Source organism: Sphingomonas sp. UYP23 (assembly GCF_054059235.1).
Map to the genome: position 1 here is coordinate 4,344,604 of NZ_JBSSBX010000001.1, position 55,837 is coordinate 4,400,440.

54 protein-coding genes and 11 pseudogenes (1 of these 65 cut by a window edge) are annotated in these 55,837 nt (G+C 61.1%); 39 read left to right on the top strand and 26 right to left on the bottom strand.

Annotated elements, in window-relative coordinates; genetic code table 11:
* Positions 1 to 93: 93 nt before the first annotated feature.
* Both ACVWYO_RS21435 and ACVWYO_RS21440 read right to left on the bottom strand, forming a co-directional pair.
* Entirely contained in the window at positions 94 to 699 is a 606-nt protein-coding gene (locus tag ACVWYO_RS21435; RefSeq protein WP_457354296.1) for a response regulator, read from the bottom strand.
* Positions 700 to 741: 42 nt separating this feature from the next.
* Positions 742 to 3,693 carry a triple tyrosine motif-containing protein gene (locus tag ACVWYO_RS21440; protein ID WP_457354297.1) on the bottom strand — a complete coding sequence of 984 codons (2,952 nt, stop codon included), beginning with the start codon at positions 3,691 to 3,693 and terminating at the stop codon, positions 742 to 744.
* Between the two features lie 344 nt (positions 3,694 to 4,037).
* Between ACVWYO_RS21440 and ACVWYO_RS21445 the strand changes: the two genes are divergently transcribed.
* Positions 4,038 to 4,634, top strand: a complete 597-nt coding sequence (locus ACVWYO_RS21445) for a winged helix-turn-helix domain-containing protein (RefSeq protein ID WP_457354298.1) — start codon at positions 4,038 to 4,040, stop codon at positions 4,632 to 4,634.
* A 346-nt stretch (positions 4,635 to 4,980) separates the two neighbouring features.
* Here the strand turns inward: ACVWYO_RS21445 and ACVWYO_RS21450 are convergent, their stop codons facing one another.
* Complete coding sequence (locus ACVWYO_RS21450) at positions 4,981 to 5,355, bottom strand: transposase (protein ID WP_457355094.1); 375 nt, start codon at positions 5,353 to 5,355, stop codon at positions 4,981 to 4,983.
* Complete coding sequence (locus ACVWYO_RS21455; protein ID WP_457354300.1) at positions 5,274 to 5,480, bottom strand: hypothetical protein; 207 nt, start codon at positions 5,478 to 5,480, stop codon at positions 5,274 to 5,276. Before ACVWYO_RS21455 ends, ACVWYO_RS21450 begins: the two co-directional genes overlap by 82 nt.
* A gap of 90 nt (positions 5,481 to 5,570) precedes the next feature.
* Here ACVWYO_RS21455 and ACVWYO_RS21460 point away from each other — a divergent pair.
* Positions 5,571 to 6,766 (top strand): annotated as a pseudogene (locus ACVWYO_RS21460) (IS256 family transposase).
* Between the two features lie 50 nt (positions 6,767 to 6,816).
* Here ACVWYO_RS21460 and ACVWYO_RS21465 read toward each other — a convergent pair.
* The 6 genes from ACVWYO_RS21465 to ACVWYO_RS21490 all read right to left on the bottom strand — a co-directional run bounded on the left by ACVWYO_RS21465 (position 6,817) and on the right by ACVWYO_RS21490 (position 10,746).
* The gene (locus ACVWYO_RS21465; protein WP_457354302.1) at positions 6,817 to 7,527 is read right to left on the bottom strand and encodes an IS630 family transposase; all 711 of its coding nucleotides are present in this window, start codon (positions 7,525 to 7,527) and stop codon (positions 6,817 to 6,819) included.
* Between the two features lie 329 nt (positions 7,528 to 7,856).
* Positions 7,857 to 8,555, bottom strand: coding sequence for a dienelactone hydrolase family protein (locus ACVWYO_RS21470; protein WP_457354304.1), 699 nt, complete (start codon positions 8,553 to 8,555; stop codon positions 7,857 to 7,859).
* Between the two features lie 69 nt (positions 8,556 to 8,624).
* Positions 8,625 to 9,446, bottom strand: coding sequence for an alpha/beta fold hydrolase (locus ACVWYO_RS21475; protein ID WP_457354305.1), 822 nt, complete (start codon positions 9,444 to 9,446; stop codon positions 8,625 to 8,627).
* A 37-nt stretch (positions 9,447 to 9,483) separates the two neighbouring features.
* Positions 9,484 to 9,855, bottom strand: a complete 372-nt coding sequence (locus tag ACVWYO_RS21480) for a DUF6130 family protein (protein WP_457354307.1) — start codon at positions 9,853 to 9,855, stop codon at positions 9,484 to 9,486.
* A 391-nt stretch (positions 9,856 to 10,246) separates the two neighbouring features.
* Positions 10,247 to 10,423, bottom strand: a complete 177-nt coding sequence (locus ACVWYO_RS21485; protein ID WP_457354309.1) for a hypothetical protein — start codon at positions 10,421 to 10,423, stop codon at positions 10,247 to 10,249.
* Between the two features lie 158 nt (positions 10,424 to 10,581).
* Positions 10,582 to 10,746: a helix-turn-helix domain-containing protein gene (locus tag ACVWYO_RS21490; protein WP_457354311.1), complete on the bottom strand. Its 165-nt coding sequence runs from the start codon at positions 10,744 to 10,746 to the stop codon at positions 10,582 to 10,584.
* A gap of 497 nt (positions 10,747 to 11,243) precedes the next feature.
* Between ACVWYO_RS21490 and ACVWYO_RS21495 the strand changes: the two are divergent.
* The 5 genes and pseudogenes from ACVWYO_RS21495 to ACVWYO_RS21515 form a co-directional block, all read left to right on the top strand.
* Positions 11,244 to 11,546: pseudogene (locus ACVWYO_RS21495) on the top strand (transposase domain-containing protein); the annotation flags it as partial.
* The gene (locus tag ACVWYO_RS21500; RefSeq protein WP_457354313.1) at positions 11,546 to 11,791 is read left to right on the top strand and encodes a hypothetical protein; all 246 of its coding nucleotides are present in this window, start codon (positions 11,546 to 11,548) and stop codon (positions 11,789 to 11,791) included. The pseudogene ACVWYO_RS21495 and the gene ACVWYO_RS21500, both read left to right, overlap by 1 nt.
* Positions 11,792 to 11,999: 208 nt before the next feature.
* Positions 12,000 to 12,392: a tautomerase family protein gene (locus tag ACVWYO_RS21505; protein ID WP_457354315.1), complete on the top strand. Its 393-nt coding sequence runs from the start codon at positions 12,000 to 12,002 to the stop codon at positions 12,390 to 12,392.
* 214 nt (positions 12,393 to 12,606) lie between these two features.
* A complete protein-coding gene (locus ACVWYO_RS21510) occupies positions 12,607 to 12,957 on the top strand; it encodes a carboxymuconolactone decarboxylase family protein (RefSeq protein WP_457354317.1) in 351 nt (116 codons plus the stop codon).
* Positions 12,958 to 13,039: 82 nt separating this feature from the next.
* Positions 13,040 to 13,522, top strand: coding sequence for a nuclear transport factor 2 family protein (locus ACVWYO_RS21515; protein ID WP_457354318.1), 483 nt, complete (start codon positions 13,040 to 13,042; stop codon positions 13,520 to 13,522).
* Positions 13,523 to 13,734: 212 nt separating this feature from the next.
* Here ACVWYO_RS21515 and ACVWYO_RS21520 read toward each other — a convergent pair.
* Positions 13,735 to 14,362, bottom strand: a pseudogene (locus ACVWYO_RS21520) (IS630 family transposase); the annotation flags it as partial.
* Positions 14,363 to 14,413: 51 nt separating this feature from the next.
* On the opposite strand from ACVWYO_RS21520, the pseudogene ACVWYO_RS21525 reads away from it, so the two are divergent.
* The 3 genes and pseudogenes from ACVWYO_RS21525 to ACVWYO_RS21535 form a co-directional block, all read left to right on the top strand.
* A pseudogene (locus ACVWYO_RS21525) lies at positions 14,414 to 15,178 on the top strand (IS256 family transposase); the annotation flags it as partial.
* A 76-nt stretch (positions 15,179 to 15,254) separates the two neighbouring features.
* Positions 15,255 to 15,473: pseudogene (locus ACVWYO_RS21530) on the top strand (IS110 family transposase); the annotation flags it as partial.
* 68 nt (positions 15,474 to 15,541) lie between these two features.
* Complete coding sequence (locus tag ACVWYO_RS21535) at positions 15,542 to 15,985, top strand: hypothetical protein (RefSeq protein WP_457355145.1); 444 nt, start codon at positions 15,542 to 15,544, stop codon at positions 15,983 to 15,985.
* A gap of 15 nt (positions 15,986 to 16,000) precedes the next feature.
* Here ACVWYO_RS21535 and ACVWYO_RS21540 read toward each other — a convergent pair.
* From ACVWYO_RS21540 to ACVWYO_RS21560, 5 genes and pseudogenes are all read right to left on the bottom strand, one after another.
* Positions 16,001 to 16,207 (bottom strand): annotated as a pseudogene (locus tag ACVWYO_RS21540) (IS630 family transposase); the annotation flags it as partial.
* Between the two features lie 245 nt (positions 16,208 to 16,452).
* The gene (locus tag ACVWYO_RS21545; protein WP_457354320.1) at positions 16,453 to 16,818 is read right to left on the bottom strand and encodes a nuclear transport factor 2 family protein; all 366 of its coding nucleotides are present in this window, start codon (positions 16,816 to 16,818) and stop codon (positions 16,453 to 16,455) included.
* A 14-nt stretch (positions 16,819 to 16,832) separates the two neighbouring features.
* Positions 16,833 to 17,291, bottom strand: a complete 459-nt coding sequence (locus ACVWYO_RS21550; protein ID WP_457354322.1) for a nuclear transport factor 2 family protein — start codon at positions 17,289 to 17,291, stop codon at positions 16,833 to 16,835.
* Positions 17,292 to 17,322: 31 nt separating this feature from the next.
* Positions 17,323 to 18,180 (bottom strand): SDR family NAD(P)-dependent oxidoreductase, encoded by an 858-nt coding sequence (locus ACVWYO_RS21555; RefSeq protein WP_457354324.1) that lies wholly within the window; start codon positions 18,178 to 18,180, stop codon positions 17,323 to 17,325.
* A 79-nt stretch (positions 18,181 to 18,259) separates the two neighbouring features.
* Positions 18,260 to 18,790, bottom strand: a complete 531-nt coding sequence (locus tag ACVWYO_RS21560; RefSeq protein WP_457354326.1) for a nuclear transport factor 2 family protein — start codon at positions 18,788 to 18,790, stop codon at positions 18,260 to 18,262.
* Positions 18,791 to 19,028: 238 nt separating this feature from the next.
* Between ACVWYO_RS21560 and ACVWYO_RS21565 the strand changes: the two are divergent.
* The 17 genes and pseudogenes from ACVWYO_RS21565 to ACVWYO_RS21645 all read left to right on the top strand — a co-directional run.
* A pseudogene (locus ACVWYO_RS21565) lies at positions 19,029 to 19,538 on the top strand (transposase); the annotation flags it as partial.
* A gap of 854 nt (positions 19,539 to 20,392) precedes the next feature.
* Positions 20,393 to 20,709: pseudogene (locus ACVWYO_RS21570) on the top strand (pirin-like C-terminal cupin domain-containing protein); the annotation flags it as partial.
* Between the two features lie 39 nt (positions 20,710 to 20,748).
* Entirely contained in the window at positions 20,749 to 21,153 is a 405-nt protein-coding gene (locus ACVWYO_RS21575) for an OsmC family protein (protein ID WP_457355096.1), read from the top strand.
* A complete protein-coding gene (locus ACVWYO_RS21580; protein WP_457354328.1) occupies positions 21,150 to 21,632 on the top strand; it encodes an OsmC family protein in 483 nt (160 codons plus the stop codon). The genes ACVWYO_RS21575 and ACVWYO_RS21580 overlap by 4 nt, the downstream gene beginning before the upstream one ends.
* Positions 21,633 to 21,664: 32 nt before the next feature.
* A complete protein-coding gene (locus ACVWYO_RS21585) occupies positions 21,665 to 22,327 on the top strand; it encodes a hydrolase (RefSeq protein WP_457354330.1) in 663 nt (220 codons plus the stop codon).
* Positions 22,328 to 22,401: 74 nt separating this feature from the next.
* Positions 22,402 to 22,650 (top strand): XapX domain-containing protein, encoded by a 249-nt coding sequence (locus ACVWYO_RS21590; RefSeq protein WP_457354332.1) that lies wholly within the window; start codon positions 22,402 to 22,404, stop codon positions 22,648 to 22,650.
* A gap of 80 nt (positions 22,651 to 22,730) precedes the next feature.
* Positions 22,731 to 24,581: an amidohydrolase gene (locus tag ACVWYO_RS21595; RefSeq protein WP_457354334.1), complete on the top strand. Its 1,851-nt coding sequence runs from the start codon at positions 22,731 to 22,733 to the stop codon at positions 24,579 to 24,581.
* A 23-nt stretch (positions 24,582 to 24,604) separates the two neighbouring features.
* The gene (locus ACVWYO_RS21600) at positions 24,605 to 25,501 is read left to right on the top strand and encodes a glyoxalase (protein ID WP_457354336.1); all 897 of its coding nucleotides are present in this window, start codon (positions 24,605 to 24,607) and stop codon (positions 25,499 to 25,501) included.
* Positions 25,502 to 25,503: 2 nt separating this feature from the next.
* Positions 25,504 to 25,944 (top strand): DoxX family protein, encoded by a 441-nt coding sequence (locus ACVWYO_RS21605; protein WP_457354338.1) that lies wholly within the window; start codon positions 25,504 to 25,506, stop codon positions 25,942 to 25,944.
* A 31-nt stretch (positions 25,945 to 25,975) separates the two neighbouring features.
* Complete coding sequence (locus tag ACVWYO_RS21610; RefSeq protein WP_457355098.1) at positions 25,976 to 27,355, top strand: alginate export family protein; 1,380 nt, start codon at positions 25,976 to 25,978, stop codon at positions 27,353 to 27,355.
* 11 nt (positions 27,356 to 27,366) lie between these two features.
* Positions 27,367 to 28,072, top strand: a pseudogene (locus tag ACVWYO_RS21615) (YoaK family protein).
* Between the two features lie 84 nt (positions 28,073 to 28,156).
* The gene (locus ACVWYO_RS21620) at positions 28,157 to 28,318 is read left to right on the top strand and encodes a helix-turn-helix domain-containing protein (protein WP_457354340.1); all 162 of its coding nucleotides are present in this window, start codon (positions 28,157 to 28,159) and stop codon (positions 28,316 to 28,318) included.
* A 130-nt stretch (positions 28,319 to 28,448) separates the two neighbouring features.
* Positions 28,449 to 28,775, top strand: coding sequence for a hypothetical protein (locus tag ACVWYO_RS21625; protein ID WP_457354342.1), 327 nt, complete (start codon positions 28,449 to 28,451; stop codon positions 28,773 to 28,775).
* Positions 28,776 to 28,917: 142 nt separating this feature from the next.
* A complete protein-coding gene (locus tag ACVWYO_RS21630; protein WP_457354343.1) occupies positions 28,918 to 29,196 on the top strand; it encodes a hypothetical protein in 279 nt (92 codons plus the stop codon).
* An 11-nt stretch (positions 29,197 to 29,207) separates the two neighbouring features.
* Positions 29,208 to 29,435 carry a response regulator gene (locus ACVWYO_RS21635; protein WP_457354345.1) on the top strand — a complete coding sequence of 76 codons (228 nt, stop codon included), beginning with the start codon at positions 29,208 to 29,210 and terminating at the stop codon, positions 29,433 to 29,435.
* A 60-nt stretch (positions 29,436 to 29,495) separates the two neighbouring features.
* Positions 29,496 to 30,575: pseudogene (locus tag ACVWYO_RS21640) on the top strand (IS630 family transposase).
* Between the two features lie 32 nt (positions 30,576 to 30,607).
* Positions 30,608 to 31,006, top strand: a complete 399-nt coding sequence (locus ACVWYO_RS21645) for a response regulator transcription factor (protein ID WP_457354346.1) — start codon at positions 30,608 to 30,610, stop codon at positions 31,004 to 31,006.
* A 567-nt stretch (positions 31,007 to 31,573) separates the two neighbouring features.
* Here the strand turns inward: ACVWYO_RS21645 and ACVWYO_RS21650 are convergent.
* Complete coding sequence (locus ACVWYO_RS21650) at positions 31,574 to 32,506, bottom strand: LysR family transcriptional regulator (RefSeq protein ID WP_457354348.1); 933 nt, start codon at positions 32,504 to 32,506, stop codon at positions 31,574 to 31,576.
* Positions 32,507 to 32,626: 120 nt separating this feature from the next.
* Here ACVWYO_RS21650 and ACVWYO_RS21655 point away from each other — a divergent pair, with 120 nt between their 5' ends.
* Both ACVWYO_RS21655 and ACVWYO_RS21660 read left to right on the top strand, forming a co-directional pair.
* Positions 32,627 to 33,325: a pirin family protein gene (locus ACVWYO_RS21655; RefSeq protein ID WP_457354350.1), complete on the top strand. Its 699-nt coding sequence runs from the start codon at positions 32,627 to 32,629 to the stop codon at positions 33,323 to 33,325.
* Positions 33,326 to 33,546: 221 nt separating this feature from the next.
* Positions 33,547 to 33,966, top strand: a complete 420-nt coding sequence (locus tag ACVWYO_RS21660) for a DoxX family protein (RefSeq protein WP_457354352.1) — start codon at positions 33,547 to 33,549, stop codon at positions 33,964 to 33,966.
* A 181-nt stretch (positions 33,967 to 34,147) separates the two neighbouring features.
* Here the strand turns inward: ACVWYO_RS21660 and ACVWYO_RS21665 are convergent, their stop codons facing one another.
* A complete protein-coding gene (locus ACVWYO_RS21665) occupies positions 34,148 to 34,423 on the bottom strand; it encodes a dienelactone hydrolase family protein (RefSeq protein WP_457354354.1) in 276 nt (91 codons plus the stop codon).
* 322 nt (positions 34,424 to 34,745) lie between these two features.
* Complete coding sequence (locus ACVWYO_RS21670; RefSeq protein WP_457354356.1) at positions 34,746 to 37,664, bottom strand: sensor histidine kinase; 2,919 nt, start codon at positions 37,662 to 37,664, stop codon at positions 34,746 to 34,748.
* Positions 37,665 to 39,308: 1,644 nt separating this feature from the next.
* Here ACVWYO_RS21670 and ACVWYO_RS21675 point away from each other — a divergent pair.
* Positions 39,309 to 39,773, top strand: coding sequence for a nuclear transport factor 2 family protein (locus ACVWYO_RS21675; protein ID WP_457354358.1), 465 nt, complete (start codon positions 39,309 to 39,311; stop codon positions 39,771 to 39,773).
* A gap of 246 nt (positions 39,774 to 40,019) precedes the next feature.
* Here the strand turns inward: ACVWYO_RS21675 and rclC are convergent, their stop codons facing one another.
* On the bottom strand, positions 40,020 to 40,703 hold the full coding sequence (gene rclC, locus ACVWYO_RS21680) for a reactive chlorine resistance membrane protein RclC (RefSeq protein ID WP_457354360.1): 684 nt from the start codon (positions 40,701 to 40,703) through the stop codon (positions 40,020 to 40,022).
* Positions 40,704 to 40,812: 109 nt separating this feature from the next.
* Between rclC and ACVWYO_RS21685 the strand changes: the two genes are divergently transcribed.
* The 3 genes from ACVWYO_RS21685 to ACVWYO_RS21695 all read left to right on the top strand — a co-directional run bounded on the left by ACVWYO_RS21685 (position 40,813) and on the right by ACVWYO_RS21695 (position 43,787).
* Complete coding sequence (locus ACVWYO_RS21685) at positions 40,813 to 41,751, top strand: AraC family transcriptional regulator (protein WP_457354362.1); 939 nt, start codon at positions 40,813 to 40,815, stop codon at positions 41,749 to 41,751.
* A gap of 195 nt (positions 41,752 to 41,946) precedes the next feature.
* Complete coding sequence (locus ACVWYO_RS21690) at positions 41,947 to 43,185, top strand: condensation domain-containing protein (protein WP_457354364.1); 1,239 nt, start codon at positions 41,947 to 41,949, stop codon at positions 43,183 to 43,185.
* Between the two features lie 170 nt (positions 43,186 to 43,355).
* Positions 43,356 to 43,787, top strand: a complete 432-nt coding sequence (locus ACVWYO_RS21695; RefSeq protein WP_457354366.1) for a DUF2721 domain-containing protein — start codon at positions 43,356 to 43,358, stop codon at positions 43,785 to 43,787.
* 159 nt (positions 43,788 to 43,946) lie between these two features.
* Here ACVWYO_RS21695 and ACVWYO_RS21700 read toward each other — a convergent pair whose 3' ends face one another.
* The 3 genes and pseudogenes from ACVWYO_RS21700 to ACVWYO_RS21710 all read right to left on the bottom strand — a co-directional run bounded on the left by ACVWYO_RS21700 (position 43,947) and on the right by ACVWYO_RS21710 (position 46,959).
* A complete protein-coding gene (locus ACVWYO_RS21700; protein WP_457354368.1) occupies positions 43,947 to 44,441 on the bottom strand; it encodes an IS4/Tn5 family transposase DNA-binding protein in 495 nt (164 codons plus the stop codon).
* Positions 44,442 to 44,655: 214 nt separating this feature from the next.
* Positions 44,656 to 45,591 (bottom strand): annotated as a pseudogene (locus ACVWYO_RS21705) (IS1380 family transposase); the annotation flags it as partial.
* Positions 45,592 to 46,758: 1,167 nt separating this feature from the next.
* On the bottom strand, positions 46,759 to 46,959 hold the full coding sequence (locus ACVWYO_RS21710; RefSeq protein WP_457355100.1) for a DUF2274 domain-containing protein: 201 nt from the start codon (positions 46,957 to 46,959) through the stop codon (positions 46,759 to 46,761).
* 103 nt (positions 46,960 to 47,062) lie between these two features.
* Between ACVWYO_RS21710 and ACVWYO_RS21715 the strand changes: the two genes are divergently transcribed.
* The 4 genes from ACVWYO_RS21715 (at position 47,063) to ACVWYO_RS21730 (ending at position 50,127) form a co-directional block, all read left to right on the top strand.
* Complete coding sequence (locus tag ACVWYO_RS21715; RefSeq protein WP_457354370.1) at positions 47,063 to 47,221, top strand: hypothetical protein; 159 nt, start codon at positions 47,063 to 47,065, stop codon at positions 47,219 to 47,221.
* A gap of 265 nt (positions 47,222 to 47,486) precedes the next feature.
* Positions 47,487 to 47,771, top strand: a complete 285-nt coding sequence (locus ACVWYO_RS21720; RefSeq protein ID WP_457355102.1) for a hypothetical protein — start codon at positions 47,487 to 47,489, stop codon at positions 47,769 to 47,771.
* A complete protein-coding gene (locus ACVWYO_RS21725) occupies positions 47,662 to 47,889 on the top strand; it encodes an MFS transporter (protein ID WP_457355104.1) in 228 nt (75 codons plus the stop codon). Before ACVWYO_RS21720 ends, ACVWYO_RS21725 begins: the two co-directional genes overlap by 110 nt.
* Before the next feature lie 1,092 nt (positions 47,890 to 48,981).
* Positions 48,982 to 50,127, top strand: a complete 1,146-nt coding sequence (locus ACVWYO_RS21730) for a glycosyltransferase (RefSeq protein WP_457354372.1) — start codon at positions 48,982 to 48,984, stop codon at positions 50,125 to 50,127.
* On the opposite strand, the gene ACVWYO_RS21735 is transcribed toward ACVWYO_RS21730, so the two are convergent.
* Genes ACVWYO_RS21735 through ACVWYO_RS21745 form a run of 3 tightly spaced genes read right to left on the bottom strand, consistent with a single transcriptional unit; the run spans position 50,061 to position 54,147 of the window.
* A complete protein-coding gene (locus tag ACVWYO_RS21735) occupies positions 50,061 to 50,972 on the bottom strand; it encodes a galactosyltransferase-related protein (RefSeq protein WP_457354374.1) in 912 nt (303 codons plus the stop codon). The genes ACVWYO_RS21730 and ACVWYO_RS21735 overlap by 67 nt on opposite strands.
* Positions 50,969 to 52,129: a glycosyltransferase gene (locus tag ACVWYO_RS21740; protein ID WP_457354376.1), complete on the bottom strand. Its 1,161-nt coding sequence runs from the start codon at positions 52,127 to 52,129 to the stop codon at positions 50,969 to 50,971. Before ACVWYO_RS21740 ends, ACVWYO_RS21735 begins: the two co-directional genes overlap by 4 nt.
* Positions 52,126 to 54,147 carry an HAD-IIB family hydrolase gene (locus ACVWYO_RS21745; protein WP_457354378.1) on the bottom strand — a complete coding sequence of 674 codons (2,022 nt, stop codon included), beginning with the start codon at positions 54,145 to 54,147 and terminating at the stop codon, positions 52,126 to 52,128. Before ACVWYO_RS21745 ends, ACVWYO_RS21740 begins: the two co-directional genes overlap by 4 nt.
* 363 nt (positions 54,148 to 54,510) lie before the next feature.
* On the opposite strand from ACVWYO_RS21745, the gene ACVWYO_RS21750 reads away from it, so the two are divergent.
* Both ACVWYO_RS21750 and ACVWYO_RS21755 read left to right on the top strand, forming a co-directional pair.
* Positions 54,511 to 55,446: a glycosyltransferase family 2 protein gene (locus tag ACVWYO_RS21750; RefSeq protein ID WP_457354380.1), complete on the top strand. Its 936-nt coding sequence runs from the start codon at positions 54,511 to 54,513 to the stop codon at positions 55,444 to 55,446.
* Positions 55,443 to 55,837: the 5' portion of a bifunctional PIG-L family deacetylase/class I SAM-dependent methyltransferase gene (locus ACVWYO_RS21755; RefSeq protein ID WP_457354382.1), read on the top strand. It continues 817 nt past the right edge of the window; only the first 395 of its 1,212 coding nucleotides appear in the window; it begins with the start codon at positions 55,443 to 55,445; its stop codon lies off the right edge, out of view. The genes ACVWYO_RS21750 and ACVWYO_RS21755 overlap by 4 nt, the downstream gene beginning before the upstream one ends.

Genomic DNA, 55,837 nt, shown 5'->3' on the forward strand with positions numbered 1-55,837 from the left:
GCCGCTACGCGTGATGTAGGGTTGCCGCACCGCCTGCCGAAGGTAGCTGTCGTTAGAAGCCATATGATAACGCGAGCGCCGCACGGCACTCAGTCAGCGGAGCTGGATCGCCCCGCGTCGCAGCGCCACCGTGACCGCATGGGTCCGGTCGTTGACGTCGAGTTTTGCAAAGATGCTGCGTAGATGCGCCTTCACCGTATCGTCGGAGATCGACAGCTCCCACGCGATCACCTTGTTCGATTTGCCTTGCGCGACGAGTTGCAGGACGCTGACTTCGCGCTGTGTCAGCACATCGTCGGCCGAGTGGAGCGCTATCTCTTGCGCGATGTCGGGGGGCAGGTAGCGTCTTCCGGCATGGACCGCGCGGATTGCGTCCAGCAGTTCGCGCCGTAGCGTGCTTTTCAGCAAGTAGCTCGCCGCGCCCGCCTTCAGCGCCTGTACCGCCTGGACGTCGCCAGCATAAGTCGTAAGTACGATGATCCGGGCCATAGGGGCAATGGCGCGGATCCGAATGATTGCTTCCAGCCCATTCATGACTGGCATCTGGAGGTCGATAAGCGTTATGTCAGGTTTTGCCGCCTCGAAGGCAGTGATTGCCTCCGCCCCATCTGCTGCCTCGGCAACCACCGTCATATCCGGCTCGTGCTCAAGCATCGTCGCCACGCCATCGCGCAGCGCGGGATGGTCATCAACCGTCATGACACGGATAAGGCGGGGTTGCGGCAAAGTAGACATAATGAGCTATTCCCTAGACCGAGAAACGGAATAGGCCAATCGCCCAGGCACTGTGACGTAAATCTCGGTCCCGGCTCCCGGGAGACTGAGAAGGGTGAACTTTCCGCACGCCCGTGTTGCGCGCTCCCGCATGCCGACCAAGCCGAAATGGCCGGGAAGCGCCCCGGCGGCGGCCACCTCTTCCATTAAACCCCGACCGTTGTCCCTGACGGCCAGTTGCAATTGTCGATCATAAAGCAGCACAACATCAATTCGCTTGCAGCCCGAATGTTGAACGGCGTTGCGAATGGCCTCCACGGCGATCCACAACAATTCCTCGCGGGCCAGCGGAATCAGCGGCCGGGCTTGGCCCTCCACTGTGACTGAAATGGGGACTATTGGGTCGCCTCCCAGCTTTGCTGCAGCCTCCGCAATCTCGACTGCAAGATCTGCGTCGTCTCGCGTCCCGCGGAGGCCGCTCACGCGGCTGCGACCTTCGGTCAGGACGCTCTCCGCATCCTCGAGTGCTTCTACGATTGACCCTTTCAACGCGCTGTCTGACGGCATCCGATTGGCGACCGATTGAAAACGCAGACCTAACTCCTGAAACCCCTGCAGAAGCGTATCGTGCAGCTCCCGGGCGATCCGCTCGCGCTCTGATAGCTGGGTCTCCAGCCGATCGCGCACGCGTGACGTCAATTGGCGCGCGCGCAGCGAATAAGCGGTCCATAGCAGCAGCAGGCAAGCCGCGCTACAAAGGGCAAGAAAATATGCTGATTGAAAAAAGGTGGGCCGGACGGTCAACACCAAAGTTGCGCCGGTCCGGTTCCAGATGCCGTCCTCGTTTGCGGCGATAACGCGAAAACGGTAATTTCCAGGACGAAGGTTAGAGTAATAGGCGCGCCGCACGGACCCCGAGTCGATCCAGCGATCCTCTACGCCCTCAAGTCGATACCGAACGCGAACGCGCTCAGGTATGGCCAAACTCAGTGCGTTAAAATCGATCGCGATTCTCCGCGTTCCAGGTTTTGCGACGAACGTTTTCGGATCGCGGTGGGCTATTCCATCGGCGTTAAGCATGGTGATGACGACGGGCGGCGGGAGCAGATTGCGGGGCAACCGCAACGGATCGATCCATACCGTACCAGAGGTGGTGGCGAACCACAGTCGACCGTCGCCCCCGCGGACCGCATCGCGCTTGCCATAGATATGTGCGATCCCGGCCAGCCCGTCACGAAAATCATAGGTGATCGCGCGCGGCAGATAGCCGGGCCGGTCGAACGCGCGGTCGAGATCGGAGGTCGCGAAGCGGCTGATTCCGGAACGCGAAACTATCCAAGTATCACCTTGGGGCGTCCTCACCACGCCGGTTGTGTGGTCAACTGCGGGCTGACGGCTTCCGCTTAGAAAGTTGATGCGACCTTCACGCCAGCGGGCAAGCCCGAAACCGCCTCCCAAAAAGATTGCATCGGGCTCTTCTTGGATAGTACGGAGTTGGCGTAGAGCGGCAGCCCGAGCCAGCACGGTGTCGGTGAAGCGCGGTGGATCAAAAGTTCGCAGAGACTGACTAGATATATACGTTAAAAGCTTGCCATTGCGCAGCGTGACGATTGGCATAGCACCGCCAGTCTGGTCGTCCTGCGTCACGCTGTGAAGACGCCATTCGTCATTCACCCGTTGATAAAGTCCTTCGCCTGCCGTCAGAAATAGCGTGCCGTCCCTGCCGACCGCGCAATCGATGATCGCCTGCCGCGTCGCGGGTTTTCCAATCTCCCCCGCGATGCTCCCACGGAACCGAACGATAGAACGCTGCATGATCATCCAGATCGTTCCGTCAGGGGCTTGGCACATCGCCTCTGTATCCCCGGCGCCGGCGAGTATTCGTTCCGGCTTCCGGCGGGGCCTTGCCCGAAAGACGCCGTCATCTTGGCCAAAGAACACGTCGCCATTCGCAGCCGCGAGCAGCACGTCCCCCCACTGTGGAACCTTTACCAGCGTAGGTTCGGTAACGATCGACACCTTTCGGAAGCGGTCCAGCCCTAACTTTGTAGCAACCCAGATGACACCTTCGCGATCTTCAAAGACGGTCTTAGACGAATCCGATGTTAGCGATGCGAGGGCGTCCAACCGATCGACTTTCGCAGCCGCAGCCGCCGCGGTCCGCTCACCCCGCGGGTCCGGCAATCGGATTTTGAAAACACCGCTGTCCGAGCTGCCCCACAGATTGCCGTCGCGGTCGAAAATCGCCCTGCGACCGCGCTGGCCAGCGGGTACGGGGTAGGGATTGGCCGTCGATGATGCCGCGTTGATCACTTTAGCACTGACCTGATCGTCAAGCCAAATATTGCCGCCTCGATCTTCCGACAATGCCCCATTGCCAACTGGCTGAACTGTACTTTGTTGAAACCGGTGTGATCCGGGGGGCAGAAAGTACACGGCCTTCGAGGCGCTGAACCACAATGTTCCATCACGCGCGACAAGAAGCCCGAAGCCCTGTTGGGCGGGTAGCCCCGATTCTGGCCCGACATCTACCCAGCGCCCATTTGTAAAGCGCACCAGCGGCTTTTCGCTTCGGCCGAGTAAACCCCAGATTGCGCCGTCGCGCGTCTGGATCAGTTGCTGGACGTTTTGTGTTGGGTTGAGCAATCCCGCATCGCGCAGGCAACCTCCCACGTATCGCGCAATGCCGCCTTCAGCATAGCCAACCCAGATGCTCCCGTCGCGGGCGACCATTAATGCGGTCACCCAGCGCCGATCGCCAATCTGTTTTTGCGGAAGGATCTTCTCGAAGCTTATTCCGTCAAAGCGGAACAAGCCGTCGCGCGCTCCGATCCAGAGAAAACCACTCTGGTCTTGCGCCAGGACACTGATCGGTGCGGGCGAGCCGTCATCGACCGTCCATCGCGTATGCTTGTATTGAGAGATTGAAAGAGCGGGATCCAGTGACATCGCGGGCGTGGCGCAGGACAGCGCGACCATGGTCAGAACCGCAGTCAGGATCCGCCCACCCAGCATCACGCCCCTTTTCGCCCGCCTTCGTCACCACATTGTATAAGATGTCGCCATGGTGTCGCTTAGCCCCCCCGAACGGGCTATCGAAATATACCACAACCGGTGTTGGATTGCACCTATACCTGCCCACTCACATCACTGCGGAAAGAAAAGGTATGTCTTTTTAAAAACTTATGCCTAGCCGCCCCTTAGCGACTTGAACATCTTGCGATAAGGAGCACCCACGAAAGTGTAAGCGCGACGTCCTCCCGCCGGACTTTCCACGCTTCACCTCTTCGGCCATCTTTAGCTTCACAGGTAGGAGAAGGCAGATGGATCAGGCAGTGATCGAAAGCGACGTCCTCGACGGGGTAACTTCAACAGAGCGGCATGGCGATGAGCCGACATGCGTGTCGGAGAGTAAATTGATATGCTTTGGCAACTATTCGGTTTGTCCTGGCGCCCGTGCTCTCAAACTCGGCGGGTCGGAAGTGGTGCTTGGCAGCCGGGCCTTCGATCTTTTGGTCGTCCTGCTCCGTTCGCGTGGAAGACTCGTCACCAAGGACGAGATTGTCCGCGAAGTTTGGCCCTCCATCTTCGTCGACGAGAGTAACTTACGGTTCCAAATGGGCGTGTTGCGCAAGGCACTTGGGGCCGAACGCGATCGCATCAAGACCATTCCGGGCCGCGGCTATATCTTCGTGGAGGACGAGCGCGCGCCGCCGAACCCGGTCGCACCACAAACAGCGCCGGTTTTGGTGTCAAGTGCCCCAGCGAAAAGCTTCATCCTGATCGTCGAGCCGAATGCGGACGACCGCAACGCGATGACCGCGCTGCTGCGCGCGCTGAAGGTCAGCGTCCTGAGCTTTAAGTCGGTCGAGGAATTGGCGGCCTTCACCGTCGGCCCGATGCGGTTGGCAGCAGCTTAATATCTCCCGACTTGCTGTACAGCATTCCGACATTGCCAATTTAGAGGAACCGGAGATGACCGAATACAATACGACCCTTTTTTTCTGATCGTTGCGCAATATCGTCTCGATCCGGTCGACACCAAAGCCTTTAAGGCGATTACCGCGCTGATGGCGAGGGGTGAGCGGCGGCGGCCGGGTAATCTCTACCTCAACGTTACCCAAACGTTGCGAACCCCAACTTTTTTCACCTCACCAAAAGCCGGGTCAGCTAGGCGGCATTCGATGAACATCTCTACAGCATTGAGTTCCAATCCGTGCTCGCAGACACACTGGCTCTGCGGACCATCGAGCGACCGGGCGCGATCTACTTCGTAGCCGGTGCGCAAAGCGCTCGACATGCCATCCCAATGGCAAGCGTTACAAAGGCCCCGAACATATGCGACACGATCATCACACTGCTGCGGCAGAATCTGCATAATACCCTTTCCACGAAAGACTGACCGGTCATAGATAGCCGTAGCAACCGAAGCTTGGACGCGTCCCGTTTCGGCAGCAGGGCATTCCAGGCGTCGCAGCATGCATCGACGATGGCGTCGACGGTGGCGAACAGGCGGTGGCTGAGGAAGCGCTCGCGTAGATACAGCCAGACCCGCTCGATCAGATTGAGTTCGGGGCTGTAGGACGGCAGGTGCAGCGGCGTGATGGTTCGGGCCAGGTGAGTTTGGCGGCGATGTCCCAGCCGGCGCGATCCATGACGAGCACGGCATGGCGGTCGCCGGGCAACTGGCTCGCGAGTTCGTCGATCAGCGCCTGCATGGCTGGCACGGTTGCCTCGGGCAGGACGAGCGAGAGGTAGTGCCCCACGGGGTGGTGTAGGAACGGCGCCCAGATAGGGTAGCCATCGCCGATCTTCGGTAGGGTTCGGATGCGAACTCGAACCTGGAGAAGACGACGATGAATGATGCCAAGATGGCTTTGCTCGAGCTGGTCGAGCAAGAGGCGGATGCGGATCTGGTGCGCGGGATGCTGGGGTTTGCCGCGGAGCGCATGATGGACATCGAGATTGAGGCGAATACGGGCGCGCCTGCAGGCACCCGCTCAGCCGATCGCCTGAACCACCGCAATGGCTACCGCGAGCGCGACTGGGACACGCGTGCCGGGCGGATCGAGCTGGCGATCCCCGCTTACTGAAGGGCAGTTATTTCCCGAGCTTCCTGGAGCCGCGTCGTACTGCGGAGAAGGCTTTGGTGGCGGTGATCCAAGAGGCGTATATCCAAGGGATTTCGACGCGCTCGGTCGACAATTTGGTGAAGGCGATGGGCGGGACCGGCGTCTCAAAGAGCCAGGTCAGCCGGCTGATCATCGAGATCGACGAGCGCGTGAACGCCTTCCTCAACCGCCCGATTGAAGGCCAATGGCCGTATCTGTGGATCGACGCCACGTACCTGAAGGAGCGCGAGGGCGGCCGGATCGTCTCGACCGCGGTGATAGTGGCGGTCGGCGTCAACACGCTCGGCAAGCGCGAAGTCCTCGGCGTCGCGAGCGGTCCGTCGGAGGCGGAACCCTTCTGGAAGAGCTTCTTGCGCTCGCTCGCCGATCGCGGACTGCGCGGGGTGAAGCTCGTCATCTCCGACGATCACAAAGGGCTGCGCAGCGCCGCAGGCAAGGTATTCCATGTGACGCAGCAACGCTGTCGGGTGCATTGGATGCGCAATCCGCTGGCCCATGTCGGCCCCGAGCAGCGTCCCGCCGTCGTTGCCTTGCTCAAGACCATCTTCGCCCAGGAGAGCGCCGAGGCCGCCCACGAGCAGTGGCACCATGTCGCCGATGCCCTGCGTGAACGATACGAAAAGCTCGCCATCATGATGGACGGCTCACGCGAGGAGGTGCTCGCCTGCATGGCGTTCCCCAAGGAGCACTGAGCGCAGATCTCGTCCACCAACCCGCTCGAGCGCGTCAACAAGGAGATCAAGCGCAGGGCCGATGTCATCGGTATCTTCCCCAACACCGCCGCGGTCATCCGCCTCGTCGGCGCGCTCATGCTCGAGCAGAACGATGAGTGGTCGGTATCGCGCCGTTACATGACGCTGGAAACGATCGGCGCGTTGAGCGATAACTCAAGCATCAGCCTGCCAGCACTGGCAGCCTGACATCCTTGGCCTGACCGAGGATCGGTGTTCCTACACCACCCCCAGGGGCACTACCCGAGCGAGACACCGGTATCGCGCTCCGGGCAGATTGCGCCTAAGATCCAGGCTGCATCGTGGCGCATGGCGCGGAGGCCGCGTGGGCGGACGCCGCGATCGTACCAGACGCGTCCGGTACGGCCGATTTGGCCGACGCGGGCCTCATCCTGGAACCATAGCTCCACGGTAAAGCCGTTCGCGCATTCACGCTCGATCGCTTCAGCTCGGCCGGGAGACTTTTTAAAACGCTCACGTGCCTTCGGGTCGGCCTTGGGGTGGCTGGGTCGGGTCTTTTGATACGACAAGCCCATCGTCTGCATGAGTGGGTGCGCGCCTGAGATGCTATAGTTCACACCCGTCCACTCCTCGATCGAGGCTGCGACATCGACGATCCGCAACGCGGGTTTCGCATCGCCGGACCGGCTGGCCGCCTGCAGGATCGCGGCCTTCACCACCGCCAATTGCCCATCGTCCACCGCCGTCGGCCGGCCTGCACCCCAGCGATCGCCAAGACCCGGCACACCGCACTCGTTATACCGGATCACCCAGTCGCGTAGCGTCTGCCGCTCCATGCCCGCCAGCCTGGCTGCCGTCGCGCGGTTCATGCCATCGAGGGCGTTGGCGATCGTTAACATCCGCCGCCCAACCCGCGCATCGCATTCGCGCCGCGCCAGCCGCCGCAACTCCTCAGCCGTCAGGTCATTCCAGATCGTCAGCATCGGCATGGTCACCTCCATGCCGACCTATGAATCACTACTTTAACCCGTTGAAAACCACCAACGAGTCAGAGCTTCTCGGAACCGGTATAACGTGTTCGGCGACGGCGACGGCGACGCAGCCCGCCGTAAAGCGGTGGTCGATCAGATTTTTGCTGAAAATGCCATGCCCGCAGAGTTGCACGCCTCCGCAGGTCGGATCCAGTGGGTTTAGGGCCAGTGACAGGATCGCCGGTCTATGCCGGAACTGACTTCATCGTGGTGCGCGATGGCCAAACCACTGGCGTTTACCTATTCTTCAATCCCCTGCCCGACTGATGTAACGGCATGCGGTGCTGTTACCGTCGAAGCATCGCGGCGAGGAAAGACCATGTCCGTTGGTTCGCCAGCGCCGCAGCCTTTGCATCGAAATGCGCGCCATTATGTCGCGAAAACGCATGGTGGCATCCTTCATAGGTGAAGACCTGGACATTAGCGTGCGTGACCAATGCGGCGGCGATTGCCGTCCGCGCATTTTCCGGCATGAATTCATCCTCGGCGGCAAGATGCAGGAGCATCGGAGCGGTGATCGCGGTAGCCTCGCCCAAATATTTCTCGGTATCCGCACCGTGATATGCGACGGCGGCGTCAACATGCGTCCGCGCCGCCGCGAGGAAGGTCATAAGGCCGCCCAGGCAATAGCCGAGAACCCCGACCTTGCCCGACGACCCAGTCAGCGTCGCGGCGGCACGCACCACGGCAGCGACATCCGCCACGCCGAGATCTCGGTCATAGGCTTGATACAAAGCGAGACCTGTCTGCCAGTCGGCTTCCGACCGGACGTCCAGATCAACTCCGGGGCGCTGTCGCCAGAACAGGTCCGGGCAAATCGCGAGGAAGCCTTGCGCGGCCAGCGTATCGCAGGTTTCGCGCATGTCCGCGTTCACGCCAAACACTTCGTGCAGCACCACCACCGCCGGGGCGGACGCGGCGGTGGGAACGGCACGATATGCGGCGAAATCGCCGTCCGGCGTCGCGATCGAAATCTGATTATCCATGGTCGGTCCTTTGCATCGCCGCTACCAATGCCGCGCCGCCAACTATGGCCCGGCGACGCGGCAGCCAGTTCAGCCCTTTAGAAATTTAAGCAAATCGGCGTTGAAGCGGTCGCGATGCGTGACCATTAAGCCGTGCGGCGCGCCGGGATAGACCTTCAGCACCGATCCCGCGACGAGACCGACCGTCAACCGGCCGGCATCATCGATCGGCACGATCTGATCGTCGTCGCCGTGGATGATCAGCGTCGGCACGTCGAACTTCGCAAGGTCGTCGTAGAACACGTCTTCGGAAAACTGCTTGATGCAGTCATATGATCCCTTCAGCCCTGCCTGCATAGATTGCAGCCAGAACGCGTCCTTGATGCCTTGCGTCACAGTCGATCCGGGCCGGTTTGCGCTGTAGAAGAATTCGGCGAGGTCCTGGTAATATTGCGATCGATCGGTCGCGACGCCCGTGCGGATGTCGTCGAACACGCCGATCGGCAGGCCGCCCGGGTTGCGCTCGGTCTTGAGCATCGTCGGCGGAATGGCCGAGACCAACACCGCCGCCTTGACCCGCTCTGTGCCGTGCCGGCCAATATAGCGGGTGACTTCACCGCCGCCGGTCGAGTGGCCGACATGGGTCACGTCGTGCAGGTCGAGCGCCTGCACCACCGCCACCATGTCGTCGGCATAGGTGTCCATGTCGTTCCCGTCCCAGGTCTGGCTCGAACGACCATGACCACGACGATCATGTGCGATCGCACGGTAGCCGTGCGACGCCAGTGTGAAGAGCTGGTCCTCCCACGCGTCGGCATTGAGCGGCCAGCCGTGCGAAAACATCACGACCGGGCCACGGCCCCAATCCTTGTAGAAAATCTCGGCGCCGTCTTTGGTTGTCACGATCGGCATAGTTCTTCCTTCTCTCTTGGAATGGGGTTAGCGTTGACTAAGTGGCGGCCCAGTTCGGCACACTGAAGCGAATGCACTGGCGGTCGATCACCCGGTGTGTGAGATCAGCCGGTTCGACAAGCAGCTGATGCTCGCTCGGCGGAAGGTCAACCACGACGATGTTTTCGCCACTGGCATGGATCAAGTGCCAGGGCGCACCATCAACAGTCACATGGACGTGGCCGATCCGCGGCGATACAGCGAGCGCGCCCGTGCCGAACACCGACACGATCCGCACATGCTCGGTGCGGTACTGCAGGAAGACGCGCCCCTCGGCGAGCGGCCGGGCGAGCGGCGGATCGACGATCAACCGGCGCGGCGGCTCGTCATCTATCGCGACAAGCGGCGATGGCATGGTTTCGCTGTTCATACCGAAACTGACCCATGCAAATCGCTACGACGCATCACTTCGCGCGGCGTGGTTCGCCGCAACGCGGCGCCGCTCCGCGAGCAGAAGGCTACACCACTGCTCATCGTCCACTCCATGCAGGGCATGATCGCTGGTGCCGGTGGCGGCGCGGTGATCGCGCTATAGGCGGTCGATGCGATCCCAAGGAAGCCGACGGTCAGAAGGCCGGTCACACCGACTAAGGCTCTCCTGCGGGATGCCGCAGGGAATACTAGGGGGACGACTTTCACGAGAACCTCCATCGACGATCCGGCGTCCGGTTTGTCGCTTGGAGAGTATGCCCGCTCCTGCCGCGGCGACAGGAAGATGCCACTAGCGGTCGTGAGTTACTGCGAGGGTTTTGATGCGCGCTTCAAGCTTCGCGTTTGACGGTCGACCCGTCATAGATTTGCGCGATTGCCGAGCCGAGTGCCCTTTCGAACGCCGCATCGTCCATCCGGTGGTCAGCGACCTGTTCCGCTAGCGCGAACTGCTGCTCGACGATCGCGGCAATCCCACCAGGGTCGTACCGGTTCACGACCGATCGCATCTTGGTTCCGAAAACGCCGTCCGAGCATGCGCGAACGAGCATATCTGCAAGCCCGTCGACCGGCTACATCAGACGGACGCCGTCGGCTTCGGGTTTGAGCCCCTTATCGATCTCAGGAACGGCACGATGTCGCGACTGCGCAGATAGGACGGGACGTCTCATTCGACGAGGGCGGCGGCAGTGACCCCGAGCGCGGGGGCAATCTTCTCGACCACAGTAATAGTCGGGTTGCGGGCGCCGCGTTCACCATCGCTGATGGAGGTGCGAGGGATCCCAGCGTTGTGCGCGGAGGCTTCTTGGCTCAGCCCTTTTTCATCGCGCAAGCGGCGAAGATTCCGACCGAGGCGCTGGCGTATATCCACGTCTGCCTAAAAGCGCGCCTGTCGGCGATCAATCTGCAGACATGAGAGACAATTCGGTTGACTGCACAGGAACGTGGAGCCTGATCCCGTCACTGATAGTCGACAGAGAGATTTCGATGGCACAGCACAGTATCGGCCTGACGCGAAGTATGTGCCGAATGTCTGCGACGCCAGGCGTACCGCACCGCACCGCGCCTTTCCTCCCGTCCGCGCCACCGTCAGCCTTGCAGACCAAGGTGCGCTCGTCGCGGCCGCGGTCGGATGCTATCCCGGATCTGATCCAAGTGCGTCGGCTATGAGGCCCACCGCCTTGAAGAACAGGCCTCAATTCACGGGCAATGCCGGGCTAAATTATACCGCCTGGCAGCTATCGCGGCGAGGCTGGCACGTCACGCCGCCAATCCGCAATGCGCGGGGTTCCGACATGTTCGTGACGGATGATGCCGAGAAGGTGAAGTTTCACGACGTTCCTCGCCGACGGTCGAATCTGCGTGACGAACAACGCGGCCGAACGAGAACTGCGCAGCGTCGCCCGCGGCAGGAAAGCCTGGTTGTTCGTCGGCTCGGACCGCGGCGGTGAGCGGGCAGTGATGATGTTCAGCCTGATCGGCACCGCCAGGCTCAATGGCGTCGATCCGCTTGCCTGGCTCACCGATGTGCTGGCCCGCATCGCCGATCTGCCGCAGGCCCGGCTTCACGAGCGGCTGCCGTGGGAATGGGCACGCCGGCGCAAAGCGCCGCTCCTCAAAGAGGCCGCCTGATGACTGATCCCCACCCCGAACTGATCGAATCCCCACTTAACCGGTCAATCGAGCAAAGCTGCAGGCGACTGAAGGTTGACATCGTCCGACTGGCTACTGACCCAGAATGGTCCCTCGAAGTGGTCAACGATCACAACACGTCTATCGTGTGGGATGACCAGTTCGATACCGATCGCGACGCTGATGCCGCCTTCCGAAGCGCGCTCGCCGAAGACGGCTTCGAGGCCTTTCTCCACAAAGACTGAAGCGTGAACCCTGGGCCCAAGGTACCAACCCGCGGCCTCTATCGGATGGGTACGTTGGCCACGTAACTCCGCTCTCCATAACTCACAAAATCTCGAGGGGCCTAACGGGCGCTTTCCCAGCCGTTATATATCTTACCGAGGATCGGCGCGCCTTAGCGTCGAAGACAGGAGGCCGAAAGGCGGCTCCATCAACCGAAAGGATAGTTAAATGCCCGTCGTTCGTATTAGCCTAGCCAGAGGTAAGCCTCCGGAATATTTAGCAGCTGTTTCGGCGAGTATCTACGAAGCGATGAGAGAATCCTACGTTCTTGCTAAGGGCGATCTCTTTCATATCTTTGAGGAGCTTGATGCGGGTGCCTTTATTTACGATCGTGAATATGTCGTCCGGGAGCAGCGCACCGATGATTTCATGATCATTCAAATCGTCTCAGACGGTCGCAGGAACGTCGAGAAGACAGCAGCGATAAAGGCAATCTGCGACCGGCTCGGTGCCTCACCGGGAGTGAAGCCCCAAGACATCGCAATTGTCCTGAGCACGAGCAGCACCCTCGAAGACTTCTCGCTCGGCTATGGAGAATCTGCCGCCGCTCCTCTCGTTTAAAATTCTATTTTCGGGACGTGCTACCCCGTGTCGACTTAGATCCTGGGCGTGGCACGCAGGCTGCGCTCGGGATTTGACGATAGACCACGTTGTTAGAATGCGGTCTCCAAGCTTGGTGCCGCCTCGCTGGTACCTAAAGGCAAACCTCTTTGCGTGTCGCCATAAATTTCCCCTCCCGCCCGCGAAAGGGCACAATCTTGAAAGGCACTTGATAATGTCCATGCTCGACTGGAACGCGTACCGCGAACAGGTCATCGCAGGCGTCGGGGAGCTTGCCAAACTTAGTCCCGATACCGTGCGCGGCTACGGCACGCTGAGTGCCGCCGGCGCTAAGACCGGTCAACTCGATGCCAAGACACGCGAGCTGATTGCACTCGCTGTCGCGGTCACTCTTCGCTGCGACGGGTGCATCACGAGCCACGTCGACGCAGTGATCAAGCTTGGCGCCACGCGCGACGAAGTCGCCGAAGCGTTGGGCGTCGCGGTCGCCATCAACGCAGGTGCCGCGATCATCTATTCAACCCGCACGCTGGATGCGTTTGCGGTCTATCCGAACACCGTGTAATCTCATTGGTTGCGGCGGAGCGGGTGCTACCGGCTGGGCGGTGGGCGAGGCCGACGGCATCCAGTAGGTCGGAAGTTATCTGATGGTACCGTTCCCAATCGTTTACAAATACGGCGATGTTGTGCCGCAAGGCAATCGCCATATCAGGCGGATCGAAGAGCACATGAGCGACAACTTGCGTATCGCGCGGCGATTTCTTGAGGGCATGGGGAAGGGGCTGCCCGCCAACGAAATTGGCAATCTGTTCGATGAGCGTCTCTCATTTGAGATACAGGGTGATCCGGGTGCGTTCCCGTGGATAGGGACGAAAAAGGGCCGGAAGGCCTTCGAGGAATTTATCGTCGACCTCCGCTTACTCACGGAACCGGTAACTTTCGAAGTTGAGGACCTCCTAGAAAGTTCTCATCGCGTCGGTATCGTCGGGGCCCTCATGACCCGCGTAAAAGCGACTGAAAAGGTGATATCATCACAATTCGCTATATTCCTAACAATTGAAGATGGATTGATCGCTCGATTTCAGATGTTTGAGGACAGCTTTGCGGTCTCGAATATGACAAAACCTTGACCCACGACGTGGCCTTCCGTTCCAAATATTCGTGTACTGCTGCGGGCCGGCTTTCCGGCGATCGGGTACATGAGCCCTGCGACGGTCGCACCGGCGAACGCACCTTAGCGCGTGTATCCCGACTGCGGCGGCGCGATGCGTCGCGCGACGCAACGATCGCGCGCGTCGGGCCGCGAGCCCCGCGCGGCCAGCCTTATACCAAATCCCGTTGATCATGACGCATGTGCCCATTTGCGTGTGCCGATGGACATGATGCGCCAGGGTTGATCGACGAGGCGGTTCCAGGCGAAGCAGTAGTGGTCGAGGATATCGTCGTAGGATCGGAAGATCCGGTTCGAGAGCCAGTTGTCGCGCATGAACTGCCAAGACGTTTTCGACCGGGTTCAGCTCTGGGCATTTGATGGCAGCGGCAACAGCGTGATGTTGGGCGGTACGACGAGCGCTTCAGAGCCATGCCATCCGGCTTGGTCGAGCAGCAGCACGGCATGCGCGCCAGGCGCAACGGTAGCGGCGATCTCGGCGAGGTGAAGCGTCATGCCCTCGGTGTTGCAGCGGGGGAGGATGAGCCCGGCGGCCCTCCCCTCAGCCGGGCAGATCGCGCCATAGATGTAGGCCGACTTCGTCCGCTGATCCTTGGGCGCCGAGGGCGCGTGCCACGCCTCGCCCAGCGGCGCGTGATGCCGTTTTTCTGGCTGATCCGCGCCTCGTCCTGCCACCAAATCTCTACGGACGTGCCGCTTGGGAGCGACGCGCGGATCGCTGCCGACTGGGCAGGGAAGACTTTTTAAAAGCGGGTATCGCGTTATTATCCTGAGCATGGTGACGCGGCCGTGCCGGGAGTGTCAGGATTTCGTGTGTGGGCGGTCATAATGGGTAAAAAGGAGTCCCAATATGCCTCGACGCAAAGAACCTGCGATTTCCAACGAGCTTCTCGACCAGTTGCTGGCGGGCGGTGATGCCAGTGCTGCATTTGATCAGGGCGGCCTGCTCGACTCTCTGAAGAAGGCGCTCACGGAGCGCGCCTTGAACGCGGAGATGGATCACCACCTCTCCGGCGAGGACGGCGCGGGCAACAGCCGCAACGGTTACGGTCGGAAGACCGTGATGACCGACACCGGCAAGATGGCGATCGACGTGCCGCGCGACCGTCAGGCAAGCTTCGACCCGCAACTGATCGCCAAGTATCAGCGGCGCTTTCCCGAGTTCGATGAGAAGATCGTGTCGATGTACGCGCGCGGCATGAGCACTCGCGAGATTATCGGGCATTTGCACGATCTGTACGGCATCGACGTGTCGCCGGACCTGATCAGCACGGTGACTGACGCCGTACTCGACGAGGTCGCGACCTGGCAGCAGCGGCCGCTCGATCCGGTTTACCCGTTGGTCTTCTTCGACGCGATCCGGGTAAAAATCCGCGATGAAGGCATGGTCCGCAACAAGGCGATCCACATCGCGCTCGGTGTTCGTGCCGACGGCGCGAAAGAGGTGCTCGGCTTGTGGCTCGAGCAGAACGAAGGCGCCAAGTTCTGGCTCCGGGTGATGAACGAGCTCAGGAACCGCGGCGTCGAAGATGTCCTGCTCGCCGTCGTCGACGGCCTCAAAGGCTTCCCTGAGGCGATCACCGCCGTGTTCCCTGAAACGATCGTCCAAACCTGTTGGGGTGGACGGCCTCCAAACGGCATCGCGATGTGCCAGTATGAGGTTGTTGCAAAACCCAAGAAGGAGACCATCCGTGGAAGATCTTATCCGAGTTGGCGTCGACACGTCAAAGCACGTTTATCAACTGCATGGCGTCAATGCTGCCGAGCAGCCTGTCCTGCGGAAAAAGCTTCGCCGTACCGAGATGATGGCTTTCTTCGAGAAGTTGCCGCCAACAGCGATCGCCATTGAAGCCTGTGGTGCGTCGCATCACCTGGCGAGGCTGCTGACCTCGTATGGCCACGAGGTAAGGCGCTCGAGATCACATCAGGGATCGCCTTGTGGTACAGGCCGGGCACCCCGGTGTTGCCGGTCCGGTGGGTGCTGGTTCGCGACCCCGAAGCGAAGCGCGATCCGCAAGCCTTCTTCAGTACCGACATCGCCATCGAGCCCGCCGACATCATCGCCCTGTACGTCCGTCGATGGCAGATCGAGGTCACGTTCGCGGAAACGCGCGCGCATCTGGGCGTCGAGACCCAGCGCCAATGGGCCGACAAGGCTATCGCTCGAACCACGCCGGCACTTCTCGGATTCTATAGCCTCATATCGCTGTGGGCTTGTGATCTTCTCACCAGCACGAGCGCGCCTTACGCCGCCGCGTGGTATCGAAAAAGCAGCCTCACATTCAGCGACGCCCTTGGCGCCGTCCGGCTTCAGCTCTGGGTCGGCGACATTCATTCGAATTCCCCGCCGCACCGAGAACCACAGATAATCCCCCCGTCTCGCCTCGTCCGCATGGCCAACGCACTATGCTTCGCCACCTAATCGTACAAAGCCGAGCTCAGGCCCTGTCGCACTGAACTTTACCACCCAGTCCCGCACGATCTGAACCGTCACGCCCCCGAGCCGCGCGGCCTCCGTCCGGCTCGCCCCCTCATAGATCGACGCCAACGCGAGCAAGCGCCGCGCCTGGGCACCATCTTTCGATTTACCGGCAGCGGCCCGTACCATGACAGCGTCGAAATCGGTGCGAAGCGCGATCGGCATGGTAAACTCCTGTCCGTTTGCCATGTTGAATCAAACCAAGCCGTCAGGGGCAACCCCCTTCCGAGTCTCGGTCATCGGATCTTGGTATAAGCTGGGACTTGTCGGACGCACTCGACGCGGTCGCACACGCCGGCGACAAGCGCTCACGCAAAGACCTGTGTTAGGAAACCCCCGCCGAGGGTCTCGACCCCTTACTCGCAGACATCCATAACGAAAGCGTTGCAACGACAGGTTGATCCTGCCCTCTATGCTTCGGGATCAGCCATGAATGTGTATAGCGACCGGATCCGTCCGTGAGAGATCAGCGCTATATCCATGCCCTTGGCCACAATTTGTCCATCCGGAGGACCAAAAGCCCAGGTTAGCCGCTCCATATTTTGGATAACGTCAGGACCATCGATCGCGGTAAACAAAAAACCTGGCGCCCCGTTGAGCAGGTCTTGCACCTTCTCGCTTAGCGCCGCCTGTCCCCGGACCTCACTATCGGCTTCGTAAAACACGCAATCTTGAGCATACAGCGCTGCGATCGCCGTGGCGCGCAGCGCCGGGTCGCGATTGCCGAACACGGACATCAGGTTACGGTCGAGAAGCGTTCTCTTGGCCTTGGGCATCGACTTCCTTTCGATCAAAACATCTCGTGTGGGTTGGCGCGCGGAATATTCAGCCCGACCCACGGCGCTGAATTTTCCGGGGTGCCGACGATCTGAAGCGCGTCCCAATGCTCGACGACCCTGCCATCGTCGTCGAATCGATAAATGTCGACACCCGCGACTCCGGTGTCGTCAGGATCGTCGTCGAACAGGTTCACGAAATTGACGTGCGCCCAGACGTAATTCTCGACTGCGATAATCCGATAGATCTCAACGCGTGCGTTGTTACGCTCGCTGGTAATCTTGCCAAAATACGCACCTAACGCCTTTGCGCCATCAGGAATCAACGGATTGTGCTGAATATAGTCGGGAGCCAAGTGGCTCGCGGTTGCCAGCGCCGATTGCTTGTCGTTGATCATGGTTTGATAGAGTTCCAGCGCGAGGTTCTTATTGCGGACTGCGCGAGTGTCATCGGGATTAACTAAGACGATCACTGGAAAATTCCTTCGCATCGTTAAAATAAGGTCAGGCCAAGCCGGCGAGCTTCAGGCGGAACGAGTCCTGTTCGGCAGACGTCATCTCTCTAGCGGCACGCAGTATCTCTTCCGCGTCGCCGCCGACCCCTGATATGCTCGGTGCCGGCTGCTGCTCAGCGAGCTCGATGACGCGGCGCGCAGCCACATCAGCCGCGGTACCGGAGTCCTGCATCGCGTTAAGCTTGCAGGTAAACGCTCCGAAATCTTCGCCGTAGAATGTCAATTGTTCGGGGGTCATGCTGCCCGCAGCCGCGGCGAGCGCCGCGGCAGTTTTAGCCGGGCCGCCCGTTTTCATATTTCCAGCAACCGCAATTACGACATCGATCCCGAACTTTCGCAGTTCGGCGCGCAACGCGATCGAGAGGACTTCCATGGCCGCTTTGGAGGCGCCGGATGGGCCGTTGAACGGCAGTGGGACGGTCGCGGTCCAAGTGCTGACCTGGACGATGCGGCCGCGCGCCGCGCGCAACGCCGGCAGAAAGGAGATCATCACTGATAGCGCGCCGAACAGATTAACGTCGAACTCATGTCGGACAGCTTCGAGCGTTAGGACTTCGAGCGGACCCGGGGTCAATATTCCGGCATTGCTGATCAACAGGTTCAGCCCGCTTGCTCCGACCGTGGAGGTGACGTCAGCAGCCCATCTCTTGACTGCCGTGGCATCCGTGATGTCGCATAAGGTCAGCGTTACGCGTCCGCCCGAAGCGTCGTGCAGTTCGCGCACTTCGGAGTACGATATGGCGGTGCCAAAGACGGCGTAGCCCTTGGCTGCTAGGCCGAGCGCAACATCACGCCCGAGGCCGGCGCCGGCACCGCTCACTGCAGCGGTTCTCTTTATAGTCGACATTGCAGGTCTCCACCGGAAACGGTTTCAGATACTGCGTGATTGATCAGGGATCTGATATCGGAATGAGCACATCCACCACTCAGCGGATTTCCTGGTAACAGTGAAACGAGACGACCTTGCCGTCATTCAGCAGGAATACGTCGCAGCACGGGGCGTGTACGACCTTGCCCGTTGGCGGCACAAAACCAATGCCAGGAATTTCAAGCGGCCCCGTGTTGGTCCCGTTCAGCGACAGCTCGACGATTACTCGATCGCCGACTGTATAGATATCGATTAACTCGCGATGCATGTCAGGCATTGCAGTCGCATATATCTGCACAGATCTAGCTAGTTCTTCCGTTCCGCGGTACGTATACCCGCTGCCCTCATCAATAAAGACGCCATCCTTGGCAAACAGCGCGGCGAATTTGTCACCATCCTTAACCTCGGCAATCTGATAAAGATTGCGGATTATTTTCTCGTTGTCGCTTTCTAATATCGACTGCGTCGGCTTGGTTGCGGCGTCGGTCATAAGAATATCCTTGCTAATAAAGCCGGTAGCTTGGCCCATTCGAATTACATCGAACAGGTTCCACGAACCGTGCTTTTTGTTTTGATCGCTGCGGACCATCAGGGACCTGGTTCCTACGAAGATCCTGTGCCGATTTAAAAGGAGTTTACGTGAGATCCCGTTAGCCTTTCGCAATAGCTCTTGTCCGCTATCGACATATTCTGAGGCCAGCTCTAGCCCGGATTATTCATCCGGAGCCCAAATCGGTGGTGGCGATCGTGGTCTAAGTCTCTGGTTGGAGTAGAGAAAGGGTGCTTACGCCATCCCTCTGCTCCAGACAGAAAGTGCCACGACCGCCATGGGTGACGATAGCGGGTTCTCCTTTACCTTCCCAGCCATTCGTGGTCGAAAAATCACCGCCGCGTTCGACGGCGGTCGGCTGACGTCGGACGGCGGCGTACTGCTGCTCGCACAGGCCGAGCGGCGGTTGGGGATCGCAGATCGGCTCGCCGCCTGCATCGCTGATCCGCGCGATCAGGGTCGGGTGATCCACCGGGTCGCCGACATCTTGCGCGCCCGCATGCTCGCGATCTCGTGTGGGTATGAAGACGCCGCCGATCTTGACACCCTGCGGCATGATCCAGGATTCAAGCTGGCGCTCGGCAAACTGCCGGGTGATCCGTTCGGGCTGGCCAGCCAGCCGACGAAGAGCCGGTGGGAGAATGCGCCGACTACGCGCGAGTTGATCTGTCTGACCGGTACGCTGGTCGACCTCTATTGCGCGAGCTACCCCGTGCCGCCTGCGGCGGTGACGCTCGACATCGACGATACCGTCGACGTCGTACACGGCGCGCAGCAGCTCCGCCTACGGCTGCTCAAGGTCGCCGCGCGCATCGTCGAAACCACCAGCCGCATCCGCATCGCCTTCGCAAGCGCCTGTTCCGATGCCGCGCTCTTCCGATCATCGCGCTCAACTTGCGCACCACGGGACCATGATCGATGCGGCAGTGGCCGCCAAACGAACCCCGCCCATCAACTCCGCCCCAAACTGTGAACCCGCTATGAGACAGGCGCTTCGGACCCATGCGCCTTGCCCACCACTAAACGACGCCTGCGCTAACCCATCGGCTGAGAAACGCTGCCGGTGAATAGATCAGGCTAGTTATGACGTTCTCGCCGGTTGCATGGACGACTTCGGCAACGAGTTATAGCCTCTCCAACGTTTTGGCAGAACGGCGTACCGGTTGGGTCAACTCTGCTAACTAGGAGAGACCAGTAAGCTTAATTTGCACGGGGTTCGCCGCGCAGTTGTCGAGGCCATCCGAGCTCGGAAGTCGCAGTAGGGCGGCGCTCTATGGTGTATCGTGGGCGGGATGATCCGTGGCAAACCGCGCTAAAGCGGGCCGTCGACTAGCACATGACTAAAAAACCGGATTCGTTACATCCTTTTCCGGATGATTTGCGAGATCTTATAATATCTCACTTGTCGAAGCGGCAATTGAAGACGAACAGCAAGGCGCTCGGAAACGCCGCTCGCGGTATATAAATCGGAGGTTTTTATGCCTGTCGTAAATTTCTCGTCGTCCGGCGGAGTCGGCAGCATTACAATCGATAATGGCGCCTATAATTTGATCGACCAGGCGTTTGTAAGCGATCTCGCCCAAGCAGCGGCGGATGCAGGCGATAGCGACGCGAGGGCGGTGACCCTTCGTGCGAGCGCCCGGATCTCGGTATCAGCTCCGCGCCGGACACGTCGAGCGGGCGGTCTACGTCATCGAAGGGAACGTCGAGCCGGACAGGCAGACGGGCAGCTTCAGAACGGGTGAGCTTATCGTCTTCAAACCCGGGGCGGAGATCATTCGTTCCACTGAGCGTGGCGCTCGCCTGATGCTGATCGGAGGAGAGCCCTCTCCGGAAAAGCGCCACATCCACTGGAACTTCGTTTCGAGCCGCGCCGATCGCATCGAGCAGGCCAAGGACGACTGGCGGCAGCGCCGGTTCGCCTTGTCCCCGGAGAGACCGAATTCATCCCCCTGCCTGACGAGCCCGGCCCGTCCGGTACCTTGGAAGGCGCCGATATGACTTCAGCAACCGCCCACATCGGTCTGCAGAGCTACCTGACGCAGATCGTTAGCGGCAGCCATGCGCTCGCGGCAGACGAACCTGTCGCTCGAGGCGGAGCCAATGGGGGGCCGGCCCCCTACGACCTTCTTCTGGCGGCGCTTGGCGCGTGCACGGCGATCACGCTGCGGATGTACGCCGACCGCAAGGAGTGGAAGATCACTTTTCTCGACGACGGCCTACGGATCTTGGCGCGTGAGGACGGCAGCAGGATCGAGCGCATCCTGACAATCGTCGGACCGGACGAAGCAGCACAGGGCAGGCTCGCAGAAATCGCCGAGCGGACACCCGTCACACTCACGCTCAAGAATGGCATCGCTATCTCGACGACGCTTACCCGACCGATAAAGGTTGCGGCGTGAGCGCGTTAGCGGCAGCCCCGAACGACGCGATCGCCACGGAAAGGGGCGCTGGCCGCTTCCAGGTCGCGGGCGAGGCCGGAGGCGTCGAGTTCTTTGCTGACGAGCGCTTCGAGATTGGAGGCCTTAGATCTGGTCCCAGACCCAATCAGCTGCTCGCCGCAGCCTTGGCCGCGTGCACCACGATGACGCTTCGGCAATACGCCGACCAGAAACGCTGGAACGTGACCGAAGTCCAAACCGCCGTCGGCCATTCGAGGGAAAACGGAACGTCGGGCGATATCTTCAGCCGGACGATCGAGATTCGCGGCGAGCTCGATGCGGCGCAGAGCTCAAGGTTGATGGAGATCGCCGACCGCTGTCCCGTCCATCGGACGCTCGTCGGTAGCGCGCGCGTCGCGACCTTCGCCAGCGATCAGACGCCCCGGTCCGAAGCGCCGAGCGCACATGCTGACGACATGGCTGCGGTCATCGCCGCCTGACCACCAGTTTCACACAAGGGAGTATTTATACCATGACCATCACCGCCAAAGCCGCCCCGGGGCGATCGCTGCTCTCACCCACCGACCACGTCCTGCTGATGATCGACTTCCAGTCGCAGATGGCGTTCGCCACCAAGTCGATCGACGCGACGACGCTGCGCAACAACGCAGCTCTGATCGGCCACGCCGCGAAGGTTTTCGACGTGCCGACGATCCTTACCACGGTCGCGGAGAAGTCCTTCTCCGGCCCGATGTTCGACGAGGTCAAGGAGGCTTTCCCCGGCCAAGCTATGTTCGACCGCACGTCGATGAACACCTGGGAGGACGAGGCCGTCATCGCCGAGGTCAACCGGATCGGGAAGACCCGGATCGTACTATCCGGCCTCTGGACCGGCGTCTGCATCGTGGGCCCTGCAGCTTCCGCGACGGACCAGGGCTTCGAGGTGTACTTCATCTCGGATGCCTGCGGCGACATTTCCTCAGAAGCCCATGAGCGCGCGTGCCAGCGCATGACCCAGCTTGGGGCGGTTCCGATGACGTCGCTCCAATATCTGCTCGAGCTTCAGCGAGATTGGGCGCGCACCGCGACCTACGCGGCCACTACCGGTGTCGCGAGCAAGCTCGGCGGCGCATACGGCGTCGGGATCACGTACGCGAAGACGATGTTCGGCGCTTCCGAAGGCGCACACGTCTGAGGGACGGGCCGCCGGGGCGCCACCGCCCCCCTCGCCCCCGGTGCCCCGGCGGTTCGAAAAAGGAGTCCGACCACATGAAGCCGTATCTTATCTCCTTGGCCGCCGGCGTACTCGTCGGCGTGATCTATGCCCTGCTAAAGGTCCGCTCGCCTGCTCCCCCGACGATCGCATTGATCGGCTTGGCAGGCATCTTGATCGGCGAACAGGTGGTCCCGCTCGTGAAGAGCTTTTGGGCGAGCGAAGACAAGGGAGCGGCCATCCACGCAGCTTGCACGAACCATGTGTTCGGCAAGCTTCCCGGCAATCGGGACGGCGCGGCGTGAGCCTTAGCAGACGATCCACCATCCTCGGCGGCGCGGCGGCAATGCTCCCGCCGCTGCTATCCGGCATCGGAAGAGCAACCATGACCAACACCGACATCGTGCTCGTGAACGCGAAGGTGACCACCCTCGACCGCGCCAACCCCGAAGCCCAGGCGATCGCCATTCGCGACGGAAGATTCCTCACGGTCGGTAGCGAAGGCGAGGTGCGCGCAGCAGCGCCCCAAGCGACCGTCATTGACGCGAAGGGTGGGCGGGTCGTCCCGGGCCTGATCGACAGCCACATGCACATCATCCGTGGCGGGCTGAACTACAACATGGAGCTGCGCTGGGAGGGGGTGCCGAGCCTCGCGGACGCTATGGCCATGCTCAAGCGTCAGGTCGACAACACGCCAGCTCCGCAGTGGGTGCGGGTCGTCGGCGGCTTCACGGAGCATCAATTCGCCGAGAAGCGCTTGCCGACCATCGCCGAGCTCAACGCAGTAGCGCCGGACACACCAGTCTTCATCATGCACCTCTACGACCGTGCCCTGCTGAACGCTGCCGCGCTTCGCGTCGTCGGCTACACCAAGGATACGCCAAACCCGCCGGGCGGCGAGATCGTTCGCGATGCGGCCGGCGACCCGAAAGGGCTTCTGCTCGCGAACCCCAACGCGATGATCCTGTATTCGACGCTCGCCAAGGGGCCGAAGCTGCCACCGGAGTATCAGTTGAACTCTACACGCCACTTCATGCGCGAGATGAACTCGCTGGGCGTCACCGGCGTGATCGACGCCGGAGGCGGGTTCCAAAACTACCCCGACGATTACGAGATAATCGAGAAGCTTCATGCCGACGACCAGCTTACGCTGCGGATCAGCTACAACCTTTTCACGCAAAAGCCGAAGGAGGAACTCGCGGACTTTCAGGGCTGGGTAAAGCAGGTCAAGCCGGGCCAGGGCGACGACACCTACCGCCACAACGGCGCCGGCGAGATGCTGGTCTACTCCGCCGCCGATTTCGAGGATTTCCGCGTCGACCGTCCCGACATGCCACCGAGCATGGAAGGCGATCTCGAACCCGTCATCCGCCTGCTCGCCGAGCATAAATGGCCGTGGCGGCTCCACGCCACATACGATCAGACGATCGGCCGCGCGCTCGACGTGTACGAGAAGGTCGCCAAGGACGTCCCGTTCGACGGCATCAAATGGTTCTTCGACCATGCCGAGACGATCAGCGATCGCAACATCGATCGGATCGCGGCACTCGGCGGCGGAATCGCAGTCCAGCACCGCATGGCTTATCAGGGCGAGTACTTCGTCGAGCGCTACGGCGCGAAGGCGGCAGAGCGGACCCCGCCGATCGCTAAGATGCTCGCAGCTGGCCTGCACGTGGGTGCCGGGACGGACGCAACCCGCGTTGCAAGCTACAACCCGTGGGTATCCCTACACTGGCTGGTGACGGGGAAAACCGTCGGCGGCCTCGGCCTTTACCCAAGTGCTAACCGGGTCAGCCGCGAGAAGGCGCTTGCGATGTGGACCTACGAGAACACGTGGTTCTCCAACGAGGTCGGAAAGAAGGGTCAGATCAAGGCGGGCCAACTCGCCGACTTGGCGGTACTCTCCGGCGATTATTTAAGCGTTCCCGAAAGCGACATTCCCCATCTGCGATCGGTTTTGACCGTCCTGGGCGGCAAAGTGGTGTTTGGAGAGGGCGACTTCGAGCCGCTGGCCCCCTCGTTGCCGAAATCAATGCCAGACTGGTCGCCGGTCGCCACATTTGGGGGATATCACCGCACCCCCGAGGCGAATGCCAAGCTGGCGTCAGCATGTGGTTGCGCCAGTGCATGCGGGGTCCATGGCCATGACCATGCGGGAGCGCTCGGCCGCGATGTACCTGCTGCGGACGTCCAGTCCTTCTGGGGTTCGTTCGGTTGCGGCTGTTGGGCCATATGACACTGCTTCAGGGAAACAAGCACATGAAACGCCTTTCGACGATCATCCTTGTCACGCTGCTCGGCGTGACATCGGCCACCTCGCCCGCGTTCTCGAAGGAAGCACCCGCCCCCTCGTATTCGGTTGGCCTCCAGTACGACACGACCCACGTGTACGTGGCACCTGAGGACTTCGATCGTTTCGTAGCAAGTCTCGTGGCGACCTTCGGCGGAGCGGCAAAGAAGCAAGGGGTCTTCCAAGTCACGCCCACCGCGAGCCTGACGATTTCGCAAGTCGTCGTAAGCCCGGCGGGCTCGATCTCGGTTTTCGGCTTCAAGACCCAGATTCCCTACCCCTTCGGGCTAGAACGCTCTGGCTACCTCGTGACGGACATGGACGCGGCCGTGACGGCCGCTCGCAAAGCGGGCGCGATACGCCTTGTCGAAACCTTTCCCGACCCGATTGGTCGCGATGTGGTCGTTCAATGGCCTGGCGGCGTGAATATGCAGCTCTATTGGCACACGACCGCGCCCGATTACCCCGCCCCGCAGACGATCTCGGAAAATCGCGTTTACCTAACAGCGGACGCCGCAGACGCCTTCGTGAGGAGCTGGACGTCATTCTCCAAAGGTCACGTCGTCTCCGACGACAAGGCTGCACCTGGCGCAGAGATCGGCGAACCCGGCAAGACCTATCGCCGGATCCGCGTCACGTCGGGATACGGCGACATGGCGGTCCTCGTCAGCGACGGTGCGCTCCCTTGGCCTTACGGTCGTGAGCTAACGGGATATGCGGTCCAGGATCTGGCCCTGACGCTCGCCAAGGCTAGTGCCTCAGGCGTCGAGACGCTTGTCCCGGAGCATGCCGAGGCAGGGCGGCAGTCGGCGGTGGTACGCTTTCCCGGCGGGTACATCGCCGAAATACATTCGAAAGCGGCTTGAGCATGCTATTTCCCGCTCCCTGCGACCCCCGCTTCGTCGATGCGGTGCTCGACTGGCACCCCACCTGGTTTTTCGCCCGGCTTGCGCTGGTCGGCGCCTATCTGATCGGAGGAATCGTCAAGCTTGCCGATTGGCCGACTGCGGGCGGCGAACAGACTCATTTCGGCATGAACCCGCCCGCGCTATGGGCGGCGCTGACCATCGGGATCGAACTGATCGGGCCGGTCCTGATCCTTTCAGGAGTCCTGGTGTGGCTGGGTGCGGGAATGCTGGGCGTCTTCACGATGCTTGCCGCCTTCACCGCCAATGCTTTCTGGACGATGCCCTCGCGCCAGGAGCGTTTCATGGCGACTAACGCGTTCTTTGAGCATGTCGGCCTCGTCGGCGGTTTCATTCTCGCAGGGCTCGTCGCCGAGCACGCCGCCCGGCGGAAAAGTGCTTAAGCTCCCAGCCATATTCCTGGCGCTCTCCTCCATTACGCTCGCTCAGCCCGTTCAAGCCCAGGTAGAAGTTCAGACCCAGGTCCAGGCACGCGAGGCTTGGCAACCGCCGACGCTAACTCTGACTCGATACGACGAGGATTGGTCGAAGATTGCGGATCCTGACGAGCGGACGGGGCATTGGACCGAAGCCTTTAAATACATACCTCTTGGTAATGAAACATTCCTAGTCACCGGTGCCGAGGTCAGGCTCCGTTACGAAGGCAATCACGGCACAGGCTGGGGTGATGCTCCCGAACCGAACAACGCCTATCTCTGGATGCGTTTTGTCCCGCACGCGGATCTGCACGTCGGGCGGTTCCGCGCCTTCGTTCAGCCGATCGTTGCCTATGCTGTCGGCGTGGCCCCGTCTGCGGGACCAATCGACCAGACGCGGGTGGATCTGCTGCAAGGTTTCGCCGACATCCGCATCGGCGATGCTGCCACGGGCGATCCCGCTGGAGTGGGAGTTACGCTGCGTGCTGGCCGTCAACAACTGTCGCTGGGTACTGAACGGCTGGTCGGCACCCGGTACGGGCCAAACGTCCCGTTGGCATTCGACGGATTTAGGGCGATCGCCTCGGTCGACGGTGCCGTAGTCAACCTTCTCGCAGTCCGCCCGGTGCAACCTGGTCTGGGTACCTTTGACGACCGGCGGTCCCGGACGAAATCACTCTGGGGCGTCTATGCGCAACTGCCCGGACTGGACCTCTATTATCTCGGCTACAGGAACAGCGACGCCGCCTTTAATGGACGCTCGGGAAGCGAATTGCGGCATAGCATTGGCGTCCGGTCCTATGGCACGTCCGGTGCGTGGCATTGGAACACTGAAGCCATCGGGCAATTCGGGCGGTTCGCCGGAGGCCCGATCTCTGCCTGGACGCTTAGTACAGAACTCGGTCACCGGTTCGTGCATGCGCCTTTGGCTCCCGACGCAATTTTCAGGTTTGCTTCGATATCTGGCGACAAGCAAGCCGGTGACAAAAAGCTCAACACGTTCAACGCGCTCTTTCCCAAGGGCAAGTATTTCGGCGACCTGTCGCCGGTCGGTCCGTACAATCTCGTCAGCGCGAACACTCTGGTGAACATGGATTTGAGCCGCACTGTGTCGGCGAGCGCTGGCGCTATGAGCTACTGGCGCTTCACGACTGCCGACGGCGTATACGACATCCCCGGACACCTTGTCCGTGCGGCGGGAGGTTCCACGAAGAGATACATCGGGAAGGAGGCGGAAGCGTCGTTGGCGTGGCAGGCCACGCCCGAACTCCAGCTTTCCGCGTCGCTGTCCGCATTCGATCCGGGCGGCTTCATCAAGGACACCGGTTCCGCCAAAACGATCACCCTGGTCGGTCTCGAATTCAACTTCCGCTTCTGAAAGGGGACCGCATGTCCAAGAAACCCTCATCGACGGACCCATTGGTCTGGCTCCTCCTCCTGCTCTCGGTGACGACGGGCCTAGTCGATGCGACCAGTGTCTTGGGCCTCGGCAAGGTCTTCACTGCGAACATGACCGGGAACGTCGTGTTCCTGGGATTTGCGGTCACCGGGACTCCTGGCTTTCGGATCTGGCCGTCAGTGGCTGCCATGGCGGCGTTCATGGCAGGCGCTTTGGTTGCCGGCAGAATATTCCGCTCGCACTCGGAAGGCAGCTTCCGCCGCTGGCTCGTGACCGCCGCGGTGATTGAGGGAGGCTTGCTGTGGCTAGCGGCTGCCGTCGCCATCGGGTTGGATGTCGCGTCGCAATCCCCAGGCTGGAGAGTCTATACGATCATCGCTTTGACGGCGATCGCGATGGGCTTCCGCAACGCGACGATCCGTCAGCTCAAGGTGCCAGATCTCACGACGACCGTCCTGACGATGACTTTCACCGGCATCGCAGCGGACTCGAAACTGGCCGGAGGAGCCAACGTGAATTGGGCACGACGCCTTTGGAAGCGTCGTTGCGATCTTCGCCGGCGCTGCGCTGGGGGCCGTGCTCATTTCCCATGGCGGACTGATATTTCCGCTCGCGATCGCTGGGGCACTCGTGATCTTCGGCACATTGTCCTGCGCTCTTCACCCGGCGTCCTCGGCGCAGGTTACGAGCCGATAATCTCCGACGTCGACCCATAGCCGCTGGCGAAGTGACCTTGGAGCCGCCAATGACGACATACCTCCTCCCCGTATCCGACAGCGCGTGCGGCACGCACAAATGCTGATGCTTCATACTGATGACACGTTAAGCCATATCGCGTGCGCGTGTGGATTGACGGACCAAGCGCATCTCACGCGGCTTTTTCGCCGGATGGTGGGAGAAACTCCCCTGGTGTGGCGTCGGGCTTGGGGGGAGCCCGTCTGATTGGGGTCACACCACGAAGGTGACATTTACGTACGCGGCGTTTATCAACGAAAGACAGCTTTCAAAGGTTGATCATGATCCCGCCGGCCGATGAGCGCCTTAACTGCGGGCCCTGAGCACCGCGCAGAAGGTGCTGCATTTGGAGGGCCGGGGCAACGCGGGGCCAGAGGCGTCGGGATTTTACCCGACCACCGCGGGATCGTCGATCGACCTTCTTCCCAGCGATGCGCTGGGACCAACGGAAGCCGATCTCACTGAAGTACAAATCGGCATGTTCAGGGCTGATATGGTGAAATACGCCCGCAACGGTACGCCGCACTCACGAGTTGAAACCTTCGGCCGAGTCGGCGTGTACATCGCCGCGAACATATTCCTGCTTCGAGTGCCGCACCGTGTCGTGCGCCACGAAATTATGCCCGAGTGCCATGAACGATTTCCACTCGCCGCGGATCATTAACGTCCGAGGCCAATTTGGACTCCTCGATGCAGACGATCCGCTATTCCGTCGGCTGTCGACCACGTCGACGCCGATCGGGCGTCCCGGTTCAACGCTTATTTACACGGTGGAATTCAGTATGGTGGTATAAGGCACGCCGCGCATGCTCCGTCCGGTGGCGCGCGCCGAACTAAGTCTCAGCATCCGCGGCAATGGGATCAGGATCGATCCGCGGTTTCCCGAGGAAGGTGGCCGACAAGGTCATTTCGGCCTGATCGCGATGCAGGAACGTGCCGAGCAGATCAACGCTGCGCTCAATATCTCAAGCCGCCCCGGCGCGGGCACGGAGCTTACTCTGTTTATTCCCGGGCAAGTGGCATACGTAACGCGTCGAAAAGGCGGTTGGCGCGATTGGCTCAAATTGCGCTACCTCACTGAATAAGACGGGTGACGATGTCGACGATCGACTATCGCATCCAAGTTCTTACCGTGGACGATCACCCGCTTTTGCGGGACGGCATTGCTGCAATCATCACCGGGCAGGCCGATATGGTCGTGACCGGCGAAGCGTCGAACGGGGCGGAAGCGTTGGAGAAGTTCCGAGAGTTGCGTCCCGACGTGACGCTCATGGATCTGCAGATGCCGAGATTGAACGGCGTCGATGCTATCCTAGTGGATTGATCGGAACGGACGAGTCCGGATCGGGATTCCTCTTTGGATCATGCCGTGCGACGCTGCGGCATGCGCAAGGGTATCAACATCGCCGTCATGGCTTCCGACAGGGCTCGGCTTGAGGCGCTCGTCGCCGCGCGCGGATCGCCGCAGAAGCATGTTTGGCGGGCACGAATCATCCTGCTGACGGCGGACGGCATCGGCACGGTTGCGATCATGGCGGCGACGGGCAAGTCCAAGACCTGCGTGTGGCGCTGGCAGGAGCGGTTCATGGTCGAAGGGGTCGGTGGTCTGATCCGCGACAAAACCCGTCCCCCTGGCATCGCGCCGCTCGAGACGACGCTCGTCGACAAGGTGGTGACGTTGACGCTCGGGCCACCGGCTCAGGAGGCGACGCACTGGACCGTGCGCGCGATGGCCAAAGCGGTGGGCATCGCGGCGTCCTCGGTCGTGAAGATCTGGCACGACCACGGCCTGGCGCCGCATCGCTGGCGCAGCTTCAAGCTATCCAACGACAAAGCGTTCGCAGAGAAGTTGCACGACGTGATCGGCCTCTACGTCTCGCCGCCGGCGCACGCGATCGTGCTGTCGGTGGACGAGAAGAGCCAGATCCAGGCGCTCGATCGCACGCAGCCGGGGCTGCCGCTCAAGCGCGGTCGGGGTGCGACCATGACGCACGACTACAAGCGCAACGGCACAACGACGCTGTTCGCGGCGCTGAACGTGCTCGACGGCTCGGTGATCGGACGCAACATGCAGCGGCATCGGCACCAAGAGTTCATCCGTTTCCTCAACGCCGTCGAAGCCGAACTGCCGCAGGACAAGGCCGTCCACGTCATCCTCGACAACTAAGCCACCCATAAACAGCCCAAGGTCCGCGCCTGGCTCGCCCGACACCCGCGCTGGACCTTCCACTTCGTGCCGACATCATGTTCGTGGCTCAATGCGGTCGAGGGCTTCTTCGCCAAGCTGACCCGCCGGCGCTTGAAGAACGGCGTCTTCTGCTCCGTCGTTGATTTCCAGGCCGCCATCAACCGCTTCATCAAGGAGCATAATCAGGAACCAAGGCCGTTCGTCTGGAAGGCCGATCCCGATCAGATTATCGCCGCCGTCAGGCGCGGGCACCAAACGTTGGAATCAATCCACTAGCGATCCGTAAGGAATTCAATCACGCCCGCATCGTGGTGCTGACAACCTATGTCGGTGATGCGCAGGCCATGCGCGCGTTGAAGGCAGGCGCGGTAGGGTATCTTCTCAAAAGCACATTGCGGCTGGACTTGTTGGACACCATCCGATCGATCGATCGATCGATCCATGCTGGGCGTGGACACATCCCACCTGAGATCGCCCAGGAGATCGCCTTTCACGTCGCCGATGATGCGCTAAGCGACCGAGAGATAAGCGTGCTGACGCACGCGAGTGACGGCAAGGCCAATAAGGAGATCGCCTGGCTGATGAAAATTTCAGAAGACACGGTGAAGGCCCACATGCGCAGTATCTTCGCCAAGCTGGACGCCAGCGATCGAACCCAAGCCGTTGCGCTCGCGCTGCGCCGGGGCATCATCGATCTCAATCCCTAACATTGCCGCTGGTCACGTGGAGCACGCTCTGCGATACGCCTAGGCGGTCACAGTGACCCTGATCACCGACCTCCGGCGTGCGCGTAGAATCCGTGATGGGCTTGGCTAACAGCTGTCAGCACTCAAGCGAGTGTCATTCCTCGCATTTTTAGCGTTGTAACCCCCGCCCGTCACCGCGACGAGCGCGTCGCGAAGCGATCTGGAACGCTTGGTCGCCAGCCGGGCCAGATTGTGTCACGCGTCCCTCGGTCCCAGCACCGGTAAGAGCGGTGCGAGGCGAATTGGTGGCGGCCGGTAGGGGGCGATCCCGACCGCCTCGCTAGCGGAGATTGTTCGCGGGGAGGGCGCGCGACATTCCGGCAGCGATCTGTATCTGATTGAGCGTAGCTGTTAGCCATTGCTCCGGTCGTGGGTAACGCTTCCGGAAGGAAGGTGCTGCCCGCTCTGCCGACACAGTCCTTAATGCGCATTGATACCGGACTTCAAAAAAGTTGCGGCTAGGAAGAATGAGAAAGTGCTTGCGGCACGCGCGCGCGCAGCCGACAGCGCGAACGCGCCCGACCTCGATCAAACGGCACCCGGCCCAAGTACGTTGATATCGTCATGGTACGTCGCGATAAACATGTCGCGAAGCCAGTAGGCCGCTGGGCCCGGAGGCGCGTCACGCCGCCAAATCGCGCTCAACCCGTACATCCCTCCCGGGTAATCCGGCATCACAAGCCGGATCAGCGTTCCGGCGGCAAGATCGGGCTCGATCACCGGAAGTGGCATAGCGCCCCAGCCGATGCCCTCCCGGAGCAACGCGTGTTTGGCACCAAGATCCGCCAGCCGCCATGTCCGCGCGCTCACCACCGCGAAATCTCGGCCTTCAGTCAGCGCAGACCGGTCTGTCAGCACAAGCTGGACATGATCGCGCCCTGCACCAGACGGCAGCGGCTGTGGCATCCGCCCGAGCGGGTGGTCAGGGGCTGCGACCGGCACCATCGTCACCTCGCCGGCGCGTAACGAATCAATGTCCGCAAAGGCGGTAGCCAAAGGCCCCGAGATGCCCAGCACCGCCTTTCCATCGAGAACTAGCGCGGCAACCGCACCAAGTGCCTCGACGTGTAATCGAAGAGTGACGGTCGGGAATTCCTCCGTAAAAGCGCGCAGTACCGCGCCAAGCCGCGCCGTGGGCAGCATCACATCTACTGCGAGGTTCACCTCCGGTTCGAGGCCTTCGAGCAACCCTTTTACTTTGGCGCGTAAACCGTCGAGCCCCTGCGCAACGCTACGTACGTCGGCGAGGATCGCGCGCCCGGCGTCTGTCAGCTTCGGCTTTCGAGTCCCCTCACGTTCGAAGAGCAGAACGCCAAGCTGCGACTCGAGATTGGCGATGCCGTAGCTGATAACGGAAACTGCCCTGTTAAGGCGACGTCCCGCGGCCGCGAAGCTTCCGGTTTCTACTACCGCGAGGAATGTTCGAAGCTGTTCTAATGTCGGGGTTCCGGGATTGGACATTTCAACTTCCTAGAACGATTGAGCCCACCTTATCCGCCTGATCGACGGCGTCGAGGGTCCTTATCTTCCCATCCATGAAGTGGCGGGTGACCGCGAAACTTCCAAGGACAGGAAATTAACATGATCGAACTTCGGCCATACCGCTCGCTTGCCGGCGCCAACCACGGCTGGCTGGATGCAAAGCATCACTTTTCATTCAGCAGCGACTTCGATCCCGCCCGAAACAAGATGGGCAACCTTCGCATGTGGAACGACGATTCGATTGCGCCGAACACCGGTTTCCCGCCGCACTCGCATCGCGATATGGAGATCATAACCTACGTCCGAGAAGGCGCAATCACCCATCAGGATAATCTTGGCAATATTGGTCGGACGGAAGCGGGCGACGTCCAGGTGATGAGTGCGGGCACTGGCATAACGCATTCGGAATATAACCGGGAGGACAGGATCACTCGGATCTTTCAGATCTGGATACAGCCCATACGCACTGGCGAAAAGCCGAGCTGGGGGGCACGACCTTTCCCCAAGGGGGATCGATCTGGGAGGTTCGTGGCGCTCGCCAGCGGTTTTGACGATGACCAGGACGCCTTGCCGATCCGCACGAATGCGCGGGTCGTAGCAGCCTCGCTGAAGGCCGGAGAAGCCGCGGAATATGCACTCGGCCCGGGTCGCCGTGCGTACCTCGTCCCCGGAACCGGCTCAGTCGAAATCGGCGGTGTGCGGGTCGGTACCCGCGACGGTGCCGCAATTACCGAAGAAGCGCTATTCCGCGTCGTTGCGATCGAGGATAGCGAGGTGATCTTAGTCGACGCCGAATGAGCGCGGTGGACTGCCGATAACATCGCCCAGCCGATCGCTTGATCGGCTGGGTTTCTTGTGCACAGGTCTAACGAAAGGTGCTGAAGCGGTGCACCGCCGAACCGGCCGCTATTCTATAAAATAGAATAGATCCACCAACATTACTCCACTGTTTAGAAAGATACTGCGAGCCTATCTCATGCGCAACGGCGGGATGTTCCGCCAGCAACAGGAGATTTCCAATGGCCACGCTTCCTCTCGACCGAGCTATACCTGCTGTTTCTACGTCCGGTGCGCTGCCACTGCTCGGGCGCATCGGTATCGCCAGCATATTCCTCCTTAGTGGGCTGTCGAAGCTGACTGCGCCTGCAGCCACGATCGGGTACATACGGTCGGCCGGCCTGCCCCTTCCCGAACTTGGCCTCGCGATCGCGCTGTTGGTCGAGCTGGCGGGCGGTGTTGCGCTCGTTCTAGGCTATCGCACGCGGCTGACAGCTGCTGTGCTCGCGATCTTCTCCGTCGTAACCGCACTGGCTTTCCACAATGCGCTTGGGGACCTCAATCAATTCATCAATTTCTTCAAAAACATCGCGATTGCGGGTGGTCTTCTGAACGTGGTCGCACTTGGTGGCGGTATCTGGAGTCTCGACGCACGGCGCTGAGCAATTCAGAATGAACGCGAAGGGCCAGGCGGACTGCCGCCTGGCCTTACTCTACCCTCCACCTCTCAAATGAACCTGCAGAATAGCTAGCATGTCGCGCGCTACAGGGTGCGCACGGCTCCACGGTCAAGATCGTCAAGTCTGACGTCGGCGGGCACGCGCATCCAACACAGCCACTGAGCTAGGAACGACCATGTGCGCGGGTCGCAAGCGCCGCTGCAGCTGCATCATAATGCGCGCCGCCATGACGGGAAAAGGCATGGCTGCAGCCAGGATAGTCAAAAGTCTCGAGGTTCGACTTGCTGGCGAGTGTCGTCTTTATTTCCGCCCGGGCCATTTCAGGCATGAACTCGTCATTTCCGGCTAAATGCATCAAAAATGGTACGGTGAGCGTATCCGAATCCTGCAAATAATCGGCCTGCGCGATCGTCCAAGCGTGGCCCGCCGACTCTATCACTGTCGGGACTTAGCGATCGAAGCTCCCTTCGATTTCCTCGGGTTGCTCGACTATGCGCCAATCGACGGAGGAGATTTCGACGACATGGTGGGGCAGCTGCGGGCTTCCCGAGAATGGACGTTCATGGATCGCGAGGTCGACACACGACTTATAAGGGTCAAGCGCGATGGCTCGTCGTCTTTGGCGTGAAAATCAAGCGTACGAGTCCGCCCGGAGCGAAGTGAAGCGAATGAATGCCCCGCCGGTTTGGAGTCTTCGGCGACGCCAGCTTAAAGCGAACTTTCTCAATAAAGCGCGATGAAAGACGGGGTAAGTTAGCCGGCTAAGGTCGACACTCTTTATCGGACTTTGCGCCACGTTTCGGACCGCAGTCCGGTTTTTCATAATTATAGTTGAACGGCCATATCGTTTTGAGCCGATGACTGACAACGTATGCTGTCTTTGCCGGTACAGAGACAAGGACTACTGATCCCTTTCCGTCTTCGCTGACAATTGAAATAACACCGCCGATGCGGCGTGCGCGTTCACGCATTCCGAGAAGTCCGTAATGACCTGACCTGCTCCCCAGTGAAGACACTTCGGCAGGCAGCCCGACGCCGTCGTCACGGATTTCCAGCGTCAGTATCTCGCCGCGATATCCGACTTTGCCCTCGATCTTGGTCGCCTTCGAATGTTGGTACGCATTGCGCAGCGCTTCTTCGCCTATCCGCTGAAGCTCGTCTTCGACCAAAGGCGTTACAGCCCGCGGGCGCCCCTCTACGGTTAATTTGAAGTGTACATCCTGCGTTGACCCGAGCTCGTCGGCGAGCGCAACTAGGCGTTTGGAAAAATCACGGTCGACAGTATCGGTGCGGAGTTCGTTAACCCTATTTCGTCCTTCGACCAGCGCCCCGTCGGCACTCTGCAAAGCCTGCTCGAGCGAATGACGCTCAGACTGACCGGGAGGTAGCCGGTTTGCAACTGCCTGCAATTGCAACATCAGGCCTTGGAAACTCTGTAACAACGTGTCATGTAGTTCGCGGGCGATGCGTTCTCGTTCAGTCAGGCGGATCCCCATGGCCGTGTTCATCCGGTTCACAAGCTGCCGGACCCTAACCTGATAGGCCCACCAGAGCACAGCCACGATGAGCATAACACAAAGCACTTTGAACCATATGGTTTGAAAGAAAGTCGGCGCAACGGTGATGAGCAACGTGGCCCCCTGCCGGTTCCAGACACCGTCGTTGTTCGCAGCTATCACGTTGAAGCGATAGCTTCCGGGGGCGAGGTTCGCATACACGGCCTCTCGACGCCTGCCCGGATCCACCCAGTTTTCATCGAATCCGTCGAGCTTGTAGCGGAAGCGCACGCGGCCAGGGACGGACAGGCTAAGTGCGGAATAGGCGATCCTGATGTTTGTCCGTCCCGCAGCGAGGTTTACGGTCGTCGGGTCCAGATATTTTTCACCGCCGCTGGTCAACGAACTCACGACCACGGGCGGTGCAAGCGTGTTCCGCATGATGAGTCTGGGGTTGATCGTCACGACCCCCGCACCAGTGAGAAAACGGACGATGCCGTCGGCACCTTCAAAAATCTGATCCCCCCAGAGGCCATTTTTCTGCCCTTTGCTCACAAGGCCGTCGGCGGCGTCAAATAGGTCGTGGGGCAGAGGCGCCGTTGGATCTTCAAATGCCCGCTCGAGGTCGCCCGTCCTGACCCGGACGATCCCAGCGGGCGACTGCATCCATGTATCGCCTCCGCTCGTTTGTGCGATGCTTCTCAGCTTAGTTAACCACGGAAACCGATCACCTTTAATCTGCCGTATGACACCGTTTCGGACCCCTGCCAGACCGAGGTTGCCGCTGATCAACAGATCCTGCTTGCCCTCGTTGACAGTCCAGATGGCGCCGACTCCAATTGAGGAAGCCTTGATCAAAGGCGTTGTCGCACGGCCTAGCTTCATGAGATCCGTCGCACCGACGCGGAGGAGCGCGACTCCCGACGGCGTCGTTGCTAGCCCGGCCGGCGTCAGTTTTTCGTTCGAAGTCGGCTGCTCGTGCCATCCTAACCGATCCCACCATTGCAGATGTTTTTGGGGTCCCCACATCCAAAGCCGACCTCGAGCATCGTCGGTGCAAGCGAAAGCTGCCTCAGGCGCCGTTCCCAAGATCTTCACGCCACTCGGACGAAGTTGCCACACTGCATTCGAGGTCAGTACGACGACTGAGCCGTCGCGGCGTCTGCAGGGAGCTGAAGTCGTTTCTCCAATCAAGTTCGAGATAGTTGTGAGAATTCCATTCCGCCCAATCACATGTATGCCGTCATCGTCCACGATATAAACGTTCCCTTGGACGTCACTTACCCCACCCCAATTAATTGAGATGGGGTTTAGGCCGGGCTGCGGCCGAACAACCGCCTCTCTTAGCCTGTCCAAACCAGCATCGGTGCCCACCCAAATATTACCTTCTCGATCCATAAGGGAGGTCAGCGTCCGGTTCGAAGTCAGTCCGTCGGCGGCGGTGAAACGTAGTGGGTGAAAGCGCGCTTCTGCATCATCGAGCTTATCGACAGGAATTTGGAACAGGCCTTTCGCCGCATCTGTGCCCCAGAGATTGCCCGTGGGGTCGAACCAGGACGTTCTGAAAGCCACATCTTCGTATCCCTTCGCCGGGATGGCTGGATCAGTCGCGCCGTTGGGATAATCGGGTAGCGGCCGCAAACCGCTTCGATCCGACAACCATCGGCGGCCGTCCAAACCTTGGCTAATCTGAGCCGGGTATGTCATTTGGGCTGGCGTCATGGTGAAGCGCCTAGCTCCCGGTTTTAAAAAGAGAATATGACTTTGCTCTACGACCCAGGTAATGCCGCTTCGGTCGATGAAGACCCGCCCGACCTGTCCATGCACGCCTTGCGCGTCACCCATCACTTCCCATTTACCTGAGTGGTAGTGCGAAAGAGCAGCGTCGCCTCTGCCACTGACCACCCAAAGGCCGCCTCGCCCATCATCCTCAATGAATGTGAGAAACTCCGGTGGGTTGGGCATATTAAGATTATAAAGGTGCCCCTTGCGATACAGGGCGACTGCGCCCGGGCGATATCCGATCCAGACGTCTCCGTTCGGGGACGCGTGAACGGAAAAGGCTTGATACTCGCCCAGCTTCGGATCGTTAAGAGCGGGCATGCGCTCGAAGGACACTCCGTCGAAGCGGATCAACCCATCGCTACTGACGATCCAAAGGTAGCCATCGGCAGACTGCGCCATATTACGGATTCCGCTGGGGGCGCCGTCGTCGGCGGTCCACCCGGTGTGTTTAAATCCCGTAATCCCGGTTATGGGCGCGGATGTGGGTGCAAGCGCAGCCCCGACGAGGGCCCACGCTATTAATGTCAGCACGCCTGCCCTTAGTCGCCGCATTTGCTCCCCCCGGACCTACGCGCGAAACATATCACGGTTGTAAATCCATGTCGCACGCAAACGAGCCATTTGTATTCCGTCGAGGGCATCGAGCAAGGTATCGTGCCAAGACGCTGGTCGCATCTCATAGCACGACCCCTAATATGGATCGAGAACGTTAAGCACGATGATCGCTATGAGAAGCAGCAATTGGCACACGCTTCCCGTTGGCCAGATCCTAACTGCCACGGGGAGACGCGGTCGACGCACGAGGAAGGCGTCGCGTCGCCCCGATGTTGCAAAGGCGAAACAATCTATATCAAGTCCGGTTTGAAGCACAGGCAGGTAGCCATGGATAAAGCGGCGTGATCCAACTCGCAGTCAACGTGACACAATCGGCGGATGGAATGTTGATCGGCTGGAGCCGATGAGCACGGTTCAGCTTCGAAGATCCGTTCCTCAAAGCCGAACTGGTTGGTAGCGAGCGAAGGTTGTTCGCAAGTCCCGATGCAGCGCGATCATTACCTCTGAATGGCGCACTGCTGCCACCGGGTTTGGACCGTTTGCCGGCCGACGGACCTTGCCAATTCGAAATATTCCCTCGGTAGGCGTCACGCTGCCACGACGGAGTGTGTTTCCACGAAGCCTGTGCCATAACGGCTGGGCTTGGGCGTGGCTTGAACACCGACGGTTTCGCAACCGCAGACCTTTTCATTAGCATGTTCTGTAGATAGGGGTAGAAACAGAACCCCGCCTTTCTCGATACAAATAATTTATTTGCAAGCAAAAGCCGTTTTTTAGGGGGCCGCGATTGGCGCCTATCGAGACCCCCTAACTGTGGATCGGCGCCCAAAGCGAGACCCCGTTCCGAGCGGGGCAACTATCTATAATCCTTTGGGAAATATGGGTTATGAAGGGGTCCCGATCGGCGCCGATCGGAACCCCTGCCTCGGTAAAGAATCGAAGCACGATCAATAGCTTGGCAGCAATCTACCGGGGTCCCGCTTTGGGCGCCGATCCACATAATGCAGTTGCAAACTAACGAAGGCAGTTACGAGGGACGAGTTAGCTCGCATTAGCTAAAGAGAGGGACCTGCCTGATCGACTGCGTGGCACGGGGCGACGCGGCGTGCGATGCCGCGTAGGAAAGACGGGGGCACCATGCCAAGTCTGGTCTGATGGCTGGCTCGGGACTACGTCCGGTAGCTGGGCCGCGTTGCGACATCACCGGCATCCGATCCGCCTCACTTGCGTCCGCCCGACATGGCGGCGATGGCCACGACAACAATCCAGCGCCTATCCAACCGCGCCCGTTAGAGCCGCCCAAATCGAGCGATATAACGCATACTCACGCGATCTTATTTTGCTCATTCGCAAACGGGTTACTATCTTCGCAATTAGGAACGCGACGATCCCACTTGGCCAGGCTGCGTGCTGCCTTGACGGTGGAGTCTTTGCTGACGCGACTGACGACGCAATTACCCTCATCGAAACAGCAGGATAGGACCAACGATGTCACGCCCCCCGCTTCCTCCGTTCGACGAGCAATCTGCTGTGCTCAAAGTTCGCCTTGCCGAAAACACCTGGAACAGTCGCGATCCGAAAACCGTTGCCTCCGCGTACACCGAGGATTGTCACTGGAGGAACCGCACGGAGTTTATCGTCGGGCGCGAGGCGATCGAGTCCTTCCTTGGACGGAAATGGAACAAGGAACTCGAGTATCGCCTGATCAAGGAACTTTGGGCCTTCACCGGACATCGCATCGCGGTGCGTTTCGCCTATGAATACCGGGACGACAGCGGCACATGGTTTCGCGCGTACGGCAACGAAAACTGGTCTTTCAATAGTGATGGCCTGATGAAGCGCCGGATTGCCAGCATCAATGAACATCCGATCCTGCCCGCGGATAGGGCCTTCGCTTGGCCGATCGGCAAGCGCCCCGACGATCATCCCGGTCTTAGCGAACTCGGCTTCTAGCGGTATCGTGATCGCCGAACGAAATTGGCAGGTCGCTAGCCTCCCAGATACACAAGCGTTGCGGAATTACTCCCCGCGTCGCGGGTGCAAGAAGTCATGGACTGGCCACTCCCTGCAGGGCGTGGCGGCAGGCAAGGCGGTTCGACAGCGCACGGGTGTCGACTACGACCTATTTCGCAATCGTCACACGTGTTTGCATTCATGGTGCTGGCAGGCTGCGGTCTCGTGAGCGCTCGTCCTGGAATGCTACCGAACTCCAGTCGCGCGTGTCGAATGACCGCGCCTCATGAGCAGCTGGCGCGCGGTGTCGGCCATGATGAGCCAAGACCCGGCAAGCAGAGCGACGTCCTTTACCACCAGACGCCCGGGGCCCGACAGATACGGAAAGCCATGCTGTGCGTCTCCGAGCGCCGGCACCCAAGCCTCGGGCGTCGTAGCGAGGAACGAAAGGGTGACAAATGGCGTCGCGAAAGCCAACAGCGCTCCAACCATGCCGAGCCGTTTCGACCAGAGGCCGGCGAGCGTGAGACCGCCGATCAACAGTTCGACGGACCCGAGACCTGTGGAAAACGCGTAGGTTCGATTGGCGATTTGCCAAGCGCGCTGAGCTGGAACCAGAATGCCCTCCTTGGTGAGATGGGCTGCGTAATCCGCAGGATGCAGGTAGAAAAACCGCAGAAGCGGACTGTTCGCAACAAACGGCGTTATGCTGTCCGCCTCATAGGGCTGGAACTTGAGCCAGCCGATCCAAATGAATATGATGGCGACCGCAATCTTCATCGCGCCGATGCCCAGGGCGGTCGAGCGGGGATCCGCGAGAACCCCCAGAGCCCGGCCGGTCAAAGTATCCACTCGCCCGTTGGCCGCACCGCTCGCGCCCGCCACGTCGGGCTCGGAAGAGGAACGGGCGGTTCGATCGTTCGAAAGCATTACAAGATCTCCTCGTCGGTTGAGAAGAAAATGGGCGGCGCGCTCCCTGCCTTTTATGCCGCGGCGGTGCTTCTTGCTGTCCGCGCGGATCAAAGCGATGATTCGGCACGTGGCTGACCTACCCGATCATCTGACCGCCATTGCACCCATGCTCCGGGTGCGGCCCGAGTTACAGGACTTCTGTCGCTTCGGAGGACACTGGCGCTCACCGCACGCACCAATGGACACCGGATGGGCCGCTTTTCACATCGTCATGAAAGGGAATTGTTGGGTTGAGCGGACCGCAGAGCGATCGGTCCGACTGGAGACCGGCGATGTGCTCCTGCTACCGCACGGAGACGGTCACGTCGTGTATGGCGGCGGCGGCGCTCATGAGTTCCGCGACGTCGCCACCATTTATCGCGATCATATCCGCATCAAGGAAACCACAGGCACGGCGATCGAAACCGAGCTGGTGTGCGGCCGCCTCTATCTCGAGAACGCTACCGAGAACCTCCTGCTTCGAGCGCTCCCTAGCGCCATCGTACTGAATTTCGGGGGAGCCCAGAAAAATGCCAGTCTCATGGCAATGATCCGCGACGAACTGAATCTCGGCCGCGCGGGAGCTACCGCGATCGCGTCGGATCTCTCCAGCGCATTGTTCACCATGCTCTTGCGAGAGCATCTTGAGAATGAGCCACCGGTGCACGGACTCCTGGCGACGCTGGCCGCTCGCGAGACCGGGCGCGCCGCGGCCGCCATGCTGAAGCATCCCGAGCGGCGTTGGGACTTGAACGAACTTGCTGAAATCGCAGCGGTCTCCCGCGCCACGTTGGTGCGTGCCTTTCGCCGGATGAGCGGCTTGCCGCCCCAGGCCTTCCTCACCGAGATCCGCCTTACGCTCGCGCGCAATCGGATCATCCACACATCCGAACCGCTTGCGGTGATCGCCGCTGGGGTCGGTTATCACTCAGAGGCGGCGTTAAGTCGAGCAATTCAGCGCCGTTTCGCTATACGTCCGGGTGCAATTCGAAGCACGACGCAGTTGTCCACACCCGGCTCATTGTAGCAACGCCGAGCACTTCAACGGTGATTTGATCCCCTCGGGCATTGGCATGAGCCGATCGGGTATAGTCCTGCTGACCGCACCTACCCATTTCGCCAAGCGACGCCAAGTGGCGACCGCCTGCCGGGCGGCGCCTGCACTTGGCCTTTGATATCAATTCGCGCGGACTGGGTTCAGCTGCGCATCGAGGCACCGACCATGACGAAGCACCCTCAACCTCTAAGCGAACTCCGCAATCTGGGCGGAATTGAAACAGTCTTTTGGTTGATGGATCAGAACCATCAGACCCACTTCTGCATCGTGGCCGAAGTTGCTGGCGAGACGAGTGAATCCCAGTGGCTCGATGCGCTGACCCTTATCGGAAGCCAGTCTCCGCTCGTCAGCGCACAGATCCTAACCGCGGCCGATGGACGCCCTTTCTTTGCCACTACAGTTTCGAGGGGGGTGCCGCTCCAGGTCGCGGCGCGCGACAGGAGAGGATGGGAGGAGCATGTCGCGGATGAGCTCGCGCTTCCATTCGACGTCGCATCCGATCCGCTCGTTCGAGGTCGCCTGTTGCATGATCAAGAACGGTCGGTTCTCATTCTGACCTTTCATCACGCAGTAGCCGACGGAAGTTCGGCATCCATCTTCCTTCGTGAGGTCCTTCGCGTCGCAGCTGGTTTGGCAGTGAAAGTCGGAACGACCACGACTTCGCTCGAGCACGCCATCGACCAAGAAGGTTGGCCGGACATCGAGTTCGCACGAGGCACGTCGGGAGATATTCCGCCCCCTGGATATCGTCGCGCGCAAGGGTCCCGGGCGACGATCCTATCACGTCATCTCTCGATCGACGCGACGGCGAAACTGCGCGCCAGAGCGCGGGCGGAGGGAGCGACGGTTCACGCGATCCTGTGCGCCGCTGCCGCTAGGGCATACAGCATGGCAGCGCCGGGCGACGCGGCGCGCCCCCGTGTCATGACGCCGATCGACGTGCGGCGCAGGCTTCTTCTCGGAACCGAGAGCTTGGGCCTATTCGTCAGCGCGACAACTACGAGACTTGATGAACAGTCCGCCGACATATGGGACGACGCGCGTGAATTTTCAGCAAGGCTCGGGGTCTTCAAGGACCCGACGGTCCTCGCCGCCAATGTCAGAGGAGTGCGCGCCTTAGTCGCTGAACTCCCCAGCGTCGAGGAGACAGCAGCCATCTGGGCTAAGGCATTCGGCGCTGAAATCTTGCTGACCAACCTGGCGACGGTCGCCATCCCCGACCATTACGGCAGTCTGGTTCTAGAGCGCTTATGGGGACCCGCAGTCTCGATGGGTATCGAGTCGGAGCAAACGATCGGCGTGATCACGCTCGGAGGCCGGATGAACCTGCTGCACACCAGCTACGAACCTGCCGATGGATTCCTTGACGTGATGGTATGCCTATTGCTGCTAGCAGCGACATAGCGTCCATTTGCGGGTTCGGAGCGCCGGCCGCCGGACGGAGGACCGGCACCAATCACCGCCCATGCCAAGGATGGTCTGATCAGGGTTCACGGTCAGATACCGATGTGAAAAGGCGCGAGACTGTTCCTGCGCGACTATTTTCTTGCCCGCTGGGTGGGTATGGTCGGATCATGCAACCAGACGTCAATTACGCCGCGCACGTGGTTCAGCTCGCACTGACGCCAATCTTCCTGCTGACGGGCGTTGCGTCACTGCTGAACGTGTTCACGACTCGCTTGGGGAGAGTGGCCGATCAGGTGAGCCGGCTGTCGAGCGAACCGACGAAGCGTCCGCGCCAGCTCGCACGCCTGAGACTACGATCGAGATCGCTCGACGTCGCCGTGCTTTTTGCAGCGTTGGCAGGAGGTCTCACCTGCTGCGCAGCCCTCACGCTCTTCCTCAACGCCCTGCGTAGCGGTGCCGCAGGTGAGATCCTTTTCGGTCTTTTCGGTGGCGCCCTGGTCTGTGCGATAGCTGCCCTCGCCGCATTCTCGTTCGAGATGTTACTGGCGGGCCGGACGGTGCGTGAACTCGTCGATGAGGGAGAAGCGAGAGCTATGTAGCCCCCAGGAATCATATCGCCAACGTGAACACACCGATCCGGCTGCCCCAGCAGAGCGACCGACTGGCGGAGATTATCGAGCCAACGAACGCTCTCCTTTGCTTCGATCGGAACCCGCGTCGGGTTTATCTTGCGCTTGAGCTGAGCAGTGCCCTTGAACTTATCGCGGTTCCAGAATTTGACCGCGGCCAGTCCGAGAGGAAGTGCCTCCTCGGTGACAACGAGACTGGAATGCATAAGTATACCGCAAACCGCATGGTGGCGGAGTCGGCCACTTTTGTCGCGACCACTGTTTACGCTTTTGGTAAAGCCGACGTCGTGCGGGTTCCGGCGCTGATAGGTGAACTCTGTCGTATCCTGAATCACCGAGATCGGTCCCGTCAGGCCCGGCACACCGCGCCTTTGTCGCCTCGAGATGGCCTGCAAGGATGTCCCCTTCCTCGACCTTTGGGTTGGAAAAGAACCGATATGCGGCCTTGGTGCTCGCCCAGTCCTGACACGCCAGAGGGATTGTTCCTCCCATCCTGTCGCTCAGGCGGCGAAGCAAATCGCCGAACCGACGCCCGAGACGGACATCTCTGAAAGCGGCCTCATCAACCTCGCTGCTCGACCAGTGATCACCCACAAGCAGCAGTTTTTCGCTTTCGGCCTGCATCGCGCACCTCACGAGCAAAATCACGGTGCTCGTGAATGAATCACAACTGATTCATCCAATTCAACAATTTTCTTTCGGAGGCACGCAAGCGATTCAAATACTTATGGGTAATTGCAAGCCGGCGGAGGCCGCCTTGCTGATTGTGAGCTGGAGCTAGCCTGATCTATTCACCGGCAGCGTTTCTCAGCCGATGGGTTAGCGCAGGCGTCGTTTAAATGCGAGCAACGACGCGACGTTCGGTATTCCCCCAGGTTTTCGCAGCGTAGCGCGTCTCTGCGTAACGCCGTAGTTCGACCAGTCCCTGCAATGCCCGGTCGGTCGCGCAGGCATCGCCTTCCCGAACGATGGCCGGATCGGCGTGGAGCGTGCGGTTGCCGGGCAGCCCGAAGATGTAGTCGATGCCGTTCGCCTCGCACCAGGTCATCGGCTCTGGCCGACCGTAGTGACCATCGCCGCGCAGCGTGATCCGGGTATCGGGCCAGTGGCGACGGATGCGTCGCACGAGCCGGCGAACATGGTCGGCGACTTCCTTGCCCGACGGCGTTTTGCCGGTGTGCAGCAGCATCGCAACCGGCCGCCCGGTAGCGGTGTCGTAGACATGGATCGGCAGGAAGCAGCGCTCGCCATAGTGCCCGTTCCAGAAGGAGAGCTGCTGCGCGCCGTGTACGACGTCGACGGTATCGTCGATGTCGAGCGTCACCGCCGCAGGCGGCACGGGGTAGCTCGCGCAATAGAGGTCGACCAGCGTACCGGTCAGACAGATCAACTCGCGCGTAGTCGGCGCATTCTCCCACCGGCTCATCGTCGGCTGGCTGGCCAGCCCGAACGGATCACCCGGCAGTTTGCCGAGCGCCAGCTTGAATCCTGGATCATGCCGCAGGGTGTCAAGATCGGCGGCGTCTTCATACCCACACGAGATCGCGAGCATGCGGGCGCGCAAGATGTCGGCGACCCGGTGGATCACCCGACCCTGATCGCGCGGATCAGCGATGCAGGCGGCGAGCCGATCCGCGATCCCCAACCGCCGCTCGGCCTGTGCGAGCAGCAGTACGCCGCCGTCCGACGTCAGCCGACCGCCGTCGAACGCGGCGGTGATTTTTCGACCACGAATGGCTGGGAAGGTAAAGGAGAACCCGCTATCGTCAGCCATGGCGGTCGTGGCACTTTCTGTCTGGAGCAGAGGGATGGCGTAAGCACCCTTTCTCTACTCCAAACCAAAGACTTAGACCACGATCGCCACCACCGATTTGGGCTCCCGATGAATAATCCGGGCTAATGGCATCAGCCTGGCGTCCTTATTGCGCCACGCATAGAATGTCGCGTCGCTGATTCAGGCTTTGCCACACACCTCGCCGATCGCTGTGCCGTCCTAGGCCTGCTTCAACACCAACGCGATCTGCGCCTCGTTAAACTTCGATCTCTTCACCGCTCCCTCCGTCACCTGCCCCTCAATCCTAAACTGGAATTTTCAAGCTCAAAATGGTCCAGAAAACGGGCAGCAGGTCAGGACGAGTGGGCATTCGGCCGTACAAGCGCTTTCTCATGCGCCCTTACCTCAACTTCCTGGCGCCTGCGCGCATCGCGGTTAGAACGGACCCGCTGGTTACGAATAGCAACCTCCGCGCCTCGACGTTGCTCGCTGAGGCAAAGAGCCAACCGTGAGGTGTTGACGATGCAGACGCGCTCAAAAGTCCTGGAAGGACCATCCGCCGTGGAGCGCTGCTCGGACGCCAGGCAAAGCTGCCACGCCCTTAAAGTCGACGCCCCCGATACGTCAGCTATTCAGATTGGGTCGTTTTCCGTGAACGACGCAGTCAGGGGCGCCCTACCCCATCAGTATTGGTAATGACATGGATGCGACGATGGCGGCAGCATCGCTGCGCCCCGATCGTAAACTAGTGAGACATGCGGACCCTCCGGACGTGATGATCACGGACCAAGCGGGGCCGCGAGACGCAAACTTGCAAGATAACTTTCGGTTTTGATCGAGATCGTTGGCGACAACCTGTACCCCCCGCCACCCCGGAGAGTCGCCAGCGAGGCGGTCGGAGCCCACCCCCCCCGGGGCTCCGACCGCCGTCCTTTAACGCTTGGTCGGTCGGCGACGGACTCGGCGGAATAATGAATGGAAAGAACAAGCGGCCTCCTGGGCGTCGGAAATTGCGCTGTCTCAAATGCGTCGGTCTCGATAAAGCGCCCACCGCGTCCGACCCGCGCTCAGAGGATCCCGCCCTTTTTAATTAGCCTGCACAATGTGTCGAGATGCACTTTCCGAACTGCGGCGGCGTCGGCGAAGGTGAGCAGTGCCACGGATAGGTCAACTTTGGCGGGTCGAGGGTGACCGAAGCGATTCCGCGAATTCACAGTCGCTGTTGAGGAAGGCGATAAGCATCGCAGGGACCAATCCCGCGATCAGTTCGGCGCTCCCATCGGCGGTGGCATTGGCCCGACCATAGGCATCGAGGGGGCATGCGGGTGGGGAACGACAACGAATGTCAACTTGACGGAAGTCACCTATAACGTCAGCATAATTATGATGAACGGCAACAGCTACCGGCTGAAGCGAACCCCGCGGGCGCCGACGCTAAGCCGCAAGGGCAGAGCAAAATCAGGCCACCGAGATGATCGACCCCGAAATCGGCGAGATCAACCACAGCCTGATCAACGACGACAACGATATGAAAAGGGCCCAATTGGGGCCTTTTCATATCGTCAGGCCCACATCAACATTGGCCTGCTTTTACTCCCCCCCCGCTGGCGTGGAACGCGGCCGGCGTTGACAAACCCGCGCATTCAAAGTCGATGCCCAACACTATCATCCTTCCTGACGGCCTTTTCTGATGAGCGACGCCAAGACAGGGCGATCAGTCGCCCACCCCCGCTGGACAATCGTAGCGACTATGCTGGCGTCCAGCCTTGCCTTCATCGACGGATCCGTGACCAACGTCGTGCTGCCGTCGATCGCGCAAGATCTCGGTCGGCAATCCAGCGAACCTCCCCTGGATTATCAACGCATACCTCCTTCCTTTGTCCGCCCTGCTATTAATGGGCGGAGCGGTCGGGGATCATTTTGGTCGCCGACGAATGCTGATCGCCGGTATCGTGCTGTTCGCGCTTGCGTCTGCCGGCCGTCCTCTGGCGCCCGACTTGCCGACCCATCTTGCCTCGCGGGCGTTCAAGGGATCGCGCCGCTGTCCCGATGCCGAACAGCTTAGGTATACTGGGCAGCTCGTTTCAGGGCGAGCCACGTGGACGGGCGGTTGGCACCTGGGCGTCGGCAGGCGCCGTCGCCAGTGCAGTGGGACCGCCGGTTGGAGGATGGCTGATTGACGTGGTCGGTTGGCGCGTGATCTTTTTTCTGAACCTGCCCGTCGCGGTGGCCGCAATCATCGTCGCCTGGCACTATGTCAGAATGCGATTTACTACCGCCGCACATCGAGCCCGCTGATCGTGCCGCTGTACCGGTTCAAGCGCCTGCAACTCGAGGATGACATAACGAGGCGGCGGCGAATTTCCTGACGGATTACCATAACGCGTACGCTGGCACCGGATGAAGGCCTTGATGACAAGCTGCATAGCGGCCCCTGAACAAACGCTGCATACTGAAATTGATAAGCGACACAGCGAACGACTGGGATTGGTACGCGAAGCTCCCAACATCCCCCAATCGTACCGTGACCGTATTTGTGAACGCGCTTGACGTTCAACGATGTGGTTCGTTGTAGCCATTTGTTGCCTGTCGTGAACACGAATGCAGCTAAGTGTTTGATATTTAAAACTGAATATACGTCTCTTAATCAGCGGGTCCTTGGTTCGAGCCCAAGTGCGTCCACCATTTACTCCAAGCGCAGTCGGATCGCCGAGTTAGCGCGGATTGAGCCGCAACGGCTTCGTGATGATTTTAGGTCGGTTTCTTGATAGTGCGTTGGCGACCATCGCTACTCCGGGAGCGTCTTCGATGGGTCACTGAGGAGCCACATCGTGCTCAGCCAGCGGCGAAGCACGAACCAAAGGCTACGCTAGGTCTTTGGTCGCCGCGCGCAAAACCGCGGCTGTGACGGCAGAAATTCGATCAGCCTCGGGAGGTTCCGGTACGTCCACCGATCGCCGGGTTTGTCTGACGTAAGGCGGTCCGAAGTTTCTTTTTCGGGCCCGGCCGGTGCGTCACATCTGCTATTGCATCCACCAGACCTCGATAATGGACGATCAGAGAAACCCGCCAGCTATGGAAGCCGCGACATGCGGGACACGTCTGCCGTTGGTCCTGCTCTGGCGATGCAGGACTTGGAGCATCCTCACGCCTCCGCGACTGAAGCATCTCGGACGCAGTGCGACCTTGGAACTGGTGTGATCGGGGCAGCCCACACGCTTCGAATTCTATTTCTCAGCTATGCCATGCGAGCGTGTGGCCCACGAAAGAGTGCGGCCCCCTGTATCTGAGCCCCGCGGAACCCGCGCGAGGATCGCGCCCGGCGACCGAATATTGGTTGATCGACGCACAATCGCGGGCACGATCCCTAACGTAAGGTGTTTCAGCCTCATGCGCATCTCCGAGCCCGCCAAACGCACGATGATCCCCGACGAGCGAAGCGCGCCTTTGAGGATCGCCGTTATCGCCCATCTTCGCCATCCGATCGCGATGCCGTTCATGGGCGGCATGGAAGCGCACTGCCATCAATTGGTCACGGCGTTGGTCGCACGCGGTCACGATGTCACGCTGTTCGCCAGCGGCGACAGCGACCCCGCGCTGCCGCTACACCCCATCGCAGACCGTCATTACGAATCGGTCCTCCCGTGGGCGCAGTGGCATGGCACCAAGGAGCTAGCCGCGTTTCAGGACGCCGCCTTTGGCGGAGCCTGGGACCGGATCGCCGGCGGTACATTCGACATCGTCCACAACAACACGATGCACCCGACGTTGCACGCCCTCGCCAGTCGCGATCGCACGGCGATGGTGACGTCGCTTCATGTCCCCCCCTTTGCCGGACTGGCGAACGCGGTTGCCGCTAACGAAGCCGCCTGGCTGCGTCAGACCGCGACGTCGCAGGCGCATCTTGCAACGTGGTGGGCCGTGCCGCCCGACACCGCATCGGTAGTCCATAACGGCATCGATACCGAACGCTGGCGGTTCCGTGCGACTGGCAACGGTCGAGGTGTCTGGGCTGGTCGGATAACGCCTAACAAAGGCACCGCAGTCGCCCTCGAGGCCGCGCGGCTAACCGACATCGAACTGGACGTCATCGGGCCGATCGACTGCATGGATTATTTCAATGATCGGGTCGCTCCGCTGCTCGATCATCGCCGCGTCTATCACGGCCATCTGGGTGGCCAAGCTCTGGTCGATGCAATCGGCTCGGCATCGGTCCTGCTCTCGACTCCGATGTGGGACGAACCGTTCGGCCTGATCGCCGCCGAGGCGTTGGCCTGCGGCGTTCCCGTCGCAGCGCTCGATCGCGGAGCGATGCGTGAAGTTGTGGGCGACTGCGGTGTCCTCGCGACCGATGCCGTCTCGCTCGCAACCGCCATAAGTCGGTCGGTTGCGATCTCCCGTACGGCGTGTCGCAAGCGGGTAGCGCGGCTGTTCTCGCTGCCATCGATGATCGACGGCTACGAACGTTCCTATGTCGCCGCGATCGCAGCTTCGCGCGTTTCGAGCTGTGCCAGCACAATGGATGTACTCGCATAGGGCTGATCGACCTGCTGGCGGGTCAGCGCCAGATCATCCTCCCGCACGTCGCGCAGCCGCACATGCTCGCCGTCGCGCAGCGTGATCAAGCCCATCAGCGTGAACGCCTTGAGCCAATGCTCCATGGTGAAGTGCCCCCATTTGTCGCGGAAGCGCGCGGCATTGGCGATCACGCTGTCGACATGGTGGACAGGCGGCATGTGGTGCGGGTGGTACTGATGATACACGCGCGCGCCACGCACCCAGTTGATCGGCACGCCGGCGGTCATCGCGACGCGCCCGAAATCGGTGTCTTCCCCGCCATAGCCGACATAGCGTTCGTCAAAACCGCCGATCGCGAGAAACGTCGCGCGGCGCATTGCGAAGTTGAGCGACCAGAAACAGCGATAGTCGGTGCAATCGCCGAGCGCGTCGACCGGCGGCCCCGCCCGTTCCGAATGCTTGACCCCGATCGCGGCGAACCGGTCGAAATCGAGCCCGTCGGCCGTCGCCCCCGAGGGCAGGTACAGGACCTCCCCCATCAGCACGGCATCGACCGATCGCAACTGCGTCACATAGTCGGCAACGAGCGACGGCTCCGGAATGCAGTCGACGTCGAGAAAAATGAGATGCTCGCCATGCGCCGCCTCGGCGGCGGCGTTCCGCGCCGATGCCAACGGAATGCCGTCGGCGCCCATCATGATCTGCCGCACCGGAAACCGCGTCTCGGGCAAGTCGTACGCCGCGCTTTGCATCACCGCGATCACGAGCTCGTCGGGGGTTTGCGTCTGCAGATCGAGGGCACGAACGACGTTGACCAAATGGGCCGAGCGACCATGGGCGAGCGTACAGATCGAGATGGTCATGACAGGCTTTCACAGATGAGATGATCGACGGCGGCACGTTCGGGAGATGGCGCGATGCCGGGCGACGTCCAGGCCGCGTCCGCCAGGCGCGAAAGCCACACGGCGACGTCCTGCGCCGCATCGGCATCGAAGAGGGCGCGTTGCCGCGACAGGTCGAGCGACGCCGCCAGCGCCCACGCTTGTGTCCAAGCGCCGACATGCGACGGCCAATGGTCGAGCATCGTCGCCGCGCCGGCTTGATCGAGCATCCGGGCTTTCCAGAGCTGTTCGTCGAAATACCGCCATTCGGGCACGACGATCCAGGGACGCCCGATCGCCGCGATCATGTGGACCGTCGTGTTGCCCGCCGAGGAAACGACCCGATCCGCCGCCGCGATATACAGCGCGGGCGTATCGACCCACCCGAGATGCTTGAGGTTGCCCGGCGCCGTCGCGTGCCACTCGTGTTCGACCGACCCGATCGTCAGCCAAAGCACGTCGGGCTCCGCCCGCGCGCCGAGCGTGAGCGGGGTCGCGGGGGTGCCGGTGCCGCCGCCGCCGGCGATCACGACGACGATTTCGGCATCGAGCGGCAAGCCGAGCGCGCTCCGCGCAGCGTCGCGCTCGATCGCGTCGATCCCAACCCCGACGCCCGGCGCATAGTGCGTCTTCGCGAGCATCCACGCCGGCCGTCCCGGCTGCTCGAGCGATGGCGCATAGGGTGCCAGGATTCCAAGCGCCGATTCATATGCCGCCATATGCCCCGGATCGCTGCGCTCGCCGTGCTGGAGGACGCTCACGCACGGGACCGACGCGATCCTGGCGAGCTGTGCCAGTTCCGCCGATACGTCGGTGATGAACAGCGCGGGCTCGGCGGTGTCAAACCACGAGGCGATCACCGCGACAGCGTGCGTGATGCTTTTCCAACCGAGCGGCGCGCAATGGAGGTTCGAGGGCGTCGGTGCGTTTGCCAGACCGACCGGCTCGTCGCCGACCGCTTCGAACAGCGACGGGATCGTGCGCACCGTGACGTTTGCGGCGAGCGGCGGGAAGATGTCTGCGCGCGCCGAGAACAGCACCACCGGACGGTCGCCGGGCAAGGCATTGACGATTGCCGCGGCGCGCTCGGCATGACCGCGCCCCTGGTGATGGACGAAATATCCGATCGGCCGGGTCATGCCGCGCGCGCCATCGCAAGCGCGCGCATGCCCTCGACGACGCCTGCGGCGTGTGCACGGCGTGCAAGGTAGATTGTCGGGCGCCCGATCAGTTCGGCAAGCTCCGTGCTGTAATTGGCGACGAGGATGCCGTTCTGGCACTGCGCGAGCATATCGAGATCGTTGCCGCTATCGCCGGCGGCATAGACCTGATCGGGCGACACCCCCAAGGCGCGCGCCGCCCATTGCATCGCGGCACCCTTGCCGGCACGCGCCGGCACGATATCGAGCAACCGCCCGTGACTGTGGATGACTCGCACCGGCAGATCGGCCACCGCGCTGCGGATGGCAGCGACCACCGCAGGCTCCTCGGCGAAATAGCTTCGCTTGTGACGACGTTGCTCGACGGCCGGCTGGCGCTCTACGCCTGAAAGGCCCGAGACGCGCGCGTCGACCGCCGCCGGTTCCCAGCCGCGATCGATATGCGCGGCATAGTCGGCATCCGCAACGAGCCGCGTGCCATGGCGCCAGTAGATTTCGGCACCGACCGAAGTGATCAGGACATCGGGCGCGGGTTGCCCCCATTCGCCGAGCAATCGCTCGGCTTCCTGTAGCGATCGTCCGGTGGCGACACCGAAGGCGAGGTTTGGTTCGGCCTCGAGATACGCCGCCATGCCGAGCGCGCCGACGGTGCACCCGGTCAGCGTATTGTCGATATCGCAGAGCAGCAACCGCGAGGGGCGCTGTTTCGCCGTGGCCACCGTGGAAAGACCGTTGACGATCGCGACGAACCGCGCGGCATATCCATCCCAATCAAGGATGCGCGCATTAACGCGCCCGGCACTCGACGCACGTGCCCACGCCATCTCATCGTCGAGCAACGTGTTGATCGCAGCGGCGAAGCTCGCATGATCGCGCGGATCGGCAACCAGCCCATGGCCCAATCGCGCGACGATGTCGGCAGGACCGCCATGGGACGTCGCCACTACGGGGAGCCCGTGCAGCGCGGCTTCGGTCAGCGTCAGTCCATAGGGTTCGGTTCGCGCTGGGTTAACGAAGATGCCGCGCGTTTCCCGCGCAAGCGCGTAGAGCGCGGCCACATCATCGGCGGTATGGCGCTTGGGCAGCGCGAGCGTGCCATAAAGGTCGTGTCGGTCGAGTCCGGCCAGCAGGCCCGCGATGACGGTCCGCTGTTCATCCTCCCCCGTGTGGGGGCCGTCGCGCAGGCCCGCAACGATCACCAGATTGGCACGATCGCGCAGCCGCGCGTCGCCCGCGAAAAGGTCGATCAGCCCGCCAAGGTTCTTCTTGGCAACCGGCCGGGCGATGGCGAGAATCATCGGCTTGTCGGGATCGCGCAGAAATGGCGCGATCAGGGCCCGTGCGCGCGTCAGATCGCTTGGCGTGGCATGGGTAAGGCCCGCCCCGGGTGCGACGCAGTGGATCTTCGCCGGGCACGCCGCCGGGTACAACATCAGCTGCCGTTCGGTCTCATCGCGCGAGGACGCAACGATTGCATCCGCCGCGCCGATCGCCCGGTTCTCCTCGGCGATCCGGGGCGCGATCGTCTCGTTCAACCCCTCCGCGCAGTTTGCCTTGTCGATGCCGAGCGAGTGCGCGGTGTAGATGAAGGGGATACCGAAACGATCGCGAACCTGCGCGGCAACGTCGGCAGCGTCGGCGAAATGCGCATGGATCACATCGGGGCGCCGCTCGAGCGCCGCGATGTGCGTGATCAAGGCCGCGGCGAAGGCGGGGCGATCGGACGTCGCCTCCCCCTTGGAGAGATATCGCCGATCGGCGGTTGCGATCCGGCGGATCGCAAGCTTTGCGGTTATCGGCTCGAACGGCACAGCATAGGCCGCGCCGAGCCCGACATCTTCTATCAGGCGTGTGACGATCTCGACCCTGTCGACGTCGCTGCGCACCGCCAGCGCCTGGGCGGCTCCCAGCGCATAGGTGATATGCCCGCCGGTATCTTCGGTCAGGCCGAATTCGATGGGCGGGCCTTTCAGACACCCGCCAAGGGCAATCGACATGATGAACAAGGGCCGGAAAACCTTACGTCAAGAGATAGGCGCTCCTGTCGGAACTGACCATATTAACGCAGGGTTCATGTTGTGGTTGCGCGTTAGAGACCTGGGTGGTCCGGATTTCATATTGATCTGTATCAGCGCGAACGTTCGTACTCTTTGGTGGGCTGGTATTTCGACGAATGCCATCGCCCGGTGTTCACGGCCTGAGGCGTCGAATCCGCGCGACACGCGTTGAGCGTCGATGTGGAGGTCGACAATGCGCGCCGAAGGCAAAATACCGCAGAGCGGCAGACAGAGTGACGGTGTCGAAACCGGGCGCGTTCGGATCTTCCGTACTGGTCTGCTTTTCCTCGCGTCAGGTCGCCCATGCAAAGCCTCGTAGCGATACCGACCTACCAGCGCGCGCATCAGATCGTACGCGCGGTCGAGGCAGCGCTGGCGCAGTCGCAGCATGACGTCCGTGTCGTCGTGATCGACGATGGTTCGACCGATGAGACTCAAGCCGCGTGCGCGCGCTGGTTCGGCCATCCCCGCTTCGGGTACATCAGGCTCGAGCGGAACCTCGGCACGGCGGCTGCCAAGAACGTCGCGCTCGCGCTCCTTGCGTTCGATGCGATCACCTTCCACGATTCCGACGACATTCCCCATATCGACAAACTGCTCCGCCAACAGCGCACGCTCTCGCGCTCCGGTCTCGTCGCTGCCGATTGCGCGCCCTGGCATCTCGCAGGCGGCGGCCAGGTCGCCGATGCACCGGCCGAGCTCGACCTGGTGCTGACCGCGCATCGCTTCCTTTCGGCCGATGGTCGCGCGGCGCGGATCGCCCGCACGCTGTCGCTGGTCGAGGATTTCTTCCCCAATCTGCAATTCTCCGCAGGACCGCCCGGCGACTGGGTGCTGATCAACAGCGGGCTGTTCCGGCGTGACCTGTTCGCAAGGATCGGCGGCTATGCCGAAAGCGTCGAGGAAGATCGCGACCTGCGGAACCGCGCGCTGATGGCAGGAGCGCATATCTGGTTCATCGACGATGTCCTGCTCGACAAGTACGAACAGCCCGATAGCCTGACCGCCACAGGCGCGACGGGCTATTCGAGCACCCGGCGCAAGGACGATCGCACGGCCTTATGGCAGAGGATCGCCGACTGGCGCCCGGGAACATCCCCCGCGCCGGTCCCGATCGATCTCGGCGACATGGGCATCGCGTTCGCATCTCTGCCGCAACCCCTGGTCGTTGCGACCGACATCGCCCTGACACCCGCTACGCGCGACCGGCTCGATGCAATCGTGGCGGGGCTCGCATGACCGCATCGCTGCTCGTCATAGCGCCGCATGCAGATGACGAAATTCTGGGCGCGGGTGCGATCATGGCGCGCGCTGCACAGGCCGGTGCGCGGATCGCCGTCGTCGTCGCCACAGACGGCGCAGCGTCAGACCCCGGGCGCGACGCCAAGGTCCTGGCGAATATCCGGCGCGACGAATGCCGCGCCGGGCTCGAGCACATGCTGGGACATGCCCCCGCACTCCTGTTCCTCGACCAACCCGATGGCGGGCTGTCGAGCACCGCGATCTCCTCCGCCCGAATGTCGGCGCTCGCAGCCTTTGTTGCCGACGCTGCGCCGGATACGATTCTCGTCACCGATCCTGCCGACGGGCACCCCGATCACAAGGCGGCATTCGGCCTCGCCAGCCGCAT

Excerpts from the sequence above, each read along its gene's own strand:
- ACVWYO_RS21435 (WP_457354296.1), bottom strand. The coding sequence starts at position 699 with ATGACGGTTGATGACCATCCCGCGCTGCGCGATGGCGTGGCGACGATG.
- ACVWYO_RS21440 (WP_457354297.1), bottom strand. The coding sequence starts at position 3,693 with ATGGTCGCGCTGTCCTGCGCCACGCCCGCGATGTCACTGGATCCCGCT.
- ACVWYO_RS21445 (WP_457354298.1), top strand. The coding sequence starts at position 4,038 with ATGGATCAGGCAGTGATCGAAAGCGACGTCCTCGACGGGGTAACTTCA.
- ACVWYO_RS21465 (WP_457354302.1), bottom strand. The coding sequence starts at position 7,527 with ATGCCGATGCTGACGATCTGGAATGACCTGACGGCTGAGGAGTTGCGG.
- ACVWYO_RS21470 (WP_457354304.1), bottom strand. The coding sequence starts at position 8,555 with ATGGATAATCAGATTTCGATCGCGACGCCGGACGGCGATTTCGCCGCA.
- ACVWYO_RS21475 (WP_457354305.1), bottom strand. The coding sequence starts at position 9,446 with ATGCCGATCGTGACAACCAAAGACGGCGCCGAGATTTTCTACAAGGAT.
- ACVWYO_RS21480 (WP_457354307.1), bottom strand. The coding sequence starts at position 9,855 with ATGAACAGCGAAACCATGCCATCGCCGCTTGTCGCGATAGATGACGAG.
- ACVWYO_RS21485 (WP_457354309.1), bottom strand. The coding sequence starts at position 10,423 with ATGCGATCGGTCGTGAACCGGTACGACCCTGGTGGGATTGCCGCGATC.
- ACVWYO_RS21500 (WP_457354313.1), top strand. The coding sequence starts at position 11,546 with ATGACTGATCCCCACCCCGAACTGATCGAATCCCCACTTAACCGGTCA.
- ACVWYO_RS21505 (WP_457354315.1), top strand. The coding sequence starts at position 12,000 with ATGCCCGTCGTTCGTATTAGCCTAGCCAGAGGTAAGCCTCCGGAATAT.
- ACVWYO_RS21510 (WP_457354317.1), top strand. The coding sequence starts at position 12,607 with ATGTCCATGCTCGACTGGAACGCGTACCGCGAACAGGTCATCGCAGGC.
- ACVWYO_RS21515 (WP_457354318.1), top strand. The coding sequence starts at position 13,040 with ATGGTACCGTTCCCAATCGTTTACAAATACGGCGATGTTGTGCCGCAA.
- ACVWYO_RS21545 (WP_457354320.1), bottom strand. The coding sequence starts at position 16,818 with ATGCCCAAGGCCAAGAGAACGCTTCTCGACCGTAACCTGATGTCCGTG.
- ACVWYO_RS21555 (WP_457354324.1), bottom strand. The coding sequence starts at position 18,180 with ATGTCGACTATAAAGAGAACCGCTGCAGTGAGCGGTGCCGGCGCCGGC.
- ACVWYO_RS21560 (WP_457354326.1), bottom strand. The coding sequence starts at position 18,790 with ATGGTCCGCAGCGATCAAAACAAAAAGCACGGTTCGTGGAACCTGTTC.
- ACVWYO_RS21575 (WP_457355096.1), top strand. The coding sequence starts at position 20,749 with ATGACTTCAGCAACCGCCCACATCGGTCTGCAGAGCTACCTGACGCAG.
- ACVWYO_RS21585 (WP_457354330.1), top strand. The coding sequence starts at position 21,665 with ATGACCATCACCGCCAAAGCCGCCCCGGGGCGATCGCTGCTCTCACCC.
- ACVWYO_RS21590 (WP_457354332.1), top strand. The coding sequence starts at position 22,402 with ATGAAGCCGTATCTTATCTCCTTGGCCGCCGGCGTACTCGTCGGCGTG.
- ACVWYO_RS21595 (WP_457354334.1), top strand. The coding sequence starts at position 22,731 with ATGACCAACACCGACATCGTGCTCGTGAACGCGAAGGTGACCACCCTC.
- ACVWYO_RS21600 (WP_457354336.1), top strand. The coding sequence starts at position 24,605 with ATGAAACGCCTTTCGACGATCATCCTTGTCACGCTGCTCGGCGTGACA.
- ACVWYO_RS21605 (WP_457354338.1), top strand. The coding sequence starts at position 25,504 with ATGCTATTTCCCGCTCCCTGCGACCCCCGCTTCGTCGATGCGGTGCTC.
- ACVWYO_RS21630 (WP_457354343.1), top strand. The coding sequence starts at position 28,918 with ATGCTCCGTCCGGTGGCGCGCGCCGAACTAAGTCTCAGCATCCGCGGC.
- ACVWYO_RS21635 (WP_457354345.1), top strand. The coding sequence starts at position 29,208 with ATGTCGACGATCGACTATCGCATCCAAGTTCTTACCGTGGACGATCAC.
- ACVWYO_RS21650 (WP_457354348.1), bottom strand. The coding sequence starts at position 32,506 with ATGTCCAATCCCGGAACCCCGACATTAGAACAGCTTCGAACATTCCTC.
- ACVWYO_RS21655 (WP_457354350.1), top strand. The coding sequence starts at position 32,627 with ATGATCGAACTTCGGCCATACCGCTCGCTTGCCGGCGCCAACCACGGC.
- ACVWYO_RS21660 (WP_457354352.1), top strand. The coding sequence starts at position 33,547 with ATGGCCACGCTTCCTCTCGACCGAGCTATACCTGCTGTTTCTACGTCC.
- ACVWYO_RS21670 (WP_457354356.1), bottom strand. The coding sequence starts at position 37,664 with ATGGCGCAGTCTGCCGATGGCTACCTTTGGATCGTCAGTAGCGATGGG.
- ACVWYO_RS21675 (WP_457354358.1), top strand. The coding sequence starts at position 39,309 with ATGTCACGCCCCCCGCTTCCTCCGTTCGACGAGCAATCTGCTGTGCTC.
- rclC (WP_457354360.1), bottom strand. The coding sequence starts at position 40,703 with ATGCTTTCGAACGATCGAACCGCCCGTTCCTCTTCCGAGCCCGACGTG.
- ACVWYO_RS21690 (WP_457354364.1), top strand. The coding sequence starts at position 41,947 with ATGACGAAGCACCCTCAACCTCTAAGCGAACTCCGCAATCTGGGCGGA.
- ACVWYO_RS21695 (WP_457354366.1), top strand. The coding sequence starts at position 43,356 with ATGCAACCAGACGTCAATTACGCCGCGCACGTGGTTCAGCTCGCACTG.
- ACVWYO_RS21700 (WP_457354368.1), bottom strand. The coding sequence starts at position 44,441 with ATGCAGGCCGAAAGCGAAAAACTGCTGCTTGTGGGTGATCACTGGTCG.
- ACVWYO_RS21715 (WP_457354370.1), top strand. The coding sequence starts at position 47,063 with ATGATCGACCCCGAAATCGGCGAGATCAACCACAGCCTGATCAACGAC.
- ACVWYO_RS21720 (WP_457355102.1), top strand. The coding sequence starts at position 47,487 with ATGGGCGGAGCGGTCGGGGATCATTTTGGTCGCCGACGAATGCTGATC.
- ACVWYO_RS21730 (WP_457354372.1), top strand. The coding sequence starts at position 48,982 with ATGCGCATCTCCGAGCCCGCCAAACGCACGATGATCCCCGACGAGCGA.
- ACVWYO_RS21735 (WP_457354374.1), bottom strand. The coding sequence starts at position 50,972 with ATGACCATCTCGATCTGTACGCTCGCCCATGGTCGCTCGGCCCATTTG.
- ACVWYO_RS21740 (WP_457354376.1), bottom strand. The coding sequence starts at position 52,129 with ATGACCCGGCCGATCGGATATTTCGTCCATCACCAGGGGCGCGGTCAT.
- ACVWYO_RS21745 (WP_457354378.1), bottom strand. The coding sequence starts at position 54,147 with ATGTCGATTGCCCTTGGCGGGTGTCTGAAAGGCCCGCCCATCGAATTC.
- ACVWYO_RS21750 (WP_457354380.1), top strand. The coding sequence starts at position 54,511 with ATGCAAAGCCTCGTAGCGATACCGACCTACCAGCGCGCGCATCAGATC.